This window comes from Fibrobacter sp. UWB5 (assembly GCF_002210295.1).
In the GTDB taxonomy this organism is placed as follows: Bacteria; Fibrobacterota; Fibrobacteria; order Fibrobacterales; family Fibrobacteraceae; genus Fibrobacter.
In genome coordinates this window covers 230685-288355 of the sequence record NZ_MWQH01000003.1, presented here as the reverse complement: position 1 = coordinate 288355, position 57671 = coordinate 230685, and the positions used below count along the sequence as shown (strand labels likewise).

Sequence of the window (57671 nt, the reverse complement as noted above, 5' to 3'; positions counted from 1 at the left end):
AAAAAATCGCTCTCAACGCATTGGCGGCAATGAATGTTTTTCCACCAGCAGTCGGTACCTTCAGACACACATGAGGAACACCTGCAACATTGTTCTTGTAGGGTTCCACGATTTCGCCGGGAAACGGAGTGAGCGGAGTCCGTGGATGCAACCGCCAGAATTCATTGAAACTCTCCGAAATGTTCTTTGTCTTTTGGAGAATTTCCAAATAGCGGGTCAAATCTTCGATGATGTCTTTCTGGTATTGCTTGAGAATCATTAGAACCTCCGGATATCACGCGGGATTTTCTTGAAGGTGATGTCGTGGTCAAACAGGAATTTTTGCGGCATGATGCAGTTGTCCGCATAGATGACATAGCGGTCGGCCTTCTCCGAAATTGACGCAAGAAAAGTTGCATCAAGCGTCGTTGTTTCGTCCTTGTTGTAAAGGAAATAGTAGGCGACGCCTTCGAAGTTCCCTAGATGAGCCGGATGCCCATTGTTGCTTTGCGGCAAAGCATGGTTTGTTTCGGTGTAATAGAGGTATTCGCGAATGGTCCGCTCCGGGACATCTTCGTTGATAAAACCATCCTTCAAAAGTTCTGGACCCAGTTCGTAGTAGGCGAATGAACCGCCGGTGCCTTCAACGGCATTCTTGCCTTCGCCGTAACCACCAATTACGCGGCGGACGCGTTCAGCAGTGATGGTTTCTGCGTAATCTTCCATTTCGACAAGGATGAACTTGCGGTTGCCACCATCTTGTTTGTTCAAGTTCAGCACAGCATGGGCCGTGGTGCCGGAACCCGCGAAGGAATCGAGGACGATGGAGGATTTGTCGGAGTACAATTCAAAACATCTTTTTAACAAATCTACTGATTTTGGGTAATCAAAAACCGCTTTACCATCAAATATTTCTTTTAGTTTTTTTGTCGCTTCCTGAGAATGTCCAACCTCTGTATACTTCCAAATAGTCATTGGGGTTATTCCCTGCTTTACTTCTGAAAGAAACTTTTTCACGGCAGGAACACTATTTCCATCAGGTCCAAACCATATACGATTATCGGCTACCATTTCTGCAAATCTTTCTTTTGTATAAAGCCAACATCTCCCTTTTGATGGTAAAACTTTTCTTTTTGATGGCAACTCAATTTCATACACTTTTTCTTCTACTACAGGGCCGACAGAACAATCCGATGCTTTCCAAGCACCTCTTGGATCATTGTCTGGATTTGAGTATCTACTATTGGCATCTTCAGACCTTGGCAATCCGTTACAAACAAGATTCTCTACTTTTTTTGCATAACACAAAATGTAATCATGACTTTCAGAAAAATGTTTTTTCAGATTAACTGGTGCATATGCTCTTTCCCATATCACCTGAGCTACAAAATTCCCAACCCCAAATATCTCGTCACAAACCAACTTCAGATTCGCCTGTTCGTTATCATCGATGCTTATAAAAATCGCCCCGTCATTGCTCAACAATTTCTGCAACAACTTAAGGCGCGGGTACATCATGCAAAGCCACTTGTCGTGACGGGTCAAGTCCTCGGATTCCTTCCCTACCACTTGCCCCAGCCACTTCTTGATTTTCGGGCTGTTCACATTGTCGTTATAGACCCAGTTCTCGTTGCCCGTGTTATACGGCGGATCAATGTAGATGCATTTGACGCGACCTTCGTATTCAGGGAGCAGAGATTTGAGTGCTTCCAAGTTGTCGCCGTGGATAATCTTGTTGCCCGGCTCGCCATCGCCAAAATCGTATTTCTTTTCCAGAACCCGATAAGGGACATCCAGGTGGTGATTCAAAACGGCGTCTTTGCCAATCCAGGTCAGCGAGGGCATGGGGGCCTCATGTACAAAAAGGTTAAAGGTTCAGTTCTAACCCTTATCCTTTTGCAAGTGGATTCTTTCGCGCCTCGCGCTCCTGAATAATGGGAGCATGTAAAAAAGGCGTGGAGTCATCCGACTTGCATCACTGAGGCTCCGCTAAAAGCCCTGCATACTACAAGCACGAACGACCCACGCCCCATAGGGACGTGAGTGTTCGCCTTATTCTCGTATGCATTTGAAATTTAGCGGATTTCAGTGATGAGAATAAGAGCAACAACTCTAAAAACTGGTAGCCCGTTACCCGACCGGCACACAACCGCCGATGCAGCTAAAAAGCCATGTCGTGAATATAGATAATTGCCGGGCTTTGAAAGTCCGGCAACAGCTGATTACGGATGTTTTTTCTCAAATTCTCTGGCGGTTGCCCTTGGATTTTCAGCGGTTCGCACTAGAACAAGGCCTTAGCAGCCTCTTTAAGGCCACTGCCAATCTTCGCTCTTCCTCTCCTCCAGAGGCAAGGCCAAGACGCAACGAAAATTCCCTTGCGACATAGTCAGCATAGCGCTCGTTAGAAATTTCACTAAAATTGCAGCGTTCCAGTTCTTCACGAGGTGCATCCAGCGAATTTAGGGAATCCGGTTTCGCCAAATAATAGGCTTGCCTGAATAAGTTTCTATAAGATTCTCTAACCGTTTCTTGGCCTGTTTGCGAAAAACGTGACAGCCATCTTTCTGCCAGCCTGTCGAAGGTCCTTTCAAGAAAATCTTCTAAGGATTTACAGGCTTTCCCTTCAAAACAATAAAGTATTCTTTTTTCAGGAATCAAAAATTCGCTAAGCCCGTTTCTTAGACCACGATATATAGCCCAATGTTCTACAAGATTTCCAACCACATCGTAAAGAAAGGCATGGCCATTTTTACATTCGCACATTCCATCATAGTTCCCATACTCATCATATATTTCATACTCTCCATCTATGGGCATGCCGCGCCTGTAATTCAACCTAAATGCAACAGTTCCATTTTCATGATACTCTATCTGCACTCCATCAGGCATTCCCCTATCCATTTCCATTTCGCGGTGAATATTGCCGTTTTCATAATAATTGACAGCCTTCGAACCACAGTATTCATCATCGACAAACAATGAGAGATATTGGTCTAGGTTATTTCGACCATATATTTTTGTAAAGCCATCTCGCTTACCCTTGTTATACCTTTCTTCTGCATACAATTTCCCCTCTCGATAAACATGCCGAATACCGTCAACCTTATGGTCATAGATAGGAACGTCTTCTACAATCAAGCCTTTCTTGTCATATCTGCGTACAATTCCGTTTACTATACCAAGATGAAACGGAGCTTCAAATGCTAAAAAACCCTCCCTAGCATACATTTTCACAAGCCCTTCGATGTATCCATTTTTTATGGGAAGCTTTCTATACACGGAGCCATCGTCATAATAATCCGTTTGCACGCCCGATGGTTCGCCATGTTCGTAAAAGAGTTCGCTCTTGACATTCCCGTTAGCATAAAAAGAGGCACTCCGGCCTTCACGCACGTCGTCTTTGTAATTCTGTTCGGCAACAAGAATTCCGTTTTCATCATACTGCCGGCAAGGGCCATTTTTCTTGCCGCCGGAATATCTTGTTTCTTCCTTCAATTTCCCGGATTCGTAATAAGCTCTCTTTATTTCGTCAAGCATAATCTAATTATAAAAAAATATGCAGTATATCCCGTTCCAACATGTGAGTTTTGCCAGTACATGCCCAATTACCCTTTCTCAGATAATCTTCGGAGAGACATACATTTGCAGATTAGCCCAGTGTCCTACCTTAGCGTTGGTGTCGTGACTAATCGCATATAAAAAAGAATTCAGCCTCTTGGGCGCATATCCAAGACTTCTGGGTTTCCTCTAGTGAGAGTTAAGAGGGTCCCTTGCGGTGCGACTTCTTTCCAGCATCCTATATACTCTCTTTAATGGTGTGGAGCCCAGCCGAATTCACTTAAATTTTAGCAAAAAAAATTAAATCTTGCAAGTGAGTAACGGGCTATCATCCAACATTACGTATTTTTTTCATCCTCTCGTAACTCAAGCATTCCGTCAAGCGGGAAATCAAAATGCACCTTTGCCCAATCGGTCACCATCGGTGATTTTGTCGCTACAAACAGCTGCACATTTTCAAGGGAACCACGCAAGGCAGAAATTGCAGCAAAGATTGATTCAAGAATAGATCCCTGCCAATCAGGGTGCAGGTTCGCTTCAACATCGTCCATCAAGAATGTCATTCTCGAATCATACGACATTCCCGCCACATTACATGCACGACAATGTTCAGAGTATACCCAAGTAAGGCAATAAGCCAAAGTCAAAATGCGGCGGATTCCCGAAGAAGTATGGAGTACAGGAACATTTCCGTAAGGCAACGCCACTGTCGGAATATCTCGAACATCATCAAGCGATATCCGTGTTGGCAAAGACAATCTTATTTTGAAATTTGATGGAGAAAGAACCTCAAGAATCTTTTCGAACATGGCAAGTTCTTCACTTCTGCGATTCTGCCATTTGAGGACATCTGAAACAAGACCCTCGCATACAAACTTGCCGGATTTTTCCCGTCCATTCCAAATTTCATGCAAAGAAAGGGCTAGTGAATTTCCCTGTACAGAATCCGCAACGCAGAGGCTGCCATCCGCCCTTGCATAAAAGACTAATCCTGTATTGTCAAATTTGTCCGGCGACCAGGTCCATTCCTGTTCACTACGGTCAAATGAAGCCGAGTAATCCACATGGTCACCAGACGAATCCGACCCAATGCATTCAATTCTGGCTTTTTTGATAGACGTAACGGGCTCGATGGGCCATCGATGCGTCAAGGCAAACCACACGGAATCCAACAAAAAGGACTTACCAGTTCCGTTTGTTCCGCAGAGAATATTCAGACGCGGAGCGAGCTCCATCGACAAATGCCTAAACACACCCAGATTTTCAATTACGATTTTTCTCAACATTTTCCGTCCAGATTAAAAAGCAAAGAATCCCTACAACAGTCCAAATCCTTTGCTATGTGCAATCATCGTTTCAACTTTGGTTCAGCCACATATTTTTCCTTAAAATATCTTTCCCACATCTCTATTATGTCCGGCCCCCATACGCATTTTTCTCCATATCGTCTTTTACATTCGACACGCACCGTAGAGTTCCGATTAATTTTCTCAAAATCGCTGATAAACCGAACCCATAATGGATAATACTCTTCCAACAAAGCGTTTCGTTCAAACAGGTTTTCTGTACGTTGTATAATCTTTGAACGGTAAGCAAGCGCTTCCTTTCGATCAAAATAATCCTTCAAATATTTTTCAAACCCGGTCAGAATATACCTCTTTTTACCATTGAATATACCTTTTTTCGCTATTCCTCGCAAGAGGACCAACATACAAGCCTAGCTCTCCTTGCCTACTATTGCCATAACGCTCGCCGTTATGTATATTATCTACAGAATGGACAAGAAACTGATCAGATATACCGTTGCATGCGTCAACGAGTTCGCCGCAAACAAGAGCCTCACCGAAAAGCAGGCTTTTGATTATCTATGCAATCACGGAGCGATGGATTTCCTTGTTGAATTCTACGATGTGGAGCATACGCTTTCATTTGAAGACGCCATCAACGACCTAACGCTAGTCAGCCAGCAGAACGGAGGGAAGATACAGTGATTCTCTTCCACTCAGAAAAAGCGATTGCGCTGTTGAAAAAGAAGGAGTCGGCCCATGTCTAAGCCCAAAATGCTTGCTGAACTCATAACGGGAGACATCATCTCGTATATGATGGAAGACCAGAAAATCCCGCTCATCGAGGCGATGCGCAGGCTCTACGCGTCTGAAACATTCGCCAAGTTGGTTGACCTGGAAACCGGACTTTACCTTGAAAGTTCTCCCTATGTCTACGACATATTCAAGGCGGAACAGGAAAACGGGAAACTGACTCAACTCGAAGTCTAGCCTAAGCCGGCTCCTTACGCGGCCAGCCTTTTCAACCTATACTCTACCGGGCTCAGGTACCCGAGCGTGCTATGCAACCTCCTGCGGTTATAGAACGCCTCAATATAGTCGAATATGTCCGACTCCACCTCCTCCATGCAGGAATACTTTCTCCTGTAAAGCAGTTCCGTTTTCAGGCAAGCGAAAAAGCTCTCCACGCAAGCATTGTCGTATGGGCAGCCCGGGGCACTCATTGAAGGCACGGCCTTGTTCTCGGCAAGCATTGTCCGGTACCGTCTGCTACTGTATTGCGGCCCACGGTCCGAGTGGAACACTAGCCCCTCATGAACGCCACGCCGTGCAAATGCGCTACCAAGCGCCTCCACAACAATCTCAGATTCAATATTGCGCGACAGCCTATAACCTACAATCTCCTTGTTGCACAGGTCGATGACAACGGCCAGGTAAAGCCAGCCGAAGCTCGTCGCGATGTAGGTAATGTCTCCCGCCCAGACCTTGTTCAACGCATCGGGCAAGAACTCGCGCTGCAAAATATTTTCGCTGTACATGCTGTCGCAGGTTCCCTTGCGGTAGGGCCGCCACCGCCTTCGGGCCACAGGATACAGCCCGTTCTCGTGCATAATGCGACGAATCCTGTACTCGCTGACATCCACCCCCTCGTTTGCAAGGGCGACCTTCATCCTGCGGCAACCGTATGTTCTGCGGTTTTCCTCGAACACACGAATAACCACATCGGCAAGGGCCCTTTCTCGCTCGCGGCGCTCGGCTCGACGGGCCTCCGCACGAATCCACTGGTAATACGAGGCCAGCCTGACACCAAGCGCCTCGCACATCCTTGAAACAGGGAAGCAGTCCCGTTTTTCATGAATGGCCTCGCACTTGAACCGGGTCGTGGAATATAGATGAACCGGGATGGCCTTGAGAATCTCCGCAGTCTCCCTCGCATGGGCAAGTTGCTTTTCTAGCCGACGGTTGCGGCGAACCAACTCTTTCAGCCGAGCCCGCGTCGATTCCCTTCTCCGGCCCTTCCGCTCGGCCCTATAACAAGGAAGGCCCCGCTTTTCGCAGAGCCTATTCACCCACCTACAGACGGTATTGACACCTATCCCGAAAACTTTCGAGGCGACCGAGGCGGAATATCTTCCATCTAGGACATACTCCGCTACCTGGATGCGCTTTTCCTGAGTGTATCTCACATTTGCCATTGTGAATCTCCCTTTTTTAGGCCACACAATGGAAACGATAATACATTTTTACACTCTTGTAAAAACGCAACAGTTCAGTCTAATCCTAATTGTTTTTCGCAGTCCAATTATAAAAAAAGGGTGCGGGGCATTGCCCCGCTATTCTTGAAAAGGAGATGCCCGCCTGCGCGGGCATGACACTTTGTCCTACGATACCAGCATCATCGAGAACACCATGACGAACAGCGCGACGGTTTCGCCGACGCCGAGCACCATGAGGTAGTTCACGAGGCCCTTGCCGGTTTCGCCGAGGGCGTTGCAGGCGTCAGCCGCCGACTTGCCCACGTACCAGGCAGAGGCCATCATGCCGATGCCACCGAAGATGCCCACACCCAGGTATGCAGCCCAGTTGGCAGGGGCCGCCTGGGACTTGTTCAGGATGTACATCATCAGCAACATGCCGTAGATTGTCTGCGCAATCGGCGCGCCCACGAAGATGAGCAGCGTAAACAGCGCGTTCTTACCCTTGAGATACGCCTTCTTCCAGGCCCCGATGGCCGCCATGCCGGCAGTCCCGCAGCCCAGCGCAGAACCCACCGCGGCAAGGCCCAGGGCCGCCACCGCGCCGAGTTTCGCGAGCGTTAAAAGTTGAGCTTGATCCATACGTGTTACCTCGCTGGATTAGAGCACCATCATGGAGAACACGAGAACGAACAGGGCCACGGTTTCCACGATACCGAGCACCATCAGGTAGTTCACCATGCCCTTGCCGGTTTCACCGAGAGCATCGCAAGCCACAGCTGCAGACTTACCCTGGTACCAGGCAGAAGCCATCATGCCGAGACCGCCGAAGATGCCGGCGCCGAGGCAGCCGCCCCAGTTGGTAAAGCCGTTTTCAGCAGCCTTGCTCAAGATGAAGTTCATGAGCAACATGCCATAAATCGTCTGGGAAATCGGGGCACCCACGAACACCAAGAGCGTGAAGAGGGCGGACTTGCCCTGGGCATAAGCCTTCTTCCACATCGTGATGGCGGACATACCGGCCGTTCCGCAACCAAGGGCAGAGCCCATAGCCGCAATGCCAAGCGCAGCTGCAGCACCCATTTTAGCGAGAGTAACCATTGTATTCGGTTCCATTGTTTTTTCCTCATTAAGTAGCGGGAATTATCCCTTGGTTTAATTTTTCTGCTTGGCGAAGGGGGCGAAGGCGAATCCGCTCCATTCCTGGCCAAGTCCATTTGAAAATTCGAGTGTATTCAGACGTACCGCGTGGACCGCGACGCCCATGACCGCAAGCGCGATGTTCAGGCCATGCACAAAGAGCAGCAGGAAGGCTGCACCGGCGATACCGACAGCAGAGCCAAACAGCGGCGAAAGCATGTCGTTGAACGCTTCGGCAATGGCCGCACCGGACATGCCCACAGCGAACAGACGGATATAGCTGATCACGTCGGTAAAGCTGTTCACCACGTCAAGCACAAGCATCGGGATGCTGATGAAGTCCTGTTTGAGGCGCTTCGGCGGAACGGTAAAGAGCACCAGAAGAACGGCTTCCACGATGAACATCGGGATGACGAACTTCGGCATATCGATACCGAGCACCATCTGGCACGCAAGGAAGAACATCACCCAGCAGCCGATAAGCCAGCCCACCTGCGCCATGAACGTGGAATCCTTGCGCTTGATGCGCACGCAGACGTTCCAGATATGAGCGATACTCAGGTGGACAACAGCGATGCAGAAGCAGAACAGCTGGATATGCTGCATCTGGGAGGCACCCGCCGCCTTCGGCACGAAGCTTTCGGGCAAGATCGTGATCGACTGGGCGAAGGCCTTGTAGGCTTCGAACTTCGCAGGGTCAGTCGGGGCACTAGTGCGGATCCAGAGCATCGCGTTCTTCAGCGGTTCAGGCAACCAGCCGTAGTTGGTGATGTCCAGGTAATACGTCCACCCCGCAAGCGAGGGGCTGAGCCCGAGGAAGCTTGCGTTGATGACACCCCACACGATGGTGGCGATGCTCATGAGGTAGATAAAGTGGAAACCAGCAGGATTTGCCTTCGGCATCTTGGAGCGGGCAAAGAGAGCCAGACCGAGGAACAACAGGCCGTAAGCCGAGTCGCCCACAATCATCGCAAAGAAGATACTGAAGAAGCAAAGGAACACGGCCGACACGTCCACTTCCTTGTACCCCGGCGAAATGCCGATGATGTCGTACAGGAACTGCATGGGACGGCTGAGCTTGCTGTAGGTCAACAGCGTCGGGATATCGTCGTCTTCGGCGGGATCGTCCACCAGGAGGCCCCAGCCGTGTTCGCGGGCGGCCTTCTCGAGTTCGCCGACACGCGGAGCCGGGCAGAAGCCCTGCACGGCAGCGACGTTCTTGTCGCCCACCATCGAGGCTTCGGCTTCGACCATACGGTAGTCGTCACCCACTTCGAGGAGCTTGTCTTCGATAGATTCCCTGACGCCCGAAAGTTCACCCAGGCGTTTTTCGACGCGGGCAAGCGTTTCCTTGGCTTTCGCTTCCATTTCGCGGTATTCGGCAAGCGACTTCTGCGGCATCGTGAGTTCGGTGAAGTTACCCTTCACGGCGACAGGGGCTTCTCCCCTGCTCACGACAGCTACATACTTGCCGTTTTCATCCTGACCGAATTCTTCGATGGAACCTTCGCCCTCGAGTTCGAACGGGATTTTACCGTCATGGAGCTGGTACAGTTTGACATAGATACCCTTCGCCGCGAGTGCTGCTGCCGTTGCGGGGTCCAGGTTCTTGAACATGGAAAGTTTAGTGAGTTCCTCTTCGGCCTGTTCCTTGTCGATTTCCGCCTGTTTGCTTTCGGCAACCAGGTTCTGGATTTCTTCAATAAGGCTAGCAGCCGGAGCGGCATCCTTCACGGGAGTCACACCCTTCGGGGCCTTTTCGGGCACCACTTCCAAGGCCTTCTGCACGCGGTTCATCTCGCCACGGGCCTTGTTCAGTTTAGCGCCTGCTGCCGCCTGCAAAGGCGTGAGGTGCAAAATTTCAAGCGTACGGAGCGCCTGGAGCGTCTCTTCAACTGCACTTGCAACCGTCAGCACCGTCACTTTCTTCATAGGAGTAATCATGCGGCAGCCTCCTTCGCGAGTGCATCCTGGGCAGCGGTACGGGCGGTAGCCTTACCCTTAGCAAGCTTGCTGCGGGCAACGCCGGACGTCTGCTGGTCGCCCAGGAAGATGTTGATAACGCGGATATTTTCCTTCGCCTCGGGAATCTTCACCTTTTCGAACAGGTTCACGCGCTGGCTCGTGGTACGCAGTTCCTTCGAGAGGAGTTCGTACTGCTTTTCGAGCACGCGACGTTCCAGACGCAGCGAAATCAGGCCCTGGAGGCTTCTGATACCGTCGTCCAGCCACACGGGCGTGGTGAAGAAATCCGGAATGGCGATATTAAAGTCTACCCCGTCGTATGTCGGAATCTTCACGCCGGCGATGTTACCTTCGCCCTGGCGCACTTCCTTCACCGACAGGTACTTTGACCATTCGATGGGTTCGGCAAACAGCGAAATCCAGGAAGCCATGCTCTTGCGGAGCTTGTCCTCCTCTTCTCGCTTAGCCATCACCCTCTCCTGGAGCGTGCGCATTTCCATCTGCAGCTGCTGCTTTTTCAACAGCAACGTCGGCAGATAGCGCTGGAAGCGCTTCAATGCGTCGCGTTCCGCCTTGAGGGCGTTTTTAGTTAGCTTGACCTTCGCCATATTACCCCTTCTTGGGCCAATATTCGTTGATCATCTTGGTCGGAATACCCGTTTCTTCGGGTGCGAAACAGTCAGCAAGGATTTCCCAGCCAAGGTCCAAAGCCTTTTCCAGCGGAATGTTGACGGAAAGGTCCATCATTTCGCTTTCGAAACGCTGGCCATACTTCAACAGCTTCTGGTCCCAGTTACTCATGTTGAAGCCCATGGACTGCTTTTCCAAAGTTTCCTTGTAGCTTGCGTACAGCTGGATCATGGTGTTCATGATGGTACGGTGGTCGCTACGGGTCTTGCCGTTCACCTGCTGTTTCAAACGAGACAGAGAACCGAACGGTTCGATACGGCCCTTGCGCAAGTAGAACTGACCTTCGGTAATGTAACCGGTGTTATCCGGAACCGGGTGGGTCACGTCGTCACCCGGCATGGTCGTAACGGCCAGAATGGTGATGGAGCCCGAACCTTCGAAGTCCACAGCCTTTTCGTAACGGCTGGCAAGCTGAGAGTAAAGGTCGCCAGGATAACCACGGTTCGACGGAATCTGTTCCATCGTAATGGCGATTTCCTTCATGGCGTCGGCAAAGTTCGTCATATCGGTGAGGAGCACGAGCACGTTCTTGCCTTCGGTGGCGAACTTTTCTGCCACAGCGAGGGAAGCATCCGGCACGAGCAAGCATTCCACGATCGGGTCGGAGGCGGTGTGCATGAACATCACCGTACGGCTAAGAGCACCGTTCTTTTCGAGGAAGTCCTTCAAGTACAGGTAGTCATCGTGCTTGAGGCCCATGCCGCCGAGGATAATCACGTCCACTTCGGCCTGCAATGCGATACGGGCCAAGAGTTCGTTATACGGTTCACCGGCGATAGAGAAAATCGGGAGCTTCTGCGAAACCACGAGCGTGTTGAACACGTCGATCATCGGGATACCCGTACGCACCATCGTCTTCGGGATGATACGCTTTGCGGGGTTCACGGAAGGGCCGCCAATAGTAATGCGTTCGCCGTCCACTTCGGGGCCGTTATCGCGGGGCTTACCAGCACCGTTAAACACGCGGCCAAGCAAGGCCTCGCTGTACGGAACCTTCATCGGTTCGCCAAGGAAGCGCACTTCAGAGTCGGTCGAAATACCACGGGCACCTGCGAACACCTGCAAGTCCACCATGTCGCCGTCAATACGGATCACACGGGCAAGGGATGTTCCGAACGAGCTTGTCACTTGGGCAAGTTCCTGGTTTGCTACACCTTCGGCACGGAGCGTAATCACGGAACCGGCGATGCGTTCAATACGATGGTATGCCACATTATGCATTAGCGGAAACCTCCTTCACGGAAGCAAAAATACTTTGTTCAAGGTCCTTGAATTCCTGGGAATCGAACTTGACGCGGTTCCAGTCCTTCGTCGATTGAGTGAGCTTGAGGAAGAACGTACGGGCGACGTCCTTTTCGCTGAACTTCATCGGGGTCTTGAGAATGGTGTAAACCTTGTCGAACACGTACTTCTGACGTTCGGCAGAGCAAGCGGCGTCAATTTCGTTATAGGCGTCCTGCTGCAGGTAAACGGCATCGAGGTATTCGGACTTCAGGTAAATCACGAAGTCGTCGATAGAAGTACCTTCTTCGCCCACCACCTTCATCATGTTGTTCACGTCCACGCCGTTTGCGAGGATGTGACGGGCTTCGGCAACCTTCTTGCTGTCGATGATGCCTTCGTACTTGGACCAGGAATCCAGCGGGTGGATTGCCGGGAAGCGGCGCTGGTCGGAACGTTCACGGCTAAGGCCGAGGAATGCGCCCACCACCTTCAAGGTAGCCTGGGTCACCGGTTCTTCGAAGTTACCACCTGCAGGCGACACGGAACCGCAAATCGTCACGGAACCGGTAGAGCCGTCCTTCAGGCGAACCACGCCACCGCGTTCATAGAAGGCGGCGATCACGGATTCGAGGTAAGCCGGGAAGGCTTCTTCGCCCGGAATTTCTTCCAGACGGCCGCTCATTTCACGCAGAGCCTGAGCCCAACGGGAAGTCGAGTCAGCCAAGAGGAGCACGTTCAGGCCCATCTGGCGGTAGTATTCGGCGAGAGTCACGCCCGTATACACGGAAGCTTCACGAGCAGCCACCGGCATCGAAGACGTGTTACAAATAATCAGCGTACGTTCCATGAGGGACTTGCCGGTACGCGGGTCAATCAGTTCAGGGAATTCGCGGAGGGTTTCCACCACTTCACCTGCACGTTCACCGCAAGCGGCCAAGATCACGATATCCACGTCGGCGTAGCGGCTCATGAGCTGCTGGAGCACGGTCTTACCGGCACCGAAGGGGCCCGGCGTACAGAACGTACCGCCCTGCATCACGGGGAAGAACGTATCGATAATGCGCTGCTGCATGGTCAAAGGCTTGCTCGGGCGCAGGCGTTCTTCATAGGCCTTGATCGGCATCTTCACCGGCCAGGTCTGCACCATGGTCACGTCCTGGGTTTCGCCCTTGTCGTTCTTGAGCTTGGCGACCACATCTTCAACGACATGTTCGCCAGCGGCAGCGACCGATTCCACAGTCCACTTGCCCAGCAGGCGGAACGGCACCATGATGCGGTGCGTGAACACGCCTTCGGGCACGGTGCCGAGCGTATCGCCGGCGACCACCACATCGCCCACCTTCGCGACCGGGGTAAACGCCCACTTCTTGTCGCGCGGGAGCGCCTTCAAGTACTTACCGCGCTGCAAAAAGAAGCCGCATTCTTCGGCAAGCTTCGGGAGCGGGTTCTGCAGACCGTCAAAGACCTGGGTCAAGAGGCCGGGGCCAAGTTCTACGGACAAAAGTTCGCCGGTGAATTCCACCTCGTCACCCGTCTTGAGCCCCGTGGTGTCTTCGAACACCTGGAGTTCGGCGTAGTCGCCGCGGATACGGATGACTTCGCTCTTGAGGGGGATAACTTCGGACTTGCCGTCCTTGTTTTTCTGAGTAAGCTTGGCATACGCCACTTCGTTCTGGGACACGGCGCTTTCGAACTTGACGCGAATCAGGTTACCGTTGACGCCGATGATTTTTCCGATACTAGCCATTGAAAATGGACCTCCGGTCATTCCTGTGCCGCCGCAGAGGCGTATGCAGGATCGTTTGCATTAATAACATTCAACACGGCAGCGTCGCCCGCTTGTTCGGAGAGGCGCGCCCAACGTTCACAAATCTTCAGTTTGATCGCATAAGCGTAAACATGCTTGACGGTACCCTCGCCCACTCCTGCGAGCGAGTCCACAAGCCAGAAACGTGCCTTGTCGATATCCTGCTCTTTTTCCATAGGATTCGACTTGGCAAACGCATCTTGAATCATCTTGGCAAAGGCGACATCGTAACCCGGAAAGGACTTTTCCGTAAAACGGATATCGGGCCCCCATGCGCTTGCACGGAGCCTGCCCGAAACGTTCTTCATCTGGATTTCGTGGGCCTTGTAGGCGCGCACGAACTCGTCGTCGCACTCTTCGCATTCACCGTCATCCAAAAGCGCGTCCAGAGCCGCAAGTTCCGGCTCGGACAGCACGCCGATGCAGCGGTGGCGAAAATCTTCCATACTGAGCGGGGCTGGATCGCCGAACTCAATCATCGGAAGAGATGCCATCAAGTAAGAAGGACTGCTCATCAAGTACCCGCGTTACTTCGCCTGTGCGGCAGCGTTTACCACTCTGGCAAGTTGCGGACGGAGCAGGGCCGAAAGAGCGTCGGCCATTGCAGCTTCTGTAAATTCGTGGGTGACCTTGCCGCCATCGAGCTTGATGCGGAAACCGAACTTGACACCCTTGTCGCTTTCGACCTTCACGCCGGCGGAAAGCTGCTTCTTGAACTCGCCCATCACGAAGGAGCTGAGCTTACGGGCATCGGCATCGGAGAAATCCACCTCGATGTCGGAGGTATAGGACTTGGCTACCGTGAGGAGCATGCTCTTGACGGTGGATTCGTCCAGGGACTTTTCCACCTCGAGGTTCAACAGGTCCATAATCATCTTTTCGAGATTCTTGCCTACCGAAAGCAAAAGGTCGCGGGCGGACTGTTCAAGGGTGCGTTCGCTGCGTTCCGTGAACGCTTCGGCGTCCTTGTCGGCCTTTTCCAGACGGGCGGACGCTTCGGCCTCGGCAGCCTTCACGATATCGGCCGCCTTTTCCTTGGCCTTGGCAATGATAGCCGCCGCCTCGTTTTCTGCTTTATCGACAGCATCTTTCTGGATGCGTTCCATAAGGTATTGCAAGTCTTCTGCCATATATATCATCTCCAAATAACGTTTCCAAAAGATTCCAATAGCAAAAAACGCACCAAAAGAGTCTTTTGGGAAAATTTCGATAGTAATATACAAGTAATTTTGACAAAAAGTCGAAAAAAACGGCAAATTTTTTGAAATAATGGATAAAATCCACGTTTTTGGCGATAAAAACGCAAAATTTGCGAAAACTAAAGTTTACAAGAAAAACTTTTGGATTTACAGGATTTGCTTTGGAGCCAAAACAGTTTACAGAATTTGTTTTCTACGCAAATTTAGCGGTGCTCGTTAGTCGAGGGTTCAAGGCCACGGAAAAAAGCCAAACCATCAAAATCGTCCTTGAGAACCTGCACCGTTTCGCCAATCATATAGAGGCTGCCGGTCACTAAAACAGGAATATTTTCGTTATCTACAGAGGCAATTTCGGCAACTTGGTCCAAAAAATTTCGGCTGAGTTCGCCTTCGCTAGCCACCTTCAAACCCAAGTTCGAAAGCTCAGAACGCAAATCGTCCAATTCACGGAAACGCGGGTAGGGAGTCTTGGTAATATGCCAGTGGCTTACAAATGGAGACATGAGTTTGAGCATTTCGCCCACATCTTTATCCTTGAGCGCTCCGAATACGCAATGGAACTTGGTACCGGGGTAATATTCCGCCAAGGTTTCAACCAAGCGACGCACCGCATGAGAATTATGCGCCCCATCCAGAATGTAGCGGACAATTCCATTCTTGTCAGCGAGTTGCTGCATGCGCCCCGCCCAAGAGCGGGATTCAAGAGTCTTGAGCGCCAAGGCTTCATCATAAGGACGGCCGGCACCCTTTACAAAGCATTCGGCTGCAGCCAAGGAAAGGCTCGCGTTTTCTATGTAATGGCGACCCAAATTCGGGAGTCTGATGTCCGTCCGAATTTCGGGAACGAGGCATTCAGCACCGAGTTCACTTGCATAAGCACTAGCTTCTGCCAACAATTCTTCGGAAAGGCCTCCGACCACAAAAGTCTTATTGCGGCGACGATCCGCTTCGACAACCGCCATCTTTTCTTTAAGAATGGCGCTTTCAGTGGGGCCCAAGACTTCAGTGTGTTCAAGACCGATACTCGTGAGCACCACGATATTGCCGCACGCCACCGCCGTACTGTCCAGGCGACCGCCCATGCCCGCTTCCATAGAAACCACGTCTACACCCTGCTCGGCGTAATACAGGAACGACACAAGCGTCAAAACTTCAAAGAAAGTCGGTTCCACCTGCACTTGTTCTGCAGCAGCCTTCACCTGGAGAAGCAAGCGGTTCAAATCAGCATCACTAATGGGATTGTCGTTTACACGAATACGTTCGCGAAGGCTTACCAGATGCGGGCTCGTGAAAAGCCCTGTCTTAAAACCATGGGCCTGCAATACGCCTGCGAGGTAATAGCTTGTAGAGCCCTTGCCGTTCGTACCGACGATATGGATTGTCTTGAAAGTGCGTTCAGGATTTCCGAGAGCGTTGCAGAGTTTTCGAGTCGATTCAAGCCCCGGCACCATGCCGAACATGAGCCGAGAATTCAAATAATCCATACCAAGCGATTGCATGCGCCAAATGTAGAAAAGATTTTAGTTGGTAGAACTTAGTAAGTAGAGCTTAGAGAGATGATGATGTTCTAAGTTCTAGTATTCTATATTTCTAACGTTACTACATGGTTTTTATATGAAAAGTTTTGGAATTATACTGCTTCTGGCGGTTTTTATCGCTATTGCCTGGTCACGCGTAGACCCGACTGCCGCCCCGCAACATTACAACTACCGCGACGCGAGCAAGCAACTGAGGCGAGTGTACTACGGTGAACTGCAAGAAACCCTTTACTGCGGTTGCCGATACGACGACAAGAAGAACGTCGACTTTTCGAGTTGCGACTTCAAGCCCCGCGAAAATCCGAAACGCAAAAGCTTTAAGCGCGCCGAGCGTATCGAATGGGAGCACATGGTAACCGCCCACAACATGGGCCAACACCTCCCCTGCTGGCGCGACGGAGGCCGCAAGAACTGCAGCGCCAACGACACCACCTTCAAGATCATGGAAGGTGACATGCACAACCTGTACCCCGCCATTGGCGAAGTCAACGGAGACCGCAACAACTTTATGTACAGCCAGTGGACCAACGATCCCGAACCCATGTACGGCGGTTGCAAGACTATTGTGGATTTCAAGCAAAAGAAAGCACAACCTCGCGAAGAGGCCCGTGGAATCATAGCACGAGCCCACTTTTACATGGAAAAAACCTACGGCGTTAATTTGTCCAAACAAGACCGAAAACTATTCGAAGCCTGGGACAAAATGTACCCCGTTACAGACAAAGAATGCGAACGCGACCGTCGCATTTTCAAGGTTCAAGGGGATCACAACCCCTTCGTGTACGAAAAATGCCCTAAATAGCGAAAAAATGTTGGACAAATTACATATTTAATTGTTCATTTTTCTTTTTTAATTCCCACCTACATTTATTTATATATATTTACAAATGAGGTTAGTATGTACAGGACCCTATTCTTTTTTATTGTCTTTTTTGCAGTTTCTGTGTGCGCCCAGGTGGAATTCCCCATGGCGTCCAAGATTATTAATGTCACAAAAGACCCATACTACGCTAAGGGTGACGGCAAAACCGATGACACCGAAGCTATTCAGAGGGCCTTGAACGACCATCCCGATGGCGACTATATTATTTATTTACCCCACGGAATCTACAAGATTACCGATGGGTTGACTTGGCCTGTTACCAAAAAAGCAGAATCCTCGAGCCGTCGTACTATTTTGCAAGGTCAAAGCATTGGCGGAACCATCCTGCAACTCGCAGACAACACCTACGGTTTTGACAATCCCGAATTCCCGAAAGCAGTCATTTTCACAGGCGAAGGCCCCGGCCCCAAGTACAGAAACGCCGTCCGCGACATGACTATCCGTACCGGTAAAGGAAACCCGGGCGCAATCGGCATCCAGTTTAACGCATCGAACCAAGGTACAATCCACAATGTCAAGATCCATTCCGGCGACTCCCTGGGTGTGTACGGCATTGACCTCGGCTTTACCGAAGGTATTGGTCCGCTTTTAATCAAGAATGTCGAAATCAACGGCTTTAACATCGGTATTTACGCCAAGGGCGAAACGGGAACGGCAACGCTCGAACATGTAACCATGGGCGGCCAGAGAAAATACGGCCTTGAAAACGACAACATGAACCTTGCTGTTCGCGCCCTGAGATTCAAGGGTAGCGTTCCTGCTGTTTACAATCACGGCGATTTCGCCATCATGAGTTTGCTTGACGGTCTGCTTGAATTCGACAACGGCAATAAAAAAGTCAAGCCCACTACAGCCATTTTGAACGAAAGCCACCTGTTTGCTAGATCCATGAAGGTTTCGCGCTACAAGACCATGATCAATTCCAAGAAGAAAGGCTACAACGAGGAAATGATCCAAGGCGAAATCATTGAATTTTCGACACAAGAGACCAAGCAGCTTTGCCACAGCCCCAAGCAGTCCATGCGCTTAGCCGTTGCAGAAACGCCGGCATTCCCGGAACAGAAACCCGACAACTGGATTACAATCGCCGGAGACTACGGTGGAAAATCGAACACGGGTTCTGATGACTCGAAGGCAATTCAAGACGCTATTGATGACGGTGCCGAAACGCTGTACTTCCCGCCGGGAGGCCGCTGGACGATCAACCGCGACATCTACATTCGCAACCGCATTCGCCAGATTATCGGTATCGAAGGCCGCATTGACGGTAAAGGCAAGTTCATTATCGAAGCCGGAGCATTCAACGAGCTCACGATTGAACGTTTCTCGGAATTCGGTAGCGGAATTATTTTGAAGGCAAAGCGCAACCTACTCCTGAAAAACATGATGGTGCGCTCCCTCGAAACTGCCGAAGTCGGCGGGGGCGATGTTTACCTGGAAGACGTGACACTTGGAAGCATCCAGCTGAACTACCAGAAACTGTGGGGACGCCAAGTGGCCTTGATTGGTGACACGAAGGGTCCGAAGATTACCAACAACGGCGGCTCAATTTGGATTCTCGGCCTTACCGCCAAGAAGGGCAACACCATTCTCCAGAACTTCAACAAGGCTCATGCCGAACTCATCGGTGTTGAAATCGTTGCAAGCGACAAGGCAAAAGACCGCCCGATGTTCATTAACGACAACTCCGGACTTTCGGTGACGGGCCTCCGTGAAACGCTTACCCGCGGAAACGCCTACCCCACCATTGTCGAAGAATCCAGAAAGGGATCCAAAATCAAGTCGCTGTACGGGAAAGACCTGAAGCACACTCCCAACGGCGGCGTAATGATTCCGCTGTTTACGGGTTACGCTCCGAAACTTGGCGCAAACGAAAAACCACAGGCGTTCATTCCCGACGAAATGGTGATCGTGCAGCCGAACCTGCTTCGAATGAAGGGTTCCGTGGTCGATGACGGTCGTGGCGACGGTCTTTGCGAAGACCCCGTACGCTGGACGAAGGGACTTGGCCCCGGAAAGGTCGTGTTCTCGGACAGCATGGCTTACGAGACCGACGTTTCATTTACGGCAAGCGGCCGCTACAACATTATCTTTACCGCTGACGACGGATACCAGACGGGCTCTGACACCGGTAAGGTTTACGTGTTCGACTTGCACTACACCACGCTCGACAACACCGGCGACGGATTCCCGAGCGGTAAGGGTGCCGCCACCTGGATTTCGGAATTCGACAACTTCAGCCCGCACAACTCCGACCACGAATTGCATGTTGCAAACGTGACGACCGGAAACGCTGGAAAGATCTATCTGCGATTCGACTTGTCTTCATTGCCGGGTCCGTTGTTTGATGCAGCACTCAAGCTGGAATTCAACAAGGATTCTATCAAGAAACCCGTACAGCTGAACATCTTTGGCCTTAAGGAAACAGGCAAAGACATGAACTTTGGCGACCAGAAGTTGGGCGTTGACTGGGTCGATTACGAACTCACTTGGGAAAACGCACCGGCAAACCTCCCGCAGCAAAAGGGCGGTCAGTTCAACATCCGTAAGAACTCGGGTGGCGGCGTGGACACCAAGTACGCAGATTTCTTGGGCATTATCACCATTAACCCGAAGGCTCCTCTCGGCGCATTCCTGCGCACGCCGACCTTCACCGAATTCTTTAAGCGCAAGCATCCTTCTCAGCTTTACACTCTGATTTTGACCGCTGTAGAACCGGGCGAAACCGTTTTGGCAAGTTCAGCCGCAGGCAAGGAATTCGCGCCTTCGCTCTATGTCGGCTACTTTGACAACTCGCGCTCTGTAGGCGGCGAAGCCATGGACGGCGGTTACACGCTTACCAAGGTGAACATCGACATTTACAGCCTGGAATGTGACTTCGACTTGACCGTCGGTTACCCGCAATTCGTGCAAATCGAAATCGTGAACGAATTCGGAAAGCGCATGCTTACGGTTGCCGCCCGCGATCTCGCCGGCGAAAAGAAGACTCACTTCAAGTTTAAGGCCATGGCCTTCCCCACCGGCAAATACGTTCTTCGCGTGATTGGTGAAGCATTCACTGCCGAGCAGCAATTCTATATCCTGAACTAGGAGACACCAGATGCAGTTCAAGAAACTTTTAAGCCTTAGTGCAGCATTATTCATGACCGTCGCCTTTACCGCATGCGGCGACGACTCCAGTTCTTCAGCCTCGGACGAAGAGTCCAGTTCCTCGGTTCCCTCGTTCAAGTCGAGCAGTTCCCTGAGTACTCGCGCAGACATTGACTACAAGGATACCGTCAAGCTCGGTGATACTCTCCGACTTTATGTAGATCTGTTCAAGGGTGATTCCTCCAAGATGGACGAAAGCGAAATCTATCTTGACAGCACGGCAACAACGTTGCCGATGTACTTGGGCGAATTTCCGAAGGGCAGCCGCATCAATGTTTTCGCAAGCACCTCTAACATTGAGAGCGAACAGATTCGCATCAAGAGCGAATATGGTGATTACCTGCAAGCAATCAAGGCTGCCCCCAAAACGGCAGCACGCAAGGACTCCGTTTACAGGAATTCCCTGATTCCTAGCTACGGTGCAGACTCCACCGCCACCTTCAGAGATTCCAACACCTTCGTTACCTTTAACGACAACCACTACTTCCTGGAAGTTGAAGGCGAATTCAGCGACGAATCCAGCATGAAGCTCAAGGTTCTCGTTGACACGTCTTACTACAAGTATACCGGCGAAGACGAAAAGATTTCCATGAAGATGAACGACACCTTGCGCGGTATTCTTTTGATTGACAACGCGCCCAAGGAAGTGTCTATCGCATTCTCCGCCAACGAAGGCTACAGCGTAAACCTGACGACCGTTGGCGAAAACATTATCCTGTACAAGCTTACCGATGGCGACAAGGAGCTTGGCTCTTCAAAGACAAACCTGGACACCATGCTCGTACCGAACGATTCCGTAAACTGGTCCATCAAGATCAAGCCTGAATCTTTCTCTAGCATTTGGACAGGCCCGTACGCCTTCTTTGAAACCATTACCAAGGCCCGCGAACTTGAACAGGGCGAATACTTCTCGAACCCGGATTCGATCAAGTACCCCGGCGAAGCTTACGAACGCACTCGCCCCAAGGACGACATTGGAACCTACAAGTACAACTTGCGTCAAGAACAGTTCGTGTGGATCGGCGACTACAAGAAGGGAGATTCCGTCATCGTCAAGCACTGGATCCAGAACTACAATGACGAAAATTTCCAGAACGTGTCTATTGAAGTTCTCAACAAGAAAAAGAAATCGCAGGCAACAATCAGTAGCGTATACGGCGGCAGCTTCAAGGTTAGCGAAGACGGTCCCTATTACCTGCATTATCTCCGTTTGAATTCCGACCCGCTTGACCAGGGCATTCCCGACAGTCTGCGCTACGTGTTGCAGCTCTACACCATGGTCCAGCAGCCCGGTCTCTTGAAAGAAATGAAATTCTACGATTCCGAAAAAGACGCTCCGCTAAAAGAAAAAGTTCTTGCTGTAGGCGACACGATGCGCTTTGAAGACTTTGACTTTACGATGACTCCCCATTCCAAGACATCCTGGAAGATTATCGGGTCTGACATCGCTTGGTTCGTGCCTTGCAAAACGCTTGACTACCTGAACAACAGCAGTAACTACAAGTCTGGAACATGTGACGAGGAACAGGAAATTTCGTCGAATTACCTGATTGCACTTGAAGGCGGAATTGGAGAAAAGGCGGAATTGATTGCCCAGAGCGTTGCCGACCCATCCATGCGCGACACGCTTACCATTACGATTATTGCTAAAGCGGACTAATCTTCCCAGATTTGGTTCGGAAGCTTACCGATATCGCGAAAGTCTAAAAGCCCTGCCGTCGGAGCGTCAACACTCACAAGACGAGCCAAGGGCTTACCGGCGCGTTCAATGACAATCTCTTCGTCCTTGAGCGAAACCTGGTTCAACATCGAGCCAAAATTCTGGCGGACTTCCATGGCTGAAACAACTTTAGACATGCCGTAAAAATAGTATATTCTGCGCATGGAATCCGAAAACAAGTCCTACACCGTTACGCAATACATGAAAGCCTTGAAGCAGAAGGTAGAATCTACCCCTGCCGTATGGGTGCGTGGCGTGATTACCCAGATTAACGAGAAATCGAAAGTCGTTTACCTGAGTATTGCGGACTTTGAAGAAGGGAACGTGAATCCGCTCGCGACCGTGCCGCTTTACTGTTTTGCGGCTAAATTCGCCGCCATTCGCGCCAAAGTTGAAAATTACCCGCAGCCATTTGAACTGAAGGAACAGCTCAAAGTCAGCTTTTTAATCAAGGCCGACCTGTACGTGCCTTACGGGAAATTGCAAGCGCAGATTCTGGATATAGACCCGGTTTATACGCTTGGCGAACTTGCGCTCACCAAGAGCGCCATTTTAAAGAGGCTCGCGCTTGAAGGCCTGCTCGAAAAGAACAAGGCGTTGGCGCTTGCCGACGTTCCCGTTCGTGTGGGTTTGATTACCGGTGAAGGCACTGCCGCCTACAAGGATTTTACGACAAAGCTTGCTGAATCGCCGTTTAGCTTCAAGGTGAAAACGGCCTATGCCAAAATGCAAGGATCCGAAACCGAATCTACAGTTCTTGCGGCTCTCGAAGAACTCGCCAAGGATTCGGAGCTGGATGTAGTATGCATTATCCGCGGCGGCGGAAGCAAAACCGATTTGAACTTTTTCGATAGCGAAGCCTTGTGCCGCGCCGTCGCAAACTTTCCGCTGCCCGTATTCACCGGAATCGGGCACGAAATCGACCGCAGTTTGCTAGATGAAGTCGCCTACCAGTCCTGCATTACGCCCACCGATACCGCGAAGCGCTTGATAGACCGCGTTGCCGACAGTTGGAACAAGATGCTTTCGACGGCGCAAGAAATCGCCGGACAAACTAAAGAAGTCCTTCACGACTACAAGCAAGAGCTTTCGAATACAGGCAACCGCCTACAACAAAAAGTGAACGCCCTGATTCAGAAAGAAGCCCTCAAGCTTTCGCTCTACAGAAGCAACATGCAAAAGGACTTGCAGTTCATTTTTAGAGGCGAGCGCGAACGCATTGCCCGCAACAGCGAAGGTCTGCACCAGGGTTCCCGCAAAATTTTGGATCTTGAAAAGTCCAGATTCAACCTCGTGGAACTACGCGTCAAGAATGCAGATCCCGAGACAACACTTTCAAAAGGCTACACTCTTACGCTCGATGCCAACGGCAAATTCGTGCGCAACAAAAGCCAGCTCAAGCCAGGCGACACGCTGACCACCAAGTTTAAGGACGGCAACGTTATTTCTGTGGTGAAGTAAATTCCGGCAGTTTTTCAATCTTCTTAAAACGCTTGGTGGTTGCGTCCAGTTCAAAGTATCGCACAGCGTCGCCCAAAGAAAGCATCACATACTTGGGCGTAAGCACTTTCAAATACTTATTCAATTGCACTTGCAACGCTTGCCAAGTATACTCGCCGGGAGCCTTGCATTCCACCAAGAGCCACGGGTGTTTTAAATCGCCGGACGCCTTGAAGTCTTGCACCAACAAATCCACCCGGTCATCGTTCTTGGGCTCCACCATCGAAAGCGCAAACTCCACCGCAATCAAGTTCTGCGGTACCTTGACTTCATCTATCAGGAACCTGATTGTCGCCTGACGCACCCGTTCTTCGGGCGTATCGGGAACATCTTTCCCGCGAACCGGATCGTAAATGGTACCGTGAGTCATGCCGGCAAAAATAAAAAAATACCTGACAAACCTTGACAATCTCGCGTAACAGGTAGTATATTTGGAGACATGAACAAAATCTTTGGACAGAACATCATCGCAGCGAAAGCGTTCGCAGCAAGCCAGGCAGCGGCCCGAGCTATTGTGGGGCTGTCCAGAGAAACCAAAATCTGTAAAGCGTAACGCTTAAATCCAGACAAAAAGTTTCAAGGGCAGCCCCGTAAAAGGCAGCCCTTTTTTATTACCCCCTTTTTAACCATTAACCATAAGGAAAAACGAAAATTCTTAACAGATTATATTCTATAATTACAACGTAAAAACAAGAATTTTCGATACCTATACAGGAGCATAAAATGCGCAGAAGACTATTGAGCGAAGGAGCCAAGGAACTCTCTTACGAAATCCGTGAGATCGTGAAGAAGGCAAACCAGCTCAAGGCACTCGGTCTCCCCATTCACTGGGAAAATATTGGTGACCCCATCGAAAAGAAATGTCAGATTCCTGACTGGATTAAGGATATTGTTGTTGACCTCGCCCGCACCAACCGCAGCTACGGCTATTGCCCCTCCAAGGGCATGCTCGAAACGCGCGAATTCCTGGTGAAAGAAAACAACAAACTGGGCGGCGCCCAGATTAACGTCGACGACATCCTGTTCTTCAACGGCCTCGGTGACGCCATCGCCACCATCTACGGTCTCCTCTCGATGAACACCCGTATCATCGGACCGGCCCCGGCCTACTCCACCCACAGTTCCGCCGAAGCGGCCCACGCCCACACGGCCCCGATTACCTACCGTCTGCAGCCGGAAAATCACTGGTACCCGGATCTCGAAGAACTCGAGAACAAGGTGAAGTACAACCCGAGCATTGCGGGCATTCTGATTTTGAACCCGGACAATCCGACGGGCATGGTTTACCCGCTCGACATTCTCCAGAAGATCGTGGACATTGCAAAGCGTTACGGCCTGTTCATTATTTGCGACGAAATCTACAACAAGATTACGTACAATGGAGCTCACGCTTACGCACTCGCTGAATACATCGGGGACGTTCCGGGTATCGCCCTCAAGGGTATTTCCAAGGAATACCCGTGGCCGGGTGCTCGTTGTGGCTGGGCAGAATACTACAACCGCGACAAGGACGAACAGTTCGACGCCTTCTGCCGCGCTATCGATAACGCCAAGATGGTGGAAGTCTGCTCAACCACACTCCCGCAGATGACGATTCCGCGCGTGCTGGGCGATCCGCGTTTCATGGAACACCGCACGGCCTTGAACGAAAAGATTGGCCGCCGCAGCGCCATCATCAACGAAATCCTTTCCGACATCCCGGAACTCTACTTCAACCCCACCTACGGTGCGTTCTACAACACCATCATCTTCCGCGAAGGCACGCTCAACAGCCACCAGACCTTGAAGATTGACAACCCGATCATCAAGAAGAAGGTGGAAGAATGGTGCAGCAAGACCACGAACCTGGACTACCGCTTCGTGTACTACCTGCTGGGCGCGAAGGGCATCTGCGTGGTGCCGAGTACAAGTTTCTGTACTGACCTGAAGGGCTTCCGCGTTACGCTTCTGGAAGAAGACGAAGAGGAACTGCGGGAAGTGTTCACCACGATCCACGACGCCATCGTGGAATACCTGCACAGCTAGTCTACGCCTAAAGGGGATTAGGAGGACTGTCAAAGAAGGATGGAGTGGGTATGAGAAAAATGGTTTTTCACATCGCTGTTGCAATGGCTCTCCTTGCGACAGGAATTCTTTGTGGTTGCGACAAGAAGTCGCAACAGCACCCTGTGACAGTCACAGTCCTTACTTATAGCGAATACATGGATCCTGACATGATAACCGATTTTCAAATGAAAACCGGTTACAAGCTGCAGTTGGTAGAATACGAAGCCCAAGAAGAAATGATTGGCAAACTGCAAGCCGCCATGGAAAAACAGTACGACGTGGTTATCGCTTCGGACGTAATGATCCAGCAAATGATACACTTGGAACTGATTAGACCCATCGACATGGACCAGATTCCAAACAAAGTAAACATTGCGGATCAATTCAAGAATCCCGTTTACGACCCGAACAACATGTACACGCTCCCCTACCAATGGGGAACCACCGGCATTCTGTACCGCGACACGACGCTTAACCCCAGCGGCGTAAGCTACAACACTATTTTCAATCCCATGCAGATCAAAGGCAAATTCAGTCTGCTTGACGAATCCCGTTCTATGCTTTCTATTGCATTGCAGGCGAAAGGCATAAACGCCAACAGCTTTAGACCGGAAGACATCGAAAAAGCAGTTGAATGGATCAACGAAATCAAGCGCGATCCGAATTTCGCCGGCTTTGAAGGCTCTGTAAGCGCCAAAGACAAGGTCCTTGCAAACGAATACTGGGCTGCTATCGTATTCAACGGAGAAGCGATGGATGCCATTGCGGAAGACCCGACGCTTCGCTATGCCATTCCCGTTGAAGGCAGCTTCATGTGGGTAGACGCCATGACTCTCAGCAGTCGAGCACAGAATGTTGATGGCGCATATGCCTTCATGAACTACATTCTGGATGCACAAAATGGAGCAAAGCTAGCAACAACGATCAACTACGCTTCTCCGAACAGTGCATCGCTCAAGCTCATTGACGAAAAGTTCAAGAACAACCGGGTAATTAACCCAACCCGCGAAGAAATCGACCGCATGGTATTCTTGCGCTACCCGGGCAATGCAGTCAAGCTCTTTGACGAAGCCTGGAAAAGCGTCAAGGGAAGATAATAAAAAAACGCTCCTCAAAAGGAGCGTTTTTTTATTGTTCGTAAGCAGGAGCCGGAGCCGCAATCGGCAGCGGTGCAAACGGAGGTTCGAGTTCAATGCTGATCGGGCAATGGTCCGAACCCATTACATCCGGATGAATTTCGGCATTGATAATATTGGGGACAAGGCCTTCGTCTACGAAAGCGTAGTCGATACGCCAACCCACATTGCGCTTGCGGGCTCCGAAACGGTTTGACCACCAGGAATAACGGTCACGTTCTTCGGGGTGCAACAGGCGGAAGGAATCTATAAAGCCATTTTCGACGTACTTGTCCATCCACGCACGTTCAATCGGCAAGAATCCGCTGACGTCCTCGTTTTCCTTGGGGCGGGCGATATCGATTTCCTTATGGCAGGTATTGTAATCGCCGAGCGTCACCACGTGCTTGCCATCGCTAATCCAGCGCTTGCTGTTTTCGAGGAAGGCGTCATAGAAACGAAGCTTGTAGTCCAGGCGGTCATCGCCCTGTCCACCATTCGGGAAATAAATGCTATTGAGAACCCAGTCCGGGAACACGAGCTGGAGCACGCGGCCTTCTTCATCGAATTCTTCGATGTCGAAGCCATAGTTCACGCGGTCAGGTTCGATTTGGGTATAAATGCCTACACCGCTGTAGCCCTTCTTGCGACGGCAAGGGTTCCAGTAGGCAAAGTAGCCGTCAGGATTCGCCACCTCTTCGGGAATCTGGTCTACCTCGGCACGGACTTCTTGCAAGCACAAGATATCCGGCTTTGTTGCAGCAAACCAGTCCGTAAAACCCTTTTTGAGGGCGGAGCGAAGCCCGTTCACGTTCCAGCTATAAATATTCATGTTATACCCAATCTTAATCCGCGCCAAAAATACATTTTTTTGACTGCACTAGGGAGTAAAGATGATTTTATCCCCCTAAACTCCGACTTTTCAGCCTAAAAACCAACTAAAGAAACTAAAAGTTTACATTCGATAATTAAAAAAAATAAACTTTCTAAAGAAAATAAATGCAAAACGAAATAATAAAATTATATTTAAGGCATGAAATCTACAATCTTGCTATTCTCTGGTTTCGCTATAGCTACTCTCCTTTCCGCCTGTGCCGGTTCAAACTCTGGCGATAATCTGGAAGTCCCGACGAACCTTCCCCCTATCTGCCGCGATATTGACTTTGTTGAGCAACCCGATATGCGAGAAATGTGCGGCGTTCGCACTGTCCACACCCTGGCCTATAAGAACATTCCGCAACAACGTTACCTGATCAAGCCGCAAGAAACATCGATTGTAAAATCAAACGGGAAAATCGAACTCCGTTTCCAGAACTCCCTGCCGCTCCTTTTGGAAGGCCCCATTACCGAAGAACTTGAATTCTCCCAGCAAAAGCGCCTCGAAAAAATCAAGAATTCCTACGATTACCACGAAATTTACAATAAGGGAGCCCAGCGTATCCGTATTTTCAAGATGGGAATCCCGACTGACAAGGGCAACGTCTACAATTTCTGCTTCCGCATTCCCGAAAAGAAGGGTAATGCCCGTACCCGTAGCGTAGCCATGGGTAACCATATTGAAACCTTGAGTTGCGAAGACTTCGACAAACTCGTCGCAGAAAACGCAACGACCAAGTAAATTCAAAATCCGTATTTCGGAATTCAGAATTGAAAAGGAATCGCGCCGAAAGGCGCGTTTTTTTTATATTTGGCGGTAAAGTTTTACAGTCATGGCAGAGAGTAAATACATTCATAACGCCTTGAAGCAAGTACACGTGAATACCTCGTGTACCTCCGTTGTCGGCTTCTCGATTTCGGGGCTTGCGACCTATATTCAGCTTCCGGAACTGGATTTTTGCATCGATATGGGCGAATGTCCGCTTTCGGCGACGTCGTTGAATCACGTTTTCTTGACTCATGCCCACGGAGACCACGCCCGTTGCCTGATGCGACACTACAGTTTGCGCAAAATGATGGGCGTTGAACGCGAAAGTACCTATTACATGCCCGAACGCATTTGCGAAGGGGCTCGCAGCTGGATTCATTCCGAAGCCATGTTCGAAGGCGTACCCGAGACAAAGTTCCGCTACCCCGAAATTGTCCCTGTAAATAGTGGCGACCTCCTGTTTTTGGAACACCGCAAGGACTTGGCGTTCGAAGCCTTCGAAGTCAAGCACTCGATTTACGCCATGGGCGGCACCTTGTACCATTACAAGAGAAAACTCAAGGATGAATACCTGGGAAAGACTCCCGACGAAATCATCAAGCTGCGCGAAAGCGGTACCGAGATTACGCGCGAGGTATACGACCCGCTAGTAAGCTTTATGGGTGACTGCATGGGCGAAAGCCTGTTGGAAAACCAGCGCGTATTCCAGTCTAAGGTCTTGATTACGGAATGCACGTTCCTTGCCCCTGAAGACTACGAGATGAGCCACAAGAAGGGCCATACGCATATCACCCAAATTGCAGACGCATTAAACCGCATGGGCGACCAGGTGAAATGCGAAAAGATTATCCTTGCACATTTTTCGATGAAGTATTCCGAAAAGTACATTCGCGAAATGATTGCAAAAGAAATTCCGGAAAAGTTTTTGGATAGGATCGTCGCGTTTATTTAAACGAAAGAATTTTTATGGCAAACGAAGAATTGAACGAAGAAAAAGAACCCAAAGAAGTCGTTATTCCTGAATTTTACCGCGACTTGAAAGAAGACTCGGAATCGAAGGGCCTTTGGCATTACGTGTTCCGTACGCACGGAGACCGCAAGCCGATTGCAACACCCGACGGACTCCCCCACAAGCTGGACTTTAACTGGAAAGACATGTTCCCGAACATGGGTGACCGCGTGGAAGTCGAAATCGGAAGCGGCAAGGGCGGATTCCTTTCGGAATATGCTCCCAAGCACCCCGACACCGTCATCATGGGCAGCGAATGGGATTACACCTGGGCCAAGTTTGCACAGCGCAAGATGGACAAGGCCGGCGCCCTAGCCAACGCCACCATGCTCCGCGGCGACGTATTCTTCTTTTTGCGAGACTGCGTGAAGGATAACACGGTGGACGCTTTCCACATGTATTTCCCGGACCCGTGGCCGAAAGAACGCCACCACAAGAACCGCCTTCTGCGCCCGGATTTTCTGGTTGAAGTCGCCCGCGTGTTGAAACCGGGCAAGCGCATTTTCTACTGGGGTACCGACCACCAGGAATACAACGAAGTCGCGCTCGAAGTTTTCGACAACTTTAAGGGTTGCAAAATTCTGGAACGAAACACCGCAGAACCTACCGAAGGGATCATGACCGGCTTCGAAAAGAAGTACCGCAAGGAAGGTCGTCCCATCTACCGAAGCGTTGTCGAATTCGAGAAATGACACTTAGTGTCAAGCTAAATTGCTAATTTATTTGTCGTATGTTAAAGCACCTGTCGATTAGTGGATTTACTTTGATTGCGAATGCGGAAGTTCCGTTCCGCGATGGTTTTACTGCAATTACCGGCGAAACCGGCGCAGGAAAATCGGTACTCTTGAAATCCCTCCGCATTGTATGCGGCGACAAGGCGCAATCCACCATGGTGCGTACCGGCGAAGAAAAGGCTGTGGTCGAAGCGACATTCGATATTGCAAACGAGCCGCAGGTCAAGAAGGTTCTTGAAGAACTGGAGCTCGACAGTGATGACGAACTGATTATCCGCCGCGAAATCCAGGAAAACGGCAAGAGCCGCGCCCGCGTGAACGGTGCCGTGGTGGCACTCCCCGATTTGCAGCGTCTGGGCGAAGAACTGATCCAGATGCACGGCCAGAGCGAACAGCTCTTGCTGCGCGACATCCGCACGCATACGCAGATGCTCGACGATTTTGCCGGAAACGGCGAACTGCTCGCCGAATATACAAGCGAATGGACCGCCTGGAACAAGATCCAGGACGAAATCAAGGCTACCGAAGAGCGCGCAAAGAACTTGGCCGCCCAGAAGGACTTTTTGAAGTTCCAGTTCGATGAACTTTCGAAGGCATCCCTGAAAGAAGGCGAAGAAGAAGCGCTCGAAGAAAAGGTCAACAGTGCAAGCAAGCAAGAAGCCGAAACCCGCTACTTGAACGACATTCAGGGAATGCTGGGTGGCGAAAACGGGCTCTTGGACCAAGTGCAAATATTGCAATCCAAGTTGCGTTCACTCGCCGCAAAACTCCCGGACTACGAAGATTATTTGAAGTCGCTTGACGAAGTGACCGACCCGTACGAAAGTGTTTGCAAGGATTTGTTGCGTCTGCGCCCGTCCGCAGCCATGAGTGCCGCCGACATTGACCGCGCCAACGCCCGCATTGCCCAGATTCAAAAGCTCAAGCGCAAGTACCGCACCGATGTCGCGGGCCTAATTGCCTTGACCGAACAACGCAAGGAAGAACTTTCCAGCCTTGAAAACTTGGACGCCGATTTGGAAGAACTTTCCAGGCAATCCAAGAAGGCGCATGAAGCATTGCAGGCAACCGCCCTCAAGCTGACGACATCTCGCCAGAAAGCCGCAGAGCGCTACGACAAGGCCGTAAGCGCCATTCTGAACACGCTCGGCATGCCGAAGGCAATTTTTGCGACATCGATTACCATGCAGTCTTTGTCGCCCAATGGCGCCGACAAGATTGAATTTACGCTCGCCCCAAACCCCGGCGAAGGCTTCAAGAGCCTGCAAAAAGCGGTTTCGGGCGGCGAACTCAGCCGCGTACTGCTTTCGATCAAGAGCGTGATGGCCGACCTCGACCGCGTTCCCCTCTTGATATTCGACGAAGTGGATTCCGGAATCAGCGGCGAAGTCGGCAACAGCATCGGCGAGGCATTAAAGAACTTGGGCCAGCACCACCAAGTGCTCACGATTACGCACTTGCACCAGGTGGCAAGCCGAGCCAAGAACCAACTCGCGGTCAGCAAGGAAGAAATCGACGGCCGCACGTACACGCATGTGGTCGAACTGGACCACGACGGTCGTATTAAGGAACTTTCTCGCATGCTCGGTGGTGAAAGCGACACGATTCGCGAGCACGCAAGACAACTATTAGAAGTTTGACAGAGGCTTTAAATGACACAAGAACAGACATCCGATATTAGACTGCGCTCACGAGTTTGGAGCGTTTTGCGAGCTATGGTTTTTATAGCCGTCATTGTCTTTATCTGGATGGGCATGGCCAAAACCGCCACCGCCCTGGTTGCAATCGCCCTCATCATGGGTTGGGTTAATTTGTACCAACTCCGTTCGCAAGAAATTGAAAAGCCCTATTACCGACTCTGGCTGAACGTGGTTGACGGATTCCTTTCGTTTGCGGTGATGACCAGCATTTTTGTGCGCGACTTGCTCCAAAACGATCAAGCCGAAAAGTTACTCGCCGTCGGTTGCGTATTCCTGTTGGCCCGTCTTGTCGCCCACACGCTCTTTAGCCTCGGCGTGCTACGCGAAGGCAAGTCGCTCCCCCGTAAACGCCGCTGGAGCAAGATGTCGAACATCGCGATTACGGTGACCATGGGCGTGTACTTGTTGAATCTCGAAGACTACCAGCAGATTTGCATGGTGACGTCGATTCTCTTGATTATCGCTTCTACTGTCGCCTACGCTTATTGGTATTACCGCGACCCCGCCCACCGCAAACCGCTTTCGATTGCAAGCCAGCTCACCATGAGCCGCATTGTGCTGACTCCGTTCTTCTTGTGGGTATTCTTCTACGACAACGATCTGGATTACAGCAACAACAGTCTCGTTTTCAAGAGTCTTTCACTGGTGATGGTGCTCGGCTTTATGCTGACGGACTTTTTGGACGGTTACCTGGCCCGCAAGCTCGGCGAAGTGAGCACGCTCGGCAAGTACCTGGACCCGTTCAGCGACAAGATTTCAAACATGACAATTTTCATGTGCTTTATTGCCACAGGTTATGCCCCGGTATGGATGGTCGCCCTTATTTATTTCCGCGAATCGAGCGTCGAGACACTCCGCACTCTCGCTGCAAGCGAAGGCTTGATTATGCCGGCACGCCGTAGCGGCAAGTGGAAAACCGCACTCCAGGGTATCGGAATTGTCGCCATCCTGCTCGGCGCCCTCGACCCCATGGAAGCGATTATCCCCAATTATCAAGCATTCTGGGCCATTTTCCCGCAAGCTGTGATGGGCGTCATCACCGCAATTACCATTATTAGCGGTATTGATTATTTCGTCGCCAGCAAGCATATCCTGAAAAAATTCGTGTAAAAAACCCTTGACAGGGCTATAAAAATTTACTATATATGGTGCAACCTCGACGCGGGGTGGAGCAGTTGGTAGCTCGTCGGGCTCATAACCCGAAGGTCGCAGCGTTCAAGTCCTGCCCCCGCTACTAAAAGAAACCCGTCCTTCATAAGGACGGGTTCTTTTTTTATGTCCATATCAAAAAAAAGACTCTCTTTCTTGCTAAATTTGAGCCGTGGCGTTCTACTCTAACGAAATTATTCAGCAACTCAAGGCCCATGCAGATATTGCGTTGGTCATTGAAAATTTTGTACCGCTGAAGCGTTCCGGAAATGGCCGCTACCTGGGCGTCTGCCCCTTCCATGACGACAGAAGCCCCTCCATGAATGTGAATCCGAGCCTGGGCATTTACAAATGCTTTGCCTGCGGTGCGGGCGGAGACGTTTTCAAGTTCGTTCAGGAACACGAAAAAATGGATTTTAAGGGCGCTGTGGAATGGGTCGCAAACTTTACCGGTTTTGCACTCCCCCAGCTAGGTGCGCCCGAAGACAGCGAAAAGACCGAAGAACGCGCCATGGTCCGCAGGTTGAACGAACTGGCCTGCGAATGGTTCGAACAGCAGCTTACGCTTTCGCCCAAGGCGTTACAGTACCTGTCTAGCCGCCACATTACCGATGAGACCCGCAAGCTGTTCCATATCGGCTACGCCCCGGATGGTCGCGAAGGCTTTATCGGCTATGCCGTCAAGAACGGATTTTCACCGCTGGACTGTGTCAAGGCAGGACTTGCCGTCCAAAAGGAAAACGGCGGAATCTCGGACAAGTTCCGTGACCGCTTAATGATTGCCATCCAGAACCTTTCGGGCGTGATTGTCGCCTTCGGTGGCCGAGACTTAAGCGAGAATAAAGATTTTAAACGCGCAAAGTACATGAACAGCCCGGAATCGGCGCTGTACCACAAGAGCGACATTCTGTTCGGCCTGCATCAGAGCCGCCAAAGCATCGCGAAAGAAAATGCGGTGATTATCGTGGAAGGCTACTTTGACATGATCAGCCTGTATCAAGGCGGTGTCACAAACGTGGTGGCAGCCTCGGGAACGGCGCTGACCGAAACCCACGCAAGCATTCTTGCCCGATACGCCAACACCGCCTACCTGGTATTCGACGGTGACGCAGCCGGCCAGAAGGCAACTCTCAGAAGTTTGGAAATTGTCTTGCCCAAGGGAATTGCGCCCCGCGTATTCGCGCTTTCACGCCCCGATGGCACCAAGATCGACCCCGACAACTTTGTGAACGAACGCGGTGCAGACGCATTCCGAGCCGCTTTGCGCGAATCCGAGGACTGGCTTTCTTATTTGGCCCGCCAGCATGACATGCAAAGCCCCGAAGAACGCGCCCGCTTTGTAACTTATACCAAGTCGCTTGTAAAAAGCATTACCGACCGCGAACTTCAAAATCAGTATGTGAAGCTGATTGCGGAACGATTCAACACGAGCCGTTCCTTGGCCCAAGTGAAAAGCTTGAAGCCGCAAAAAGGTCCCGAAGAACGCCGACCGATGGGAGCAACCGCAGCCGCCCCTGGAGCAACAGAAGTGATTCCGCAACTGGAGCAGGCAGCCACACTCGACTGGGCAAGCATTCCGCCGATGGAAATCCGTTTTGCGAACTTGGTACTTCGAAATCCGACGCTGATGGACCGCGCGCTGGAATACTTCGACATGGACTGGGCCGCAAGTGGAGTCCGCATGTTTGAATCTCCGGTGGTCGAAGAATTCGTGAATTCGGCAATTGCACTTTACGCCGAAACTGGCGCCGTTTCGCCGCAGCTGATGTACGAAAACGTATCGCCCACGCTTAGGCTCTTTTTGGAAGGCCTGCCCGAAGAAAAGTGGAAGACGCCGCAAGAAATCATCGAATTTTACCAGACGCTGACCGTATTTTCGACAAAGCTCTGCGACAGGCAAAAGCACCTGATTCCGCTGACCAGCAACGAAGCGGTTGAAACGCGTATGCAGATGTCCAAGTTTACGCAGGGCATGCAAAAGTTGAACGCCCTGTTCAACGCCGAAAAGATTACCATTGACGCCTTCGCCGACCAAGTGGTCCGCAGCAAGGCACAACTGATATTGTTCCAGTCAGTCATTCAAGGCGCCCCGATGCCAGCAGCACCGATCGTGATTACACCGGCCTCCATTCAGGCTGCGCCCGCACCGGTTCAAGCAGCGCCCATCCAAGCCGCACCTGCACCGCAGAGCCAGCAGCCGAGCGCCCCCGCATTTACAGAAAATCCGCCGCAGTCCCCCGCTGAATTTGCCTCTGAAAACTATTCCGAAGAACAAATGCCTAGCGACGAACCGCCCGAGGGTTTTGAGCCCCCGCCGCCCGAAGACGACGAAGAATATTCCTACGGCAACGATGATTTTAACGCCGATTCAGACGATTTCGGTTACTAAAGCAATCTAGCAATGCTTCCTACGGCCCTTGAAAAACGAATCAAACGCCAGATAATCGGTAAGCCTCACCGCTTTTTGGCGATTGTACCTCTCGGTTTTGAACAGACTCTCGTTCAGGAACTGCTGGGTTTCGGGCTAGAATTTGCCGACGCCGAAACCGCCCCACGTATTGCCGGCGACGGCAAGGTCGAATTTACTACCAAGATTACCGAAACGTGGAAAGCCGTCGCTTACAGCCGTATCGCTAACCGCGTGCTGATGCATGTCTATGATTTCAAGGCCGAAAATTTCCGCGACCTCGAAAAGAAAGCCGCCGAAATCCCGTGGGAATTATACCTCGCACCGGACCCGGTCCAGATCCACGTAACCAGCAAGCATTCGCGCCTGTACCACAGCGATGCCGTCGCCGAAAGATTGCAGAAGGTCTTAGAAGGGGTAAGTCTCCCCCTCGCTCCAGCCGCGGCTTCCGCTACCCCCTCTCCTAGGGGCTTAGCCCCTAACACCCCACATTCCGCACCTCAAAACCTCTACGTCACACTTATCGATGACCGCTGTACCATTTGGCTTGACCTTGCCGGCGAAGAACTTTACAAGCGAGGCCACGAGCGTTTCGTGAACGATGCCCCGCTCAAGGAAACCATCGCCGCCGCGATGCTATTTGAAGCATCTAGCATTGCGCCCAGCAAAGAAATCGCAGTCTTCGATTTAATGGCCGGCAGCGGCACATTCAGCCTCGAAGCAGCCTACATGGCAAACGGACTCATTCCAGGCAAATGCCGCGATTTCGCCTTAAAGCACCAGCCCGCCTTCAAGGAAGCCACGTGGAATTTCATCACGAAAAACATCGTTGCAGGCGACAGTGGAGCGAAGCAATCCATCGCGAGAATCATCACCTCCGACATTTCGCCTAAGGCGGTCGAAATCGTCAAGCACAATGTGGAGTGTTCACCGCTCGCAGGCATCGAGCCCGCCCCCGTCTCGCCGCAGCTTCGCGACTTTTTCGACTACACCGCCCAAGAAATTGCCGACGCCTGCCAGGTCGGAATTCACTCTGACAACTCGAATCCGAGCGAAGCCTCCCCCGTCATCGTACTGAATCCGCCCTACGGCAAGCGTCTCGATTTTGATGCGCCCAAGCTCTACACGCGCCTCGGCCGCCGACTCGCCGAGCTCGCCCGCGCCCTGCAGGCCCTCGGCCAATCGCTCACGGTCGCCATCCTTGCGCCTAAAGACGACAACCGCCCCGGCTCCGCATACACCTGCACCGCAAACTTGCTGCGAGAGTGCCCCGGCTTGTCGCCCGAGCACAATCCAGCCGCCAAATGCATCGCCACAAGCCACGGCGGCTTCAGCCTGAACGCATTTATCGCAAAAATCTAGATCTCTGCTTCCGGCAGCACCTTCGTGCGGCGCATAAAGGCGAGCGTTTCCTTTTCACCTTTTTCAGCAAGCATCTTGAGCAAGTACAGTAACTTGCGGTAAGTCTTTTCGGTCATCTTTTCGCGGGCCGTACTTTTAGTCAAATACAGCAGCGGAGATTCTTGCGTGTAACTGGATTTGCCATAAGTCTTGGATGCCGCCACCCGGTCGCAGAACATCTCTTTAATGTAGCGGTCCGGCATATCAATCGGCACAAGCTTCTTGGTCGCCATTTCGTAGTCATACCAGAATTCAAAATGATGCTTGTTCCGACCCTTATGATGCATCCAAGCCAAGCTATAGCCCTTGTCGTAGCGTTCCCCGTTGTTAGGAGACTGATCGCCCATGTAATACTTGGCTCCCGGAATAAATTCGGTCGGGCTGTATTTCGACAAATCGTGGAACAACCCCTGGAATCCGATTCCCGCCTTAAAGCAAAGCCGAATCACCTCGTTCCGGTGCTTCGTAATCGTTATAAAGTGTTTAAGCGGATGCATTTTCGCTCACATGTTTTTCACAGTCGGACAACTTCGTCGCAAATTTCAGACATTGCCGAACGGTGCGTCACAAAAATCATGGTCTTGTCGGGGTAAGTCGCAAACAGTCTTTCGAACAATTCGCGCTCCGTCGATTCATCAAGCGAAGAACTCACCTCGTCAAACAACCATACGTTCCCGGGCCGCAAAAGACTGCGAGCAATTCCGATTCGCTGCGCCTGGCCCTCGCTCAATCCGCGGCCGCGCTCCCCGATTTCGGTATCCAAGCCATCAGGCAAATCCAGCACAAAGTCGGCGCACGCCGCGTGCAAAGCCTGCAACATTTCCTGCTCGCTCGCATCGGGCTTGGCCAGCTGCAAGTTCAGGCGAACGCTCCCGCTCAGCAAGGTATTGCCCTGCGGCACGTACACAAAATTCGTGCGAGTTTCTTTGCCGATCGCACACACCTCGGAACTTGAATAAACCAGCATGCGCCCGCTATCAGGCCTTACAAAGCCGAGCAGCAGCCGGAACAAAGTCGTCTTTCCGGCACCAGTCTTGCCCATAATCGCCGTTTTGGAGCCAGGCTCAAAATCGTGACTGAAACCTTCTAGAACCTCGTGCCTTCCCGCCGCATAGCCAAAATGCAGATTTTCGAGTCGCACCCCGAGCGAACCTTCAAGCGCCATAGGCGTTCCGTCACCTTCGGGCTCCTTAGATTTTTCAAGATCTTCTAGGCGGTCAATGCTCGCCGTAGTATGCACCACTTGCGGCACCATGTTCAAAATCGAAAGAATCGGGTGCTGAATCTGGCCAACCAACTGCAAGAACGACGTCATCATACCAAACGTAATCGCCCCATCGCGCAGCCCGAGGCCGCCCCAAATAAAGGCCAACAAGTAACCCAGCCCAAAGGCAGACCCGAGTGCAAACCGCGAAAGCGTAGTGAATCGCGTACGGCGCAAAACATCGCTTTCCAAGTGCTGTTGCATGTCACCCAAGCGGCCCGCCACCCAGTTTTCACTTTCGAGCGAGCGCATGAGCACATTGTGTTCCACGCCCTCTTGCACCTGCATCTGGATTTTCGATTCGCGTTCACGAATCGCAAGCGTCATGTTCCTGAGTTTGCGAGACACCAGCTTTCCGAGCACAATCGCCACCGGCGTAAGCAAAAGCAAGGCCCAGGCAAGCCGCGGGTCAAACCAGCGCATCAAAAGGAACGCGCCCACCAGCTGTAGCGCCGTCACAATCATTTGCGGCAATGTTTCCATGGTCGTGGTCGACACCGACTCGATATCTTTCGAAAGTCTGGAAGCCACATCGCCCGAATGCAGTTCCGCCCCCGCGTAAAGCTTGCGAGAGAACAGGCCTTCGAAAACCTGCAAGCGTAAACGGTTCGACTGGCGGACCATGGCCACGTTCGTCATATAATAAAACACAATGCGCAAGACAATCGCGCCCACGACCGTCGCCACAAGCAACGCAATCATGCGCACAATATCATCTTGACTACCCGTGCGAATCGTTTCGTCTATAAAGCGCTTGCTGAGCCATACCATCAACAACCCAAGCGAAATTCGCCCCACACCAAATACAATGCGGAGCGCAATGTTCAGGCGGAATCCATCCGTCCTGTTCCATAACCACGAAAGGTATTTCATTCGACTACGTTCACGTTTTGCCACTGCGAAACAATGCCCTTGACATCGTTCAAAGCATCGTCAGCGGCAACGTCGTATTCGCTACAGAGCGCATCGGCTAGCGCTTCGACCGTAAATTCGCCGAGTTCGCTTGCGCGCGTCCAAAGCCAAGACGCCGTTTCGTTCAGGCAAAGGAGCTTCCCGAAATCGAGAGCGCCAACGCCTTCGCCCATAATTACCTGTTCACCGCAAACTTCGCGCAGAACAAATCCTTTTTTGATGTGCATGGTGTACTCTCCTTCTAGAAATTCCGAATACGGATGTAGACTGTATATAATTTAAGCAAATAACGACGCAAAGGTAAAAGGCTCACCCACATTTTTTGGACAAATTGTATAAAAGGCGTGTAAAGAAATCTTTTGTAACCATTTGGATGCACAACATGCGTTACTTTGGCATAAATTTGTTTACATTCCGCATGCTCACGGCCTTGCAAATTGCCGTCACCCATCAAAGTCACACGCTCGCCCGCCATTTCCAAAACACGGTGAATCACGTACCGATTATCCTCGGTTTTGGCAAGCACGACATCCATCGGCTTCACATTTGTCGGACGAACAAGCACTACGCTGTCGCGGCCACCCTCGATAAACGGGCGCATGCTCCGCCCATTCACCGGGAAGGTCACTTCGACTCCCTCGCCCACCAGGCGAATCGCCTCAGCGAGAATCATCGCATCATCTTTGGGAGCGCCAATCATAACACAACGCTTTCCTTGCAGACTCGCGCGGCCTCTTCGTCAGGCAAGCATTCCAAATGCCATACCGGCACATTCATGGCAAGTGCATTTTCGGTCTTATGCAAACCATCAGCAATCACGCGTTCCCAGCGTTTGCCCGAAATACAGGGAACAAGCGCAGCAAAAGCCTGCACGCCACGCAAGCGGACAATCTTGTTGTACGGTGCCTGCGAAAGCAGCACAAAGCCACCCAATGCAAATTCCTGATTCTTGTAGCAAGGAGTCTTGCCGCTCCACGGCGAGCCGTAAACGACCGCACGATTTCCTTCAAAAATGCGCACCACCGGGTTGTCGTCATTCAAAAGATCCGTGCCTGCAATATGCTTAAGCCAAAGTCTAGCATGAGTGCTCTTGCCCGTACCGCTCTTGCCCAAGAACAGATAGCCGCAATCCTTGTAACTCACGACCGCCGCATGGAACAAGGCCGTATTGCAAGAAGCCGAGGCGATAGCATACAAAACCATCATGGCATTGTTCACCGCAAACTTGAACAAAGAAAGCGGTTCATCCGGAGGAACAATCAACTTGGCCGTCTTGTAATCTTTAGCGCAAACGAGCACGCCCGTCATCTTGAAATGCAGGCGAAAATCGAACACCGACTTGTCTTGAATGGTTCCGCAGAGAATCTGCTGGCCTTCTTCATCCTGGCGCAGTTCTTCGGTATATTCCGGAGCATCGCCACATTCAACATCCATCACAAAAAGACATTCGGAATCATGCACCGCCGGAACCGCAAACGGTTCGTAGTTATCCATGCATTCACTGAACAATTTATCGCAAAGGTCTGCAGACGCGGACACCTTAAACACATGCCCCGCCACCTTGTAACAAGCCGATTGAATCATAAAGCAATTCTCCTGCGTTTAATGCGCACAGGAATCAGCGAAATCGTCGCTCGCCAGTACTTGAGTTCCTTGAAAACCGCATTCACCGGATCAAATGTCAACCATGTAATAGCCTGCAAGCGGTCCTTGAACCAGCGTACAAAAACATTCTTGGGCTTAGGTTCCGTCTTGTACTGACCAAAATTTCCGCCCGAAAGGGCAAGTTTCAAAAGGCGTTCACCACGCCAGCGATCCGGCGCACAAAGCATCAAGCCGCGTTCAAGCCCAAACACCTCTTGCAGCATCCACATCACGGCTCCACAGGCGCGCATCATGCTCAGGCGTTTCATGACAACTAACGCAGCACTACGATCGCTTTCGGTAGAATGTCTAAGCAGCATCAGGTAATCCGTATACTGCCTAAGACCAAGACCGCCGCTATAAAAATGCTGCTGCAAGTGCGCCATTTGCATCACGAGCGCAAACTTGATTGACGGAGAATAAAAGCCCTCGGGCACCATTTCTGCCTTACGGATTTCTTCGTTCAAGAACTTCTGCAACGCTCCATTGCGGAACGGGATTCCCGACGCGGGCTTGAAATGCACCTCCACCGTGACTCCATCCTTATTTTGGGGCAAGTGAATATGGTGCCGCGAATAAGCATGGTCATCAGTTTCCGCATTCAACAAATTCAACTTATAAAGCAATTCGGTTACACCCTTGCGGCCGCCCTCGACCCAAATGTCGATATCGCCACACTGCCTACTCTGCGGATCCGGATAAAGTCTTGCATTGGCGGGGCCCTTCAAGATTGCATTTTTGCGACCCGCGCCCTCGAAAACCCGAGTCAAGCGCGCCGCCTCCAGGTTCAACAGCTTGTTCATGCCCGCGGTGCCCTCGGCATCCATGGACCAGCGCAACAAAAGAGCCCTTGCAGGCCTGAAATTTTCCGGAAGTTTCTTGACCGCGATAAAAACGACGCCCAAAACACTCTGGCGCTTCGCCAGCTTATAAATAGCCTTCCAGTCTTCTTCGGAAGGCGCCTCCTCAAGCCCCTGCAAAGCGCCCGTCGTATCGAGCGCAAGCTGCAACAGTTTAAACAAGAGCTTGTCTGTTTTCTTCAGAATTAAACCCATGGCCGCAAAGATAGAAAAAATGGGCATTCTTCAAGAAGCCCATCTTTCAACCTAATCAAGCAAAGAACCTTGTCCTACGTAAGATCGCCTTTGTGACTGGAGTCCAAATTGACCGGATTCTCATTGTAATTCAAGATGATGCAATTAGAATCTCCAGACGAGCAAAGTAAATCTGTTCGACTTAGAAGAGGAAATACTTCCATCTTCGGCGGTTCATATGTAGCTTTCTGCTTATTCATATTTACTCAACATTAATATTATCCGGCAAACAACTTTCTGGATCAGTACTACAATCTAATAATGCTGAGTTGCAGGGCATTTCTACAATTTCCATTTCCGGTTTTTCGTATGTCTTTTTATTTTCCATCTTTTACCTCACAATTACACGCTTACCATTATAGTAATATGTTCCCTGTGTCGTGGGCTTAGCATTGAGTCGACGGCCGGACAAATCATACCAACGATCCATTTTTAGCTCACCAGTTTTGGTGTTCAGCTCTCCGCCACCAATAACAATACCCTTTTGACTTACAATTTCTACATCCACTAAATCAGGGAAGGATTCAGGTGCATAATTATATGCTTCTTTCGATTTCGCCAATGCTAGAGACACGTCGTAAACCAGGTAAGCTCTCATGGGAAGCAGCGTAGCTTCGGTAAACTGACTAGTCTTAAATCTAAAGAATTTACCCTTTGTCAAGCCATTTTTATCTTCAGCAGAATAACCATACCCGTAGGTCCAATCCGGATGAGATTCATTCAAGACAATCTTTTCATACGAGCCCTTGAAGATCCAACGATTATCCACAGAAGGATTCATTTCTTCCGTACTAAAGGAAACCGGTTTACTCAAATTAAACGTGATATTCTTAGAATCCGGGTCAGCAATAAAGATGTACGGCTTGTTTGCTTTCAATTCGTTATCTACAGGCTCTTCAACACGGAAAGTCCATTTTTTCGTTTCAGACGAATATTCCATTGCCTTAAATTCACAGAACTCACCGCCACTAACTTCATCCAAACTTACCGTAAAGGGGAACATAACGGTTGACTTTAAGCCACCAGAAAAGTCTCGATTAAAGATAATCTGGTCAACTACAACATTGTCTGCCGTAGGAATATTTACCGTTTCTTCAGATACGCCATCAATTTTTGCAATAGCCTTGTCGGAATATTTTTCAATCGTCACAGCACCATAATGGGTTACCACAGGATTTTCCACCCAGTGCGGATACAGTGTGATATTTACGTTATCCGTATAATCGAATCCCACATCATACACTTTTTCGCCACCATCGGTCAACGACCAGCCATCAAGGGTGTAGTTTTCAATCGCATATTTAGTATTCGGTATACCCAAGGTATACGTTTTATTCAGATCTTTCTGCTTTTCTACCTTGCCAGCGCCTTTGTTGAAGTTTTTCAGTTTAGTTCCGGGCTGGAATGTAATTACATTATACCACTTTGCATAAAGAGTCGTATTTTTATTAATACCTTGGAGATAGCGAACAGATGTCTTGAAGTTTGGATCCAAATACCAATCATCCATCTTTACAGGGTTACCAGAAACAAACGCATTTACCAACTTAACCTTTTCCGGACCTGTATAGGTCGAAGAATTTCTATTTGTCGCCTCAACACCATACAATTCGTAAGTTATAGTATATTCTCCGCAAGAAGTCCAATGCGGGAACAACTTGAGGTTTGCATTGTCTCCATATTTAGCACCAAATGCATAGTCAACTTTATATCCTTCCTGACCATAATCCACTTTAGACCAGCCATCGAAAGTACACCCACCAACAGCGAACTGAGGAGGAGCATCCCTAAGCGTAATTGTATCGCCATAAGTTTTAGTAGCGCCGGGCACCGTTGCCGAAATCGTAGTCCCGGAAAGGTACTGGATAGTGTAGGTCGCAACAGTCCACTTGGCATAAATGGTCTTATCGCCCGTAGAGCCTGAATCAATCTGAGTCGCAGGATTAGTCAGATTTGCATCATAGAACCAGCCTTCAAACTTAGCCCCATCCTTGGTCGGAGCAGCAAAGACAATGTCGCCACTGTTGACATTATATGTGGTTAGATTCGTAGAGGCATTTGTACCACCATCCAACTCATAAACAATCGAATAGGATTCTATTTCCCACCTTGCATGGAGTACCAGATTACCCTTTAGCGTGTCAGCAAAGGAATATTCGTTTTGCTCTGTGCAATTTTCAACAACACACCATCCAACAACCTTGTATCCATCATCCGTAATGACAGTATCAGGACGAGACACCTTTTCCCCCTCAGTAACCATCCGAACAAAATGGACATCCGTCTTTCCATGCAAAGAGGCATCAAAAGTGACAGAGTATGTCGTAGCCTTAGTCCATACAGCATACAGAACAACAGGTTTCGTCACATCAATGGCAGAAAGGTGAAGCGTGTCATTTGCACCAATCACATCATCCTTACCAAATGACTTTGGCTCATAAGCCCAACCTGTAAAGTAGTATTTCACCTTATTGGCACCAGTTCCAATTTCATATACCGTGGGAACAGAAAAACCATCTACAGAAACCGTGCCATGCTTTGCCACAGAAATTTTCTTGATTTTACTTCCATCAGGGAATGTTGCGTCGGAGAAATCCCCTTCAGAATCAGTCTTAAAAGTCACCTCATAAAAATCATACCAAACAGCATAAATAGTAACGGCAGAGTGGGCAATACCCAGATCTGAAGATGTATCTGCATCTGCTGTTACAGCCCATCCGGCAAATTTTTTTCCTGTACGCGTAGGCTCACCAATTTCATCCGCCGTAATAGCAGCATTCTTAGCTAGAATTTTCGCAGTTCTTGCTCCAGAAGCAAACGAACCTCCATTCGCGTTGAAAGTAATCTTGTAGCCATCAGAACCGTTCATGGAAATATCGGACTGGCCAACAGACCATACATCGGATGTGTCTCCGGTACATACACCTTCATTCCATGTACCGCCATTCAAGGCACAGACAACACTGTCTGAATTCAAATCGGCAACTTTTTCTGTATTAAATTCTTTTCCATTGGGTAAAACACCAATTCCATCATAATTGGCAGAATAGTACAAATTCTCCGTTGTCAAAGTTCCCTTAGAATTTTCATAGCTACCCGCTACGGCACCGATGGAACCATCAACCGTGTAAAGATGGTCTCCAGAATAAACACATGATGTCAGAGTAACATTACCATCGTTACGAATCGCCCCAACGACACCACCCACATTGGTATTCGCACCACTAGCGGTCACGCTTACGGAACTGACGCAATTGGATATCGTCACATGCTTCACATTTCCCGCGATACCACCGACACGGTTTGTTGCACCGCTCGTTTCAATGGAACCTGACGCCACGATATTTTCAATTTTTACAACCGTTTTATCAGTCGCACCAACCCAGCCGACAAGAGAACCCACAGAAATCGGCTTATCAGACCCAAGACCCGTGGTTCCAGAAGATGCCGCAGCATATATTTGTATTTCCTTCAAGATCAAGTTCTTGACCTTTGCGTTTGTAGAAAGAACACCAAACAATCCAATATTTTGGGCATAGGCAGTAATACCATTCTTGGATTTTCCAGTAATACTGGATATATCACTGTTGATTTCGGATGTATTAACATAAAGATTCGAAATGGTAAAGCCCTGACCATCAAAAGTTCCTTTAAATCCAGTATCTTCACCAGTACCCGACCCAATAGGAATAAACAGTTTCCCCTGCATATCAAGGGACTTGGTCAACTTGAATTTTTCTGAACTTAAAGCCTTGTTCGTTACCTTGCAAGAAACCCACGCCAACTTTTCCGGCGTATCAATCTGATAATAGCCGTCGCTACCTTTGGATGCCTCTTGCGTCAGGAAATCGCCCCAGCCCGTACCCGTTTTGCAATCAAGGGCAAAAGCCTGTGCTACAAACAACATAATGGCGCATACAAATACACCACAAAATCTATTCGTGAGAATATTCTTGTCCATCAAAACCAACCTCGTTTTTATTGACGCGCATAATATAGACTTATCCCCACAAAATTCAAAGGGATTTACATCACACCCCGTTTGACCAAAATACAACAACCGCGAAATTTGCGCAAAATCGCCATTTATAAGATTATTTTAAGATTCCCATAAGAAATATACTACATTTAAAAGTTTGCGTTTTTAGTTCAAAAACGGCAATTTGGGGGTCATTTTTGCAGATTTAGCCCTATTTTGGCACCGTTTTGCGCGTCAACACTCAATTTTTCTACATTTTAGCCCGAAATTTGGCGTCTTTTTCCCCGCATTTTTTACGGGTAACGCCGCAGATTTTAAAGACACAAAAAGAGGATTATTATGCCGAAACTTCGTTCGCTCAAGACTATGGAAGGCCGCGAAATGGCCGGTGCACGCGCCCTGTGGCACGCAACTGGAACCAAGGTGGAAGACTTTGGTAAGCCCGTGATTTGCGTGGTGAACAGTTACACCCAGTTTGTTCCGGGCCACGTTCACCTGAAAGACTTGGGCCAGGTTGTGGCCCGCGCGATCGAAGCAGCCGGTGGTGTCGCCAAGGAAATGAACACCATCGCCGTTGATGACGGTATCGCCATGGGCCACGACGGCATGCTCTACAGCTTGCCCTCTCGCGACCTCATCGCCGACTCCACCGAATACATGGCTAACGCCCACCGTGCCGACGCCCTCGTTTGCATTTCTAACTGCGACAAGGTGACTCCGGGTATGCTCATGGCTGCCATGCGTCTCAACATTCCGGCAATCTTCGTTTCTGGCGGCCCGATGGAAGCTGGCCACGTCACCACGAAGGACGGCAAGGACCGCGCTCTTGACTTGATCGACGCCATGATCGATTCTGCCGACAACACCATCAGCGACGAAGAAGTGGCAGCCATCGAAGCGAACGCTTGCCCGACTTGCGGTTCCTGCTCCGGCATGTTCACCGCAAACTCCATGAACTCCCTTACCGAAGCTTTGGGCCTTAGCCTCCCGGGTAACGGCACCATCGTTGCAACGCACGCCGAACGTAAGAAGCTCTTCGAAGCCGCCGGTAAGCGCATCGTGGAACTCTGCCACCAGTATTACGATTTGAACGACGAAAGCATCCTCCCGCGCAGCATCGCTACGAAGGACGCCTTCGAAAACGCCATGCGCCTCGACATCGCCATGGGCGGTTCCTCCAACACCGTGCTCCACTTGCTCGCCGTCGCACAGGAAGCTGGCGTCGACTTCACCATGAAGGACATCGACCGCCTCTCCCGCAACACGCCGTGCATCTGCAAGGTCGCCCCGACCGTCCACAACATTCACGTGGAAAACGTGAACCGCGCTGGCGGCATCATGGGTATCCTCGGTGAACTCGACCGTATGGGCCTCATCCACAAGAATGCAAAGACCGTTCACGCAGCCTCCATGGGCGAAGCTCTCGAAGTGAACGACCTCAAGCGTAACCCGAGCGCCGAAGCCAAGCAGCGCTACCTCGCAGGTCCGGGCCGCAAGTACAATATCGAAGCCTTCTCGCAGAACTTCATGTATCCGGATCACGATCTCGACCGCGCAAACGGCGCTATCCGCGATGGCGAACATGCCTACACCAAGGACGGCGGCCTCGCTGTTCTGTACGGTAACCTCGCTATCGACGGTTGCATCGTGAAGACCGCAGGTGTCGATGAATCCATCTGGAAGTTCACTGGTCCGGCCATCGTGTTCGAAAGCCAGGAAGAAGCTGTCGAAGGCATCCTCGGCAACAAGGTGAAGGCTGGCGACGTGGTCGTCATCCGCTACGAAGGCCCGAAGGGTGGTCCTGGCATGCAGGAAATGCTCTACCCGACCTCTTACCTCAAGAGCCGTCACCTCGGCAAGTCCTGCGCCCTCCTCACCGACGGTCGTTTCTCCGGCGGTACGAGCGGTCTCTCCATCGGCCACGCTTCTCCGGAAGCCGCCAACAAGGGTAACATCGGCCTCGTGCACACGGGCGACGTCATCGAAATTGACATCCCGAACCGCACCATCAACGTGGAACTCACCGACGCCGAACTCGACGCCCGCCGCAAGGAAATGGAATCTCGTGGCGCCAAGGCTTGGAAGCCGGAAACCCGCAACCGCGTGGTGTCCAAGGCTCTGCAGGCATACGCTGCCATGGCATCGTCCGCAGACAAGGGCGCTGTGCGCGACCTGTCTCTGATCGGAGTAAAGTAAGTAAAGGAGATTCCCGGTCAAGCCGGGAATGACATTTAGGAAAAGTAATGGATTCTCTCCTTAAACCTTTTATGAATTCCCGCAAGGTGTATGTTCCGGGCAAGATGTACCCGGACATCCGCGTGGGAATGCGCGAAATTTTGACTGAAGACCCCGAAACGCCTGTCGTGACGGTGTATGATACGAGTGGCCCTTACAGCGATGTAGACGCCAAGCTCGACGTAACGAAGGGGATTGAACGTTTTCGCGAACCCTGGATTATGGAACGTGGTGACGCCGAACAGCTCGACGACATGACGTCTGCTTATGGCCGCGCCCGCCGCGCAAACCATGAACTTGACCACCTGCGCTTTAACGCAGAACACCACCCGCTCCGCGCCAAGGCTGGTCACCACCTGACCCAGCTTGACTACGCCCGCAAGGGAATCGTCACCAAGGAAATGGAATACGTGGCCATCCGCGAAAACCAGCGCCTTGATGAATTGCAGGCCCAGGGTAAAATCCAGGTGGCAGGCTCCCCCATTACGCCGGAATTCGTGCGCGACGAAATCGCCGCGGGCCGTGCGATTCTGCCGGGGAACATCAACCACCCGGAATGCGAACCGATGATTATCGGCAACCGTTTCCTCACGAAGATCAACAGCAACATCGGCAACTCGGCCATCACCTCTTCTATCGAAGAAGAAGTCGAAAAAATGGCCTGGTCCGTGCGCTGGGGTGCAGACACCGTGATGGACCTTTCCACCGGAAAGCACATTCATGAAACGCGCGAATGGATCATTCGAAATAGTCCCGTACCTATCGGCACGGTGCCTATTTACCAGGCGCTCGAAAAGGTAAACGGCAAGGCCGAAGAACTCACGTGGGAACTGTACCGCGACACGCTTATTGAGCAGGCGGAACAGGGCGTGGACTACTTCACGATTCACGCGGGCCTTTTGCTGGAACACATTCCGCTGACCGCCAAGCGTACCACAGGTATCGTGAGCCGCGGCGGTTCCATTCTTGCCCTCTGGCAGATGCGCCACCATCAGCAGAATTTCTTGTACACGCACTTCCGCGAAATCTGCGAGATTCTCGCTGCCTACGACGTAGCAGTCTCGCTCGGCGACGGGCTTCGCCCGGGGTCGTTGGCCGATGCCAACGACGCAGCCCAGTTCGGAGAACTGGACACGCTCGGCGAGCTCACGAAGATTGCCTGGGAATACGGCGTGCAGGTGATTATCGAAGGTCCGGGTCACGTGCCCATGCACAAGATTCAGGACAACATGGCGCGCCAGCTCGAAAAATGCCACGGAGCCCCGTTCTACACGCTCGGCCCTCTCACCACCGATATCGCCCCCGGTTACGACCACATCACGTCGGCCATCGGTGCAGCACAAATTGGCTGGTACGGCACAGCAATGCTCTGCTACGTGACGCCCAAGGAACACCTCGGGCTCCCCGACCGCGACGACGTGCGCGCCGGTGTGGTCACCTACAAGCTCGCCGCTCACGCGGCCGACCTTGCGAAAGGGCACTTTGCGGCACAGTTCCGCGACGACGCCCTTTCCCGCGCCCGCTTCGACTTCCGCTGGAACGACCAGTTCGCGCTTTCCCTGGACCCCGAGAAGGCCATGGAATTCCACGACAAGACGCTCCCCGGCAGCCAGGCCAAGGCAAGCCACTTCTGCAGCATGTGCGGGCCGAACTTCTGTTCGATGCGCATCACGCGTGCCGTGCGCAACTTTGTGGCCACAGGCGAAGTCGGCGACGTTTAAGGCGCAGGCAGAACGCCAAAACAGAAAATTCTAAAACAAATCCCCTGGACTCTCGTCCAAGGGATTTTTTAATTACTGTTGTTGCGGCTGTGTGGGAGCATTTTTTTCGGTTTGCGCAGTCTCTTTCGGCGGCACCTTGTTTTTCACACACCGGAGCGAGAACGCATTCCCGTCAAAATCCTCTTCGTTCTTGAATTCATCCTTACTGCTTACGACATACCAGTAAGCGGCTCCCGAACCAGCACCGCCTTCGGCCGCCCAGAAATACGCGCTCGTTCCGAGTTCCGTATATTCGCCGTCATTGCGGAATCGGATACCCGCCGGCAAGGCGTTAAAGCCGCTTGCATTGTTGTTCTTGGTCATATCGCCCTGAGCCCAGCCTTCGCGGCTCTTAAGGGCTGCAGCCAAGCCCTTGCGCTTGTTAATCGCAAACTGCCCTAACCGAGTCCATTCTTCCTGTCGCGGGATATGCCAGCCTTCCGGGCAAATTCCCTGGTGTTCTTCGACAACGGCCCCATGCGACACGCTATCCAGCGAATTCTCGATAAAGTCTTCGGGCAAGCGCATCGCTACATGCCACGGGTAAAGCCTTCCGTAATTGCGGCAACGGATATCCTTGTCCTCGTAGCAGAAACTCCCCGGAGCGGCAAAGCGCAGGTTTTCCGCCATCCAGACATCTTCGCCCACAGCCAAAGTCTTGTAGCGGTTATCGTCACGCTTGTCGTAAATCGAAGTACTGTCATAAATTTCGTCGATATCCGGCGGATTCATCAGGCAACGCACCGGATACGCCTTATTCTTCAGACTCGAATCCATCACGAAATCATCATTGTTATTCGGAAGCGTCCAGACGATTGCCCGCGACGAATCAAGTTCATTCACCGTCCAGAACCCTGTAAAGGTTCCAATTCCAGAATACGCCGAAACAGTATCCGCGGAATCGCGCACACCGGAGGCCAGCGCCGTAAACCCGAAACCGTTTTCACCCATAAGCGCAAGATCGCTTTCCAGCCAGGTTTCTCGGGCACGCAAGTTCGTACCCACGCCCACCGCATCGTCAATATCTTTCAAATAAATATTGAGCCTGTAAAAGTCAAGCGATGTCGGCACATGCCAGCCATTAGGGCAAACATCCTTCATCTTCGATGTCCCCGTAATATTGGTGGCGGCCTCCCACGTGTAAAGGCGTCCGAATCGTTCGCAATTTTCTTCCCTGTCATCGTAGCAATAGCTACCCGGCACCTTCACGTTCAAGTTATTGACCATCCACACCTGATCGCCAATATGAATCGTGAGCACGGCCTTGTTCTGCACATTGACCACTTGCGGAATCACCTTCGGGCGAGGCGGCGGAGGCGGCTCCCTAAAGGGGTACACCTTGTTTTCGATACAGCGGATAGAGGCGCCGTCGTCTTTGGAGGCGTAGACCTTATCGAAAGCCCTCGAATCGTAGAGCAAGCCCCAATAGATCGCCCCCACGTTGTCTATTTCGGACGATGACCAGAACTGGGCCGAAGTTTTCAAATCCATAAAGCCCGTATACTCGTTACGTACCCCCGCCGGCAAAGCATTAAAGCCGAATTCGTCGGAACCCGCAGGCACACGCAGTTCCTTTTCCCACAGTTCAGGAGACTTAAGGCTCAAACCGACGCCATCACTCTTGCCGATTCGCCCTACGTAACGCTTCAGAGTCACCCAGTCCTTATTGGCCGGCAAACGCCAGCCCGCAGGGCAAGCGTCATGATAGTTTTTCCAGTCCTTCTTGGTAAAATCAATATCTGCAATGGAGTGGTTGTTATAATAATCCACCAAGCGCATCGCCATCGCCCAATTGTACAACCTGCCGTATGTTTCGCAGTTGTAATCGCGATTGTCGTAGCACCAGCTCCCCTTCACGTTAAAACGCAAATTCTCGGCAAACCAGCGCTGGTTTCCGATCTGCACCGTCTTATACACGCGGCCATCGCGTTTATCCTTGAAATCAGGCATTTTGAGGACATGCGCACTCGCAAGCCCCGCCAAACTAAACAACATCACCAACAAAACAACTTGGATTTTCATTTTCACCCTCTTACCAAGCAATATATACTCAAAACCGCCCAAAAAGCAAGGCCGCGTAAACTTTTTTATTCCAAATTAAAAAAGGGGGATAATTCCCCCTTCAACTACCTTACATTCACCCGGTGAACTTTAGCACCGACCCTCACAACATAGGTTCCTGTAGCAAGATTCTTGACAACAGGTTCAGCTTCGGTAGTGAACCCCTGCTGCACGACTCGCCCCTGTAAATCCATCACGACGAACTTCCTTGCACCCAAGCTAGATGCAACCGGCGTCTTCTTAATGCTTTCGACGCCTGATTCGCTAAAGAACAGCGGATTATAGGTAGCCTCTGCAATATCCCCTTCAATCATGACAGCAACAGTTGCAGGATTAGAAAGAGACGCATCCGAGTTCCAAAGATAATCCTTCGATGCGCGCACCGAAATTGTCGCATAGCCATCCTTGAATTGAGCGTCTTCAAACAGGAACTCGACCTTTGCAGACGTCATATGTCCCTTGTACACATTGATTCCATTGCATTCTTCCGTGCACAGGTCATAAGTTCCATCTTTGGTAGGCTTAAGAATCGCTAAGAACAAGTCCAGAACGGATCCCGTGTGATATTCTTCGTAAGAGCCATCTTCCTTAGGCTCTTGGCCCCTAACGGCTTTAGGCGACTCTCCCGCTGCAGGAATCTGTTCTACAAAGGTTATTTGCGGCTTAAAGAAGTTCCATTCCAAGGCGTTCTGTCTACCCGCCAGGCTAATTTTGAACGGCGTAACCACACTAGGCAAATTATACATGTCAACTGATACATAGACGGTATCTACACCGGAAACTCCAATCGTACGCGATTCACCTTCTTTAAGCTTCTCGTAGAAGTTTCCTCCTGTAGCATCGCTAACCTTGTAAAAGACTGTCACCAATCTATCATAAGAAAGCGTGTACTGACGTCCAGCCGCTTCTTGCGGATAAATTTCAAGACCGTTTGCAGATTCCGCTACAGAAGAAATGTAGACAGGAACAAACTGTCCTCCCATGGCGAATGTATGCAAAGTGTACTTGCCATCCGGCAATTCGACGCCGTTCGTATCTTTTGCGATTGCGTCGGCATAGACCACATCCAGTTCTCCGGCAAAGCTATACCCAGCAAGGGCTATCGCCAGCGTACAAAGTATTTTGTTCATTCCTTACCTCTCAAAAATGTACAACACATGTTGCACACACATAAATTATAACTTTTTTTACAAAAAAAGCCCCCGGCTTTTGACCGGAGGACTTTTTGAAGTGAATTCTTTTTGAGAATTACACAGCGCCCTGCCACTTCATGGCATCGGCAACCTTGAGGAAGCCAGCGATGTTTGCACCCATCACGAGGTTGCCCTTCTGGCCGTACTTGACAGCGGCAGAGGAAGCAGCGGCGTAGATGCTCTTCATGATGCCTTCGAGCTTCTTGTCCACTTCTTCGAAGGTCCAGGAGAGACGTTCGGAGTTCTGGGACATTTCGAGACCGGAGGTAGCAACGCCACCAGCGTTAGCAGCCTTGGCAGGTCCAAAGAGAACGCCAGCCTTCTGGAAGGCTTCGATAGCTTCCGGAGTAGACGGCATGTTTGCACCTTCGGCAACGGCCTTCACGCCGTTAGCGATAAGGGCCTTGGCACCATCGAGGTCGAGTTCGTTCTGGGTAGCGCACGGAAGAGCGATGTCGCACTTGACCGTCCAAACACCCTTGGAACCTTCGTGGTATTCAGAACCCGGAACGAGCTTGGCGTATTCGCTAATGCGGGCGCGCTTCACGTTCTTGAGGTCGAGAACGACGTCGAGGTTGATGCCGTTCGGGTCGTAGATGTAGCCGTTGGAGTCGGACATGGTCACGACCTTGCCACCGAGCTGAGTAGCCTTCTGGCAAGCGAACTGAGCAACGTTACCAGAACCGGAAATCACCACAGTCTTGCCCTGGAAGGAGTCGTTAGCGAGGTCCTTGAGCATTTCGCGAGTGAAGTAGCAGAGGCCGTAACCGGTAGCTTCGGTACGAGCGAGAGAACCACCGTAGGAGAGGCCCTTACCGGTGAGAACGCCCACAAATTCGTTGCGGATGCGCTTGTACTGACCGAACATATAACCGATTTCGCGAGCGCCAGTACCCTGGTCACCAGCCGGAACGTCCGTGTCAGCACCGACGTGCTTGCAGAGTTCAGTCATGAAGGACTGGCAGAAACGCATCACTTCGTTGTCGCTCTTGCCCTTAGGATCGAAGTCGGAACCGCCCTTGCCGCCGCCCATGGGGAGCGTGGTCAAGCTGTTCTTGAAGATCTGTTCGAAGCCGAGGAACTTCAGCATAGAAAGCGTCACTTCGTTACGGAGACGGATACCGCCCTTGTACGGGCCAATGGCGGAGTTGAACTGCACGCGGTAGCCACGGTTCACCTGAACGTTACCCTTGTCATCGAGCCAAGGTACGCGGAAAGTGATCACGCGTTCCGGTTCGACGAGGCGGTCGATCACGCCGTTAGTTTCCCAAGACTTGTCCTGTTCGAGGACCGGGTCGAGGGATTCGAGGAATTCGCGGACAGCCTGGTGGAAGAGGGCCTGGTCCGGATCACGGGCGACGACCTTGTCATAAACCTTCTGAAGGTAAGCATTCTTGATTGCCATTTTATATATCTCCGTTGAGAGTTTGATTGTTAATGTTTTCAACGGCTGTAAAGATAGCAAAGACGATTGAAAAAAAGTGAAAAACTGGCAAAAATCTTCAATTTCTTACATTTTTGTAAGTTACTTTTTTAACAGAAATCAAAAGTGCGTTTTTTCGTTAAAAATTAAAGGGTGTTAGCACAAAAACCTACATTTTTGTAAGTTAAAACATCTTTCAACAATAAGTAAAATTAGTTTTACAAAACAGGATTGCCAAAAGTGTAAAAATAAACCCCTGCCGAAAGGCAGGGGTCCATCAAAAGCTTGAATTACAGATTTATTAATAAGCCTTCACCGTGAACATCTCGCTCGCTCGAGCCGAGATAACACGCACCCGGAATACGCCCTTACCCTGAATCTTGAACTGAAGGTTGTGACCTTCGCCCTTGATTTCCTGCAAAAGCTTACCGGTCAGGTCAAAGACCTGCACCCTGAAAGGCATATTCAAGACCTGAGAGATGCTCACCATGGAGCCGCTCGAAGTCAGGTTGAAGTTCTTGGTCAGAGAAAGACGCGGGATGATTGCATCGCTGGTATCTTTCTTGGTGGTGTCCTTTTTGACTGTATCCTTGCTAACGGTATCTTTCTTGACGGTGTCTTTCTTGGCAACAGACTTGACGCCAAGTTCTTCGTCGGTCTTCGGAGCCTTCTTGCTCAAGATGAAACCGAGAGCACCCACCATCGGAGCGTTCATGTCGACGCAGACTTCGTTAAGCTGCCAGTTCGACACGTCACTGCTATGATTGCCATCGTTAAAGTTTCCTGCAATCATGCCGCCCAGATACTTGTTCTTTTCAGGAGCATCGCCCATGCCGCCAACTTCACGACCCGGATCTTCGTTGCCATAGTAGCCACGGTGATGCGGGCGCTTAGGAGCATTGGCACCATTCTTGGTAAAGCCTACCACATAAGACTTCTTGTTGCTATTGTCACCGAGCAAGTAGGCCACATTCTTTTCGACCAAGCCATCATAGGCATCATCGTCGAAAAGCTTGGAATAAAGAGCATAGAGGAAGGCGCCACCAGAGGGGGTACGCACATGGAAATGGTCGCTATTGCTGGTTTCGCCCTTGAACACGTCATTGGACATATTTTCCTGGTAAAGCTTTTCCAAGAAACGTTCCACGTCTCTGTACTGTCCACCCGGTTCAAGGCCAAGGGCACCGGCACCCATCACCACAGAAAGCGGCACTGCGTTGCTGTAGGAGAATCGGGTATACATACCCTTCACGAATTGAAGATCGTCAAAATACTTTGTAGCATCTTTCTTGTAGGATTCGTCTTTCGTCGTACGGTAAAGTTCCAAGGCGGCAAGGAAAACGCCATCCTGCGTACGGCCGTCCCACCAAGTCGATTCATAGAAGTTGCCCGAATTCGTCACACCCTTGTGATTCTTGGAATAGCTGTATGCAACCTTTGCTGCATCAAGGTATTTCTTCTGGTTCGATTCTTCGGGATCCATACGGGCCATCACGGCAAGCATAGCGGCTGCCATACCCGGCGTGTAAGAATCGTTTGCATTACCGGTAATCGAGCGCGGTTCGCCACCTTCGCCCGAGCCGAGTTTGCTCATGGCACCGGCAGTCACCCACTTCTGGTGGTCAGCGTTACCGTCACCCTTGACCGTCACAAAGTTATTGCCATCGATAGCGGCCTTGACCCAGAAATCTGCTTCGTAGCGGAGTTCTTCGAGTAAGTCGCGTTCCTTGTTGGGCTTGCCGCCCTTCATGGAATAGTCCTTGCTGGCCTTGTAGTCGGTGTAGTCACCGGTATAAAGGTCGTAGAAACCTTCGGTAAATTCAGCGTAAGCCAAAGCGAGCACGTAAGAGGCGAAGCCCTGGGACTGACCATACATCACGTGGTCGCCGCAGTCAAACCAACCGCCGCTCACGTTTTTGCCGTTATAGCTGTCCTTGGTAAAGCTAGTCGGATTGTTTGTACCATCCAGAATCCAGTTGGGGCCTTCACCGGAGCGCTGTGCTCCGAAAAAGCGGGTGGTCATCCAAGCTGCTTCTACATAATCATCTGTGCTGAGTGCAGCAAAAGCAGCTGTCGAAGCCAAGCCCAAAAGGGCAAGACCCGAAAAAAGGTATTTTTTGCAATTCATGACTTTCTCCAAAAATACACACCAATCCCAAGTGTGCAATATAGTTTAATTTGGAGATTTTTCACACGAAAAGAAAGTTTACAAGATAGTATCTATCAACGTTTTATGTAAAATTCCATTACTAAAAACAACTTGTTCGGCATCCACGAACTGCATGGGAGAGCCGTCAATATGGGTCGACTTGCCACCGGCCTCTTCGACAAGCAGGGCAATGGCCGCAATATCCCAGGGGTAGCTCATGGTCATCACAAAGCAGTCCAGGCGCCCGCAGGCCGTAAAGCAGCCTTCGATTACCGCCGAGCCAAAGCACTTGACACGTTCGAAAGTTTCTGCCTCGCGAGCGAAATTCTTGGAATTCTGGGCGTTGATTTTAGCCACATCGCCCACGTTAAAGTCGCCATTGCTCACGATCGCATGGACCGGGTCCGACTCGTCGCTCACATGAATCGGTTTGCCGTTCATGAAGGCGCCTTCACCGCGCACCGCGGTAAAAAGTTCACCCAAGCGCGGCAGATTCACGACCGCGACCAAGGGCTTGCCTTCAAAGTGGAGCGCAATCGAAATTCCCCAGAACGGAATTCCGCGGCTAAAATTCACGGTACCATCGACCGGATCGATAATCCAGCGGTAACGCGGGTCCGAGCCTTCGATAACGCCAGCTTCTTCGGTGCGAATGGAATGTTCCGGAAACGCCTTGCGAAGTCCTTCCACAATCAGCTTTTCGCTTGCAATGTCGGCACGGGTCACCACGTCCTTCTTGGACTTGTATTTGACATCGCCCAAATTCTGTTGGATTTCAAGACAAAGAGCGCCTGCTTCCTTAGCAAGCGCTTCAGCAACTTTCAAAAAATCACTATTCTTCATTTTGTTCTTTATAGGCGCAGCAACGGAATCCGATGCTTGATGACCTGTAGTAGTTCGAGGCCCCGCGGTAAGCA

At 50.9% G+C, this 57671-nt stretch carries 48 protein-coding genes and 1 tRNA gene (2 of these 49 cut by a window edge); 18 read left to right on the top strand and 31 right to left on the bottom strand.

Annotated elements, in window-relative coordinates; genetic code table 11:
* From B7989_RS07360 to B7989_RS07340, 5 genes are all read right to left on the bottom strand, one after another.
* Positions 1 to 259 carry the beginning of a DEAD/DEAH box helicase gene (locus B7989_RS07360; protein ID WP_088627888.1) on the bottom strand. 2354 nt of this gene lie to the left of the window's left edge, so 259 of the gene's 2613 nt are visible here — the first part of the coding sequence; the start codon lies at positions 257 to 259; the stop codon falls past the left edge of the window.
* On the bottom strand, positions 259 to 1824 hold the full coding sequence (locus B7989_RS07355; RefSeq protein ID WP_088627887.1) for a site-specific DNA-methyltransferase: 1566 nt from the start codon (positions 1822 to 1824) through the stop codon (positions 259 to 261). Before B7989_RS07355 ends, B7989_RS07360 begins: the two co-directional genes overlap by 1 nt.
* Before the next feature lie 423 nt (positions 1825 to 2247).
* Positions 2248 to 3516, bottom strand: coding sequence for a toxin-antitoxin system YwqK family antitoxin (locus B7989_RS07350; protein ID WP_088627886.1), 1269 nt, complete (start codon positions 3514 to 3516; stop codon positions 2248 to 2250).
* 359 nt (positions 3517 to 3875) lie between these two features.
* The gene (locus B7989_RS07345) at positions 3876 to 4823 is read right to left on the bottom strand and encodes an AAA family ATPase (RefSeq protein WP_088627885.1); all 948 of its coding nucleotides are present in this window, start codon (positions 4821 to 4823) and stop codon (positions 3876 to 3878) included.
* Positions 4824 to 4885: 62 nt separating this feature from the next.
* Entirely contained in the window at positions 4886 to 5248 is a 363-nt protein-coding gene (locus tag B7989_RS07340) for a hypothetical protein (protein ID WP_088627884.1), read from the bottom strand.
* Between the two features lie 64 nt (positions 5249 to 5312).
* Between B7989_RS07340 and B7989_RS07335 the strand changes: the two genes are divergently transcribed.
* Positions 5313 to 5528, top strand: a complete 216-nt coding sequence (locus B7989_RS07335; RefSeq protein ID WP_072801212.1) for a DUF3791 domain-containing protein — start codon at positions 5313 to 5315, stop codon at positions 5526 to 5528.
* A 54-nt stretch (positions 5529 to 5582) separates the two neighbouring features.
* The gene (locus tag B7989_RS07330; RefSeq protein WP_073161622.1) at positions 5583 to 5813 is read left to right on the top strand and encodes a hypothetical protein; all 231 of its coding nucleotides are present in this window, start codon (positions 5583 to 5585) and stop codon (positions 5811 to 5813) included.
* 14 nt (positions 5814 to 5827) lie between these two features.
* Here B7989_RS07330 and B7989_RS07325 read toward each other — a convergent pair whose 3' ends face one another.
* The 10 genes from B7989_RS07325 to B7989_RS07280 form a co-directional block, all read right to left on the bottom strand.
* A complete protein-coding gene (locus B7989_RS07325) occupies positions 5828 to 7018 on the bottom strand; it encodes an IS3 family transposase (protein ID WP_088627883.1) in 1191 nt (396 codons plus the stop codon).
* A gap of 186 nt (positions 7019 to 7204) precedes the next feature.
* On the bottom strand, positions 7205 to 7660 hold the full coding sequence (locus tag B7989_RS07320) for a V-type ATP synthase subunit K (RefSeq protein ID WP_072799628.1): 456 nt from the start codon (positions 7658 to 7660) through the stop codon (positions 7205 to 7207).
* 18 nt (positions 7661 to 7678) lie between these two features.
* Positions 7679 to 8134, bottom strand: coding sequence for a V-type ATP synthase subunit K (locus tag B7989_RS07315; RefSeq protein WP_088627882.1), 456 nt, complete (start codon positions 8132 to 8134; stop codon positions 7679 to 7681).
* Between the two features lie 39 nt (positions 8135 to 8173).
* The gene (locus tag B7989_RS07310; protein WP_088627881.1) at positions 8174 to 10102 is read right to left on the bottom strand and encodes a V-type ATP synthase subunit I; all 1929 of its coding nucleotides are present in this window, start codon (positions 10100 to 10102) and stop codon (positions 8174 to 8176) included.
* Positions 10099 to 10731: a V-type ATP synthase subunit D gene (locus B7989_RS07305; protein WP_088627880.1), complete on the bottom strand. Its 633-nt coding sequence runs from the start codon at positions 10729 to 10731 to the stop codon at positions 10099 to 10101. Before B7989_RS07305 ends, B7989_RS07310 begins: the two co-directional genes overlap by 4 nt.
* A gap of 1 nt (position 10732) precedes the next feature.
* Complete coding sequence (locus tag B7989_RS07300) at positions 10733 to 12034, bottom strand: V-type ATP synthase subunit B (protein ID WP_072799621.1); 1302 nt, start codon at positions 12032 to 12034, stop codon at positions 10733 to 10735.
* On the bottom strand, positions 12027 to 13784 hold the full coding sequence (locus tag B7989_RS07295) for a V-type ATP synthase subunit A (RefSeq protein ID WP_088627879.1): 1758 nt from the start codon (positions 13782 to 13784) through the stop codon (positions 12027 to 12029). The genes B7989_RS07300 and B7989_RS07295 overlap by 8 nt, the downstream gene beginning before the upstream one ends.
* Before the next feature lie 17 nt (positions 13785 to 13801).
* Positions 13802 to 14359 (bottom strand): DUF2764 family protein, encoded by a 558-nt coding sequence (locus B7989_RS07290; protein WP_088627878.1) that lies wholly within the window; start codon positions 14357 to 14359, stop codon positions 13802 to 13804.
* A 12-nt stretch (positions 14360 to 14371) separates the two neighbouring features.
* Positions 14372 to 14974, bottom strand: coding sequence for an ATPase (locus tag B7989_RS07285; RefSeq protein WP_088627877.1), 603 nt, complete (start codon positions 14972 to 14974; stop codon positions 14372 to 14374).
* 272 nt (positions 14975 to 15246) lie between these two features.
* A complete protein-coding gene (locus tag B7989_RS07280) occupies positions 15247 to 16542 on the bottom strand; it encodes a folylpolyglutamate synthase/dihydrofolate synthase family protein (protein WP_088627876.1) in 1296 nt (431 codons plus the stop codon).
* A gap of 115 nt (positions 16543 to 16657) precedes the next feature.
* Here B7989_RS07280 and B7989_RS07275 point away from each other — a divergent pair, with 115 nt between their 5' ends.
* From B7989_RS07275 to B7989_RS07265, 3 genes are all read left to right on the top strand, one after another.
* Positions 16658 to 17383 (top strand): endonuclease, encoded by a 726-nt coding sequence (locus B7989_RS07275; protein ID WP_088627875.1) that lies wholly within the window; start codon positions 16658 to 16660, stop codon positions 17381 to 17383.
* 96 nt (positions 17384 to 17479) lie between these two features.
* Positions 17480 to 20554 carry a glycosyl hydrolase family 28-related protein gene (locus tag B7989_RS07270; RefSeq protein WP_088627874.1) on the top strand — a complete coding sequence of 1025 codons (3075 nt, stop codon included), beginning with the start codon at positions 17480 to 17482 and terminating at the stop codon, positions 20552 to 20554.
* 10 nt (positions 20555 to 20564) lie between these two features.
* Positions 20565 to 22274: a hypothetical protein gene (locus B7989_RS07265; RefSeq protein WP_088627873.1), complete on the top strand. Its 1710-nt coding sequence runs from the start codon at positions 20565 to 20567 to the stop codon at positions 22272 to 22274.
* On the opposite strand, the gene B7989_RS07260 is transcribed toward B7989_RS07265, so the two are convergent.
* The gene (locus tag B7989_RS07260; RefSeq protein WP_073322267.1) at positions 22271 to 22471 is read right to left on the bottom strand and encodes a type II toxin-antitoxin system Phd/YefM family antitoxin; all 201 of its coding nucleotides are present in this window, start codon (positions 22469 to 22471) and stop codon (positions 22271 to 22273) included. The genes B7989_RS07265 and B7989_RS07260 overlap by 4 nt on opposite strands.
* 25 nt (positions 22472 to 22496) lie before the next feature.
* On the opposite strand from B7989_RS07260, the gene xseA reads away from it, so the two are divergent.
* Positions 22497 to 23795, top strand: a complete 1299-nt coding sequence (gene xseA / locus B7989_RS07255) for an exodeoxyribonuclease VII large subunit (protein ID WP_088627872.1) — start codon at positions 22497 to 22499, stop codon at positions 23793 to 23795.
* Here xseA and B7989_RS07250 read toward each other — a convergent pair.
* Positions 23776 to 24204, bottom strand: a complete 429-nt coding sequence (locus tag B7989_RS07250; protein WP_088627871.1) for a type I restriction enzyme HsdR N-terminal domain-containing protein — start codon at positions 24202 to 24204, stop codon at positions 23776 to 23778. The genes xseA and B7989_RS07250 overlap by 20 nt on opposite strands.
* 353 nt (positions 24205 to 24557) lie before the next feature.
* Here B7989_RS07250 and B7989_RS07245 point away from each other — a divergent pair, with 353 nt between their 5' ends.
* Positions 24558 to 25859 (top strand): pyridoxal phosphate-dependent aminotransferase, encoded by a 1302-nt coding sequence (locus B7989_RS07245; RefSeq protein ID WP_088627870.1) that lies wholly within the window; start codon positions 24558 to 24560, stop codon positions 25857 to 25859.
* 50 nt (positions 25860 to 25909) lie between these two features.
* Positions 25910 to 26977, top strand: coding sequence for a spermidine/putrescine ABC transporter substrate-binding protein (locus B7989_RS07240; protein ID WP_088627869.1), 1068 nt, complete (start codon positions 25910 to 25912; stop codon positions 26975 to 26977).
* Positions 26978 to 27008: 31 nt separating this feature from the next.
* On the opposite strand, the gene B7989_RS07235 is transcribed toward B7989_RS07240, so the two are convergent.
* Positions 27009 to 27827 carry an exodeoxyribonuclease III gene (locus B7989_RS07235; RefSeq protein WP_088627868.1) on the bottom strand — a complete coding sequence of 273 codons (819 nt, stop codon included), beginning with the start codon at positions 27825 to 27827 and terminating at the stop codon, positions 27009 to 27011.
* Between the two features lie 201 nt (positions 27828 to 28028).
* On the opposite strand from B7989_RS07235, the gene B7989_RS07230 reads away from it, so the two are divergent.
* The 8 genes from B7989_RS07230 (at position 28029) to B7989_RS07195 (ending at position 37001) form a co-directional block, all read left to right on the top strand.
* Entirely contained in the window at positions 28029 to 28613 is a 585-nt protein-coding gene (locus tag B7989_RS07230) for a hypothetical protein (protein WP_233144295.1), read from the top strand.
* Between the two features lie 91 nt (positions 28614 to 28704).
* The gene (locus B7989_RS07225) at positions 28705 to 29592 is read left to right on the top strand and encodes an MBL fold metallo-hydrolase (RefSeq protein ID WP_088627867.1); all 888 of its coding nucleotides are present in this window, start codon (positions 28705 to 28707) and stop codon (positions 29590 to 29592) included.
* A 14-nt stretch (positions 29593 to 29606) separates the two neighbouring features.
* Positions 29607 to 30341, top strand: a complete 735-nt coding sequence (locus B7989_RS07220; RefSeq protein ID WP_088627866.1) for a tRNA (guanosine(46)-N(7))-methyltransferase TrmB — start codon at positions 29607 to 29609, stop codon at positions 30339 to 30341.
* 38 nt (positions 30342 to 30379) lie between these two features.
* The gene (gene recN / locus B7989_RS07215; RefSeq protein WP_088627865.1) at positions 30380 to 32023 is read left to right on the top strand and encodes a DNA repair protein RecN; all 1644 of its coding nucleotides are present in this window, start codon (positions 30380 to 30382) and stop codon (positions 32021 to 32023) included.
* 75 nt (positions 32024 to 32098) lie between these two features.
* Entirely contained in the window at positions 32099 to 33193 is a 1095-nt protein-coding gene (pgsA, locus tag B7989_RS07210; RefSeq protein ID WP_233144294.1) for a CDP-diacylglycerol--glycerol-3-phosphate 3-phosphatidyltransferase, read from the top strand.
* 50 nt (positions 33194 to 33243) lie between these two features.
* Positions 33244 to 33317, top strand: a tRNA-Met gene (locus B7989_RS07205).
* 87 nt (positions 33318 to 33404) lie between these two features.
* Complete coding sequence (dnaG, locus tag B7989_RS07200; RefSeq protein WP_088627863.1) at positions 33405 to 35621, top strand: DNA primase; 2217 nt, start codon at positions 33405 to 33407, stop codon at positions 35619 to 35621.
* A 12-nt stretch (positions 35622 to 35633) separates the two neighbouring features.
* Positions 35634 to 37001 (top strand): class I SAM-dependent RNA methyltransferase, encoded by a 1368-nt coding sequence (locus tag B7989_RS07195; protein ID WP_088627862.1) that lies wholly within the window; start codon positions 35634 to 35636, stop codon positions 36999 to 37001.
* Here B7989_RS07195 and B7989_RS07190 read toward each other — a convergent pair.
* From B7989_RS07190 to B7989_RS07160, 7 genes are all read right to left on the bottom strand, one after another.
* Positions 36998 to 37537 carry a DUF5662 family protein gene (locus B7989_RS07190; protein WP_088627861.1) on the bottom strand — a complete coding sequence of 180 codons (540 nt, stop codon included), beginning with the start codon at positions 37535 to 37537 and terminating at the stop codon, positions 36998 to 37000. The genes B7989_RS07195 and B7989_RS07190 overlap by 4 nt on opposite strands.
* A gap of 17 nt (positions 37538 to 37554) precedes the next feature.
* Positions 37555 to 39177 (bottom strand): ABC transporter ATP-binding protein, encoded by a 1623-nt coding sequence (locus B7989_RS07185; RefSeq protein ID WP_088627860.1) that lies wholly within the window; start codon positions 39175 to 39177, stop codon positions 37555 to 37557.
* A complete protein-coding gene (locus tag B7989_RS07180; protein WP_088627859.1) occupies positions 39174 to 39443 on the bottom strand; it encodes a PqqD family protein in 270 nt (89 codons plus the stop codon). Before B7989_RS07180 ends, B7989_RS07185 begins: the two co-directional genes overlap by 4 nt.
* A 14-nt stretch (positions 39444 to 39457) precedes the next feature.
* Entirely contained in the window at positions 39458 to 39916 is a 459-nt protein-coding gene (locus B7989_RS07175) for a S24/S26 family peptidase (RefSeq protein WP_088627858.1), read from the bottom strand.
* Entirely contained in the window at positions 39913 to 40800 is an 888-nt protein-coding gene (locus tag B7989_RS07170; RefSeq protein WP_088627857.1) for a hypothetical protein, read from the bottom strand. The genes B7989_RS07175 and B7989_RS07170 overlap by 4 nt, the downstream gene beginning before the upstream one ends.
* Positions 40797 to 41915, bottom strand: coding sequence for a nucleotidyltransferase family protein (locus B7989_RS07165; RefSeq protein WP_158212879.1), 1119 nt, complete (start codon positions 41913 to 41915; stop codon positions 40797 to 40799). The genes B7989_RS07170 and B7989_RS07165 overlap by 4 nt, the downstream gene beginning before the upstream one ends.
* A gap of 370 nt (positions 41916 to 42285) precedes the next feature.
* Complete coding sequence (locus B7989_RS07160) at positions 42286 to 45915, bottom strand: InlB B-repeat-containing protein (protein WP_088627855.1); 3630 nt, start codon at positions 45913 to 45915, stop codon at positions 42286 to 42288.
* Between the two features lie 357 nt (positions 45916 to 46272).
* Here B7989_RS07160 and ilvD point away from each other — a divergent pair, with 357 nt between their 5' ends.
* Together ilvD and thiC are read left to right on the top strand one after the other, a co-directional pair.
* Complete coding sequence (ilvD, locus tag B7989_RS07155) at positions 46273 to 48129, top strand: dihydroxy-acid dehydratase (RefSeq protein ID WP_088627854.1); 1857 nt, start codon at positions 46273 to 46275, stop codon at positions 48127 to 48129.
* A 47-nt stretch (positions 48130 to 48176) separates the two neighbouring features.
* Positions 48177 to 49889, top strand: a complete 1713-nt coding sequence (gene thiC / locus B7989_RS07150; RefSeq protein ID WP_088627853.1) for a phosphomethylpyrimidine synthase ThiC — start codon at positions 48177 to 48179, stop codon at positions 49887 to 49889.
* Positions 49890 to 49961: 72 nt separating this feature from the next.
* Here the strand turns inward: thiC and B7989_RS07145 are convergent, their stop codons facing one another.
* From B7989_RS07145 to B7989_RS07120, 6 genes are all read right to left on the bottom strand, one after another.
* Entirely contained in the window at positions 49962 to 51950 is a 1989-nt protein-coding gene (locus B7989_RS07145; protein WP_088627852.1) for an FISUMP domain-containing protein, read from the bottom strand.
* A 104-nt stretch (positions 51951 to 52054) separates the two neighbouring features.
* Positions 52055 to 53119, bottom strand: a complete 1065-nt coding sequence (locus tag B7989_RS07140) for a hypothetical protein (RefSeq protein ID WP_088627851.1) — start codon at positions 53117 to 53119, stop codon at positions 52055 to 52057.
* A 118-nt stretch (positions 53120 to 53237) separates the two neighbouring features.
* Positions 53238 to 54587, bottom strand: a complete 1350-nt coding sequence (gdhA, locus tag B7989_RS07135) for an NADP-specific glutamate dehydrogenase (RefSeq protein ID WP_088627850.1) — start codon at positions 54585 to 54587, stop codon at positions 53238 to 53240.
* 319 nt (positions 54588 to 54906) lie between these two features.
* On the bottom strand, positions 54907 to 56733 hold the full coding sequence (locus B7989_RS07130; protein ID WP_088627849.1) for a glycoside hydrolase family 9 protein: 1827 nt from the start codon (positions 56731 to 56733) through the stop codon (positions 54907 to 54909).
* A 78-nt stretch (positions 56734 to 56811) separates the two neighbouring features.
* Positions 56812 to 57597, bottom strand: coding sequence for an inositol monophosphatase family protein (locus B7989_RS07125; protein WP_088627848.1), 786 nt, complete (start codon positions 57595 to 57597; stop codon positions 56812 to 56814).
* Positions 57587 to 57671, bottom strand: the 3' end of a protein-coding gene (locus B7989_RS07120) for a fibronectin type III domain-containing protein (protein WP_233144293.1). The gene runs 2276 nt beyond the window's last position; 85 of the gene's 2361 nt are visible here — the last part of the coding sequence; the start codon falls outside the window, past its right edge; its stop codon occupies positions 57587 to 57589. The genes B7989_RS07125 and B7989_RS07120 overlap by 11 nt, the downstream gene beginning before the upstream one ends.

Coding starts and splice junctions, on each gene's coding strand:
- recN (WP_088627865.1), top strand. CDS start 30,380: ATGTTAAAGCACCTGTCGATTAGTGGATTTACTTTGATTGCGAATGCG.
- B7989_RS07285 (WP_088627877.1), bottom strand. CDS start 14,974: ATGGCAGAAGACTTGCAATACCTTATGGAACGCATCCAGAAAGATGCT.
- gdhA (WP_088627850.1), bottom strand. CDS start 54,587: ATGGCAATCAAGAATGCTTACCTTCAGAAGGTTTATGACAAGGTCGTC.
- B7989_RS07330 (WP_073161622.1), top strand. CDS start 5,583: ATGTCTAAGCCCAAAATGCTTGCTGAACTCATAACGGGAGACATCATC.
- B7989_RS07235 (WP_088627868.1), bottom strand. CDS start 27,827: ATGAATATTTATAGCTGGAACGTGAACGGGCTTCGCTCCGCCCTCAAA.
- B7989_RS07305 (WP_088627880.1), bottom strand. CDS start 10,731: ATGGCGAAGGTCAAGCTAACTAAAAACGCCCTCAAGGCGGAACGCGAC.
- ilvD (WP_088627854.1), top strand. CDS start 46,273: ATGCCGAAACTTCGTTCGCTCAAGACTATGGAAGGCCGCGAAATGGCC.
- B7989_RS07190 (WP_088627861.1), bottom strand. CDS start 37,537: ATGCATCCGCTTAAACACTTTATAACGATTACGAAGCACCGGAACGAG.
- B7989_RS07345 (WP_088627885.1), bottom strand. CDS start 4,823: ATGTTGAGAAAAATCGTAATTGAAAATCTGGGTGTGTTTAGGCATTTG.
- B7989_RS07315 (WP_088627882.1), bottom strand. CDS start 8,134: ATGGAACCGAATACAATGGTTACTCTCGCTAAAATGGGTGCTGCAGCT.
- B7989_RS07290 (WP_088627878.1), bottom strand. CDS start 14,359: ATGAGCAGTCCTTCTTACTTGATGGCATCTCTTCCGATGATTGAGTTC.
- B7989_RS07180 (WP_088627859.1), bottom strand. CDS start 39,443: ATGCACATCAAAAAAGGATTTGTTCTGCGCGAAGTTTGCGGTGAACAG.
- B7989_RS07130 (WP_088627849.1), bottom strand. CDS start 56,733: ATGAATTGCAAAAAATACCTTTTTTCGGGTCTTGCCCTTTTGGGCTTG.
- B7989_RS07160 (WP_088627855.1), bottom strand. CDS start 45,915: ATGGACAAGAATATTCTCACGAATAGATTTTGTGGTGTATTTGTATGC.
- B7989_RS07280 (WP_088627876.1), bottom strand. CDS start 16,542: ATGCAATCGCTTGGTATGGATTATTTGAATTCTCGGCTCATGTTCGGC.
- B7989_RS07250 (WP_088627871.1), bottom strand. CDS start 24,204: ATGACTCACGGTACCATTTACGATCCGGTTCGCGGGAAAGATGTTCCC.
- B7989_RS07195 (WP_088627862.1), top strand. CDS start 35,634: ATGCTTCCTACGGCCCTTGAAAAACGAATCAAACGCCAGATAATCGGT.
- B7989_RS07325 (WP_088627883.1), bottom strand. CDS start 7,018: ATGGCAAATGTGAGATACACTCAGGAAAAGCGCATCCAGGTAGCGGAG.
- B7989_RS07125 (WP_088627848.1), bottom strand. CDS start 57,597: ATGAAGAATAGTGATTTTTTGAAAGTTGCTGAAGCGCTTGCTAAGGAA.
- B7989_RS07230 (WP_233144295.1), top strand. CDS start 28,029: ATGAAATCTACAATCTTGCTATTCTCTGGTTTCGCTATAGCTACTCTC.
- B7989_RS07260 (WP_073322267.1), bottom strand. CDS start 22,471: ATGTCTAAAGTTGTTTCAGCCATGGAAGTCCGCCAGAATTTTGGCTCG.
- B7989_RS07335 (WP_072801212.1), top strand. CDS start 5,313: ATGGACAAGAAACTGATCAGATATACCGTTGCATGCGTCAACGAGTTC.
- B7989_RS07265 (WP_088627873.1), top strand. CDS start 20,565: ATGCAGTTCAAGAAACTTTTAAGCCTTAGTGCAGCATTATTCATGACC.
- B7989_RS07175 (WP_088627858.1), bottom strand. CDS start 39,916: ATGATTGGCGCTCCCAAAGATGATGCGATGATTCTCGCTGAGGCGATT.
- B7989_RS07245 (WP_088627870.1), top strand. CDS start 24,558: ATGCGCAGAAGACTATTGAGCGAAGGAGCCAAGGAACTCTCTTACGAA.
- B7989_RS07185 (WP_088627860.1), bottom strand. CDS start 39,177: ATGAAATACCTTTCGTGGTTATGGAACAGGACGGATGGATTCCGCCTG.
- xseA (WP_088627872.1), top strand. CDS start 22,497: ATGGAATCCGAAAACAAGTCCTACACCGTTACGCAATACATGAAAGCC.
- B7989_RS07275 (WP_088627875.1), top strand. CDS start 16,658: ATGAAAAGTTTTGGAATTATACTGCTTCTGGCGGTTTTTATCGCTATT.
- B7989_RS07220 (WP_088627866.1), top strand. CDS start 29,607: ATGGCAAACGAAGAATTGAACGAAGAAAAAGAACCCAAAGAAGTCGTT.
- B7989_RS07240 (WP_088627869.1), top strand. CDS start 25,910: ATGAGAAAAATGGTTTTTCACATCGCTGTTGCAATGGCTCTCCTTGCG.
- B7989_RS07225 (WP_088627867.1), top strand. CDS start 28,705: ATGGCAGAGAGTAAATACATTCATAACGCCTTGAAGCAAGTACACGTG.
- B7989_RS07145 (WP_088627852.1), bottom strand. CDS start 51,950: ATGAAAATCCAAGTTGTTTTGTTGGTGATGTTGTTTAGTTTGGCGGGG.
- B7989_RS07310 (WP_088627881.1), bottom strand. CDS start 10,102: ATGATTACTCCTATGAAGAAAGTGACGGTGCTGACGGTTGCAAGTGCA.
- B7989_RS07340 (WP_088627884.1), bottom strand. CDS start 5,248: ATGTTGGTCCTCTTGCGAGGAATAGCGAAAAAAGGTATATTCAATGGT.
- B7989_RS07270 (WP_088627874.1), top strand. CDS start 17,480: ATGTACAGGACCCTATTCTTTTTTATTGTCTTTTTTGCAGTTTCTGTG.
- B7989_RS07320 (WP_072799628.1), bottom strand. CDS start 7,660: ATGGATCAAGCTCAACTTTTAACGCTCGCGAAACTCGGCGCGGTGGCG.
- B7989_RS07355 (WP_088627887.1), bottom strand. CDS start 1,824: ATGCCCTCGCTGACCTGGATTGGCAAAGACGCCGTTTTGAATCACCAC.
- B7989_RS07140 (WP_088627851.1), bottom strand. CDS start 53,119: ATGAACAAAATACTTTGTACGCTGGCGATAGCCCTTGCTGGGTATAGC.
- B7989_RS07350 (WP_088627886.1), bottom strand. CDS start 3,516: ATGCTTGACGAAATAAAGAGAGCTTATTACGAATCCGGGAAATTGAAG.
- pgsA (WP_233144294.1), top strand. CDS start 32,099: ATGGTTTTTATAGCCGTCATTGTCTTTATCTGGATGGGCATGGCCAAA.
- B7989_RS07300 (WP_072799621.1), bottom strand. CDS start 12,034: ATGCATAATGTGGCATACCATCGTATTGAACGCATCGCCGGTTCCGTG.
- thiC (WP_088627853.1), top strand. CDS start 48,177: ATGGATTCTCTCCTTAAACCTTTTATGAATTCCCGCAAGGTGTATGTT.
- B7989_RS07170 (WP_088627857.1), bottom strand. CDS start 40,800: ATGATTCAATCGGCTTGTTACAAGGTGGCGGGGCATGTGTTTAAGGTG.
- B7989_RS07165 (WP_158212879.1), bottom strand. CDS start 41,915: ATGGGTTTAATTCTGAAGAAAACAGACAAGCTCTTGTTTAAACTGTTG.
- B7989_RS07295 (WP_088627879.1), bottom strand. CDS start 13,784: ATGGCTAGTATCGGAAAAATCATCGGCGTCAACGGTAACCTGATTCGC.